Source organism: Bradyrhizobium sp., from assembly GCF_036009065.1.
GTDB lineage: Bacteria > Pseudomonadota > Alphaproteobacteria > Rhizobiales > Xanthobacteraceae > Bradyrhizobium.
The window spans coordinates 1-41,963 of the sequence record NZ_DASYMN010000307.1 but is presented as its reverse complement, the minus strand read 5'-3'; the positions used below and the strand labels follow the sequence as shown (position 1 = coordinate 41,963).

The following is a 41,963-nucleotide window of genomic DNA, read 5'->3' as shown; positions in this document are numbered from 1 at the left end:
GGGGCCGCACTGAAGCGCTCCCGGAATGACGGAGGATGCAATGGATGGCGAACTACGCGACCGCCTTGCGATTCGCGACCTGATCGAGACCTGGGTGGTGTGGCGCGACGCCGGTGACTGGGAGCGGTTTCGCTCGGTGTGGTTCGACGACGGCCGGATGATGGCGACCTGGACCCAGGGCACCGCCGATGAATTCATCGAGATGAGCAAAGCGGGCTGGGCCAAGGGCGTCTCGATCCTGCATTTTCTCGGCGGCCAATCGATCGATCTTGCCGGACACCGCGCGGTCTCGCAGACCAAGATGACCATCTCGCAACGGGCATCGGTGCATGAGGTTGTCGTCGACGTGGTCTGCACCGGCAGGTTCTACGATTTCCTCGAAAAGCGCGGTGGGCGCTGGGGTTTGGTGCTGCGCCAGCCGATCTACGAAAAGGACCGCATGGATCCGGTCGAGCCGGCGGCGTCGCTGACGCTCGACGCAAAACTGCTGGCGAGCTTTCCGGAAGGCTATCGTCATCTCGCCTACCTGCAGAGCCAGATCGGCTACAGGATAAAGCCTGACATGCCCGGCTTGAAAGGCGAGGCGGTAGAGCGGCTTTACGCCAGCGGCGCGAAGTGGCTCAAGGGTGAGAAGCTGGATCGGTAGTGACTTTCTTACCCTCCCCTGGAGGGGGAGGGTCGGCGCGCATGCGCAATGCGCAATGCGCGACCGGGGTGGGGTGAAGCCGCGGATGAACGCTTCACCCCACCCCGATACGCGTTTCACGCGTGTCGACCCTCCCCTTCCAGGGGAGGGTAAGACTAAAACCGGGAGAGAAACCATGCCGGATTTCATCGCGCTCGATGCGCTGGTTGGACAGACCGCGGTCGACGCGCCGGATCGCGTCGCGGTGATCGACGGCGAGCGCCAACTGAGCTATGGGGGCCTGGACGATCTGGTCGACCGCGCCGCGGCGGCAATGCAGGCCGACGGACTGCAGCCGCGCGACGTTATCTCGATCTGCGCGCTGAGCTCGATCGAATATGCCGCGACCTTTCTCGGCGCGCTGCGGGCGGGCGTCGCGGTGGCGCCTTTGGCGCCGTCCTCGACCCCGCGTGATTTCGCGGCGATGGTAAAGGACTCCGGCGCAAAGATCCTATTCATGGACGAAGCCACCGCGGCGGCGATGGGATCGGCCGCGGCCGCGCCGTTGCGGGTCTCGCTCGACGACGGCGGGTGGGGACGGCCGTTCAGCGCGTGGTGCGCGCAGGCAGGGACAAAGCCAAAGCCGGTGACGGTCGATCCCGACTGGACCTTCAACATCATCTATTCCTCCGGCACCACCGGCGCGCCGAAAGGCATCGTGCATTCGCATTATTTGCGCTGGCGCCAATATGGCCAGCTCGATTCGCTCGACCTCGGTCCCGATGCGGTGATGGTGCTCTCGACGCCGCTTTATTCCAACACCACGCTGGTCTGTTTCAATCCCACTTTTGCCGGCGGCGGAACCGTGGTGCTGATGAAGAAATTCGACGCGCGCGGTTTCCTTGAACTGAGCGAAAAGCATCGCGCCACCCACGCCATGCTGGTGCCGGTACAGTATCGCCGCATCATGGCGCTGCCCGACTTCGGGCGTTTCGATCTGTCGTCGTATCGGATGAAATTCTGCACCTCGGCGCCGTTCGCCGCGAATTTGAAGGCCGATATTCTGAAGCGCTGGCCCGGCGGCTTGACGGAATTTTACGGCATGACCGAGGGCGGCGGCTCCTGCGTGCTGCTGGCGCACGAGCATCCAGACAAGCTGCACACCGTGGGCCAGCCAATGCCCGATCACGAAATGCGGCTGATCGACGACGACGGCAGGCCGGTCGCGGTGGGCGAAATCGGTGAAATCGTCGGCCATTCGTCGGCGGTCATGCAGGGCTATCTCAACCAGCCGGGCAAGACCGTCGAAACCTTCTGGCACGATGAAACCGGAAAACGCTTCGTCCGCACCGGCGATATCGGGCGCTTTGACGCCGACGGCTTTCTCACGCTGATGGACCGCAAGAAAGATATGATCATTTCCGGCGGCTTTAACATCTATCCGAGCGACCTCGAGGCGGAATTGACCACACACGGCGATGTCATGGAGGCCGCCGTGGTCGGCATGCCCTCGGAGCAATGGGGCGAGACGCCGGTGGCGTTCGTGGTGCTGAAATCGCAGGCGTCGGTCGACGCGGCTGCACTGAAATCGTGGACCAACGGCCGCGTCGGCAAGACCCAGCGGCTCGCCGATGTCGCGATCGTGGACATCTTGCCGCGCAGCGCCATCGGCAAGGTGCTGAAGCGCGAGCTCAGGGACCGGAGATTGGCGCAGCAAACTTCGCTTGCCACAAACCAGCCGTCATCCTGAGGAGCCGCACGTTCGCGCGGCGTCTCGAAGGACGGCCGCGAGCGCTTGTTGTCCATCCTTCGAGGCTCGCCCAAGAGGGCGAGCACCTCAGGATGACGGCGGTGATTGTGGCGGGCATTTCAGCCCGCTCCGCTCTCAATAATGCGGCGGCAGTTCGTTTGCCGCACCGGGCGCATTCGCTTCAGCCTCGCGAAGCCGTTCGCTCAAGGCCTCGACCTGCCGCGTCAGCGCGTCGATCTGTTGCCATTGCGCGGTGATGGTCTTGTTCAGCGTCTCGATGGTCTCGTCCTGGAACGTCAGCCGGGTCTCCAGCAGGTCGATGCGCTCGCTGAGTGTTTTTGTGTCACTCATCGGATGCAGTTTCCGTTTCCCGCTCGCGCAGGCCATGGCCGAGCGCGATGCGCTCGTCGAATACAAAACATTCGCCGCGCCAACGGCTCTGGCTCTCCGGCACGGCTTCCAGATATTTCAGGATGCCGCCCTTGAGGTGATAGACTTCAGCAAAGCCGCGCGACAACAGGTATGCGCTGGCCTTTTCGCAGCGGATGCCGCCGGTGCAGAACATCGCGATCTTCCGATGTTTTTGCGGATCGAGCGTTCGCGCTACGAACTGCTTGAACTGCCCAAAACTCCTGATGCCGGGATCGACCGCACCGGCAAAACTGCCCATCGCCACTTCGAAGGCGTTGCGGGTGTCGATCACCAGCGTATCGGGCGCCGCAATCAGCTTGTTCCAGTTGGCGGCGTCGACATAGATGCCGGCCGCTCTGGTCGGATCGGTCTCGCTGTCGCCGAGGGTGACGATTTCCTTCTTCAGCCGGATTTTCAGCCGCGCAAACGGCACCGCGGACGCGCGGGAGAATTTCAGCTCGAGATTGTCGAGCCGGCCTCCGAACAGCGCGCCATCGCGCAATTGCGCGAGCATCGCGCCGATCGCATCGTGACTGCCGGCCAGCGTGCCGTTGATGCCCTCATGCGCCAGCAGCACGCTGCCTTTCAACGACAGGTCGGCGCATATCGCGCGCAACGGCTCGCGCAGCTCCCGGAAATCCGGCAGCGCGGCGAACTGGTAGAAGGCGGCGACGGTGATCGGCATGCCGGTGGTTTATCCCAAGGGCACGCGCGGGAAAAGCCTGTAGCCCGGATGGAGCGGAAGCGCAATCCGGGGACCTCGTCGCGGCTACATCCCCGGATTGCGCTTCGCTCATCCGGGCTACGCGACGTCGCATAGGCGCCAGCCATCCCCAAGCATTGCCCTCGCGCGGCTGAAATGTCATGTAGACGCGCGCCGCGCGGCGGCGGCTGACGCCACCAACAACCAATAAAGTGAGCCATCTTACATGAGGAATTTCCATCTCCCCGGCCGGTCCACCGTGCACGCCCAGAACGCGATGGTGGCAACGTCGCATCCGCTGGCGGCGCTCACCGCGATCGAGGTCATGAAATCCGGCGGCACCGCCGCGGACGCCGCGGTGGCGGCCTGCGCGCTGCTCGGGGTGATCGAGCCGCAGTCCACCGGCATCGGCGGTGATTGTTTTGCGCTGATCCAGCCGAGGGGCGAGGGCAAGATCGTCTCCTATAACGGCTCGGGCCGTGCGCCAAAGGCGGCAACGGCAGAGTGGTACATCGAGCACAAGATGCTCGCGATCCCGACCACCGGCGCGCATTCGGTCACCGTGCCCGGCGCGATCGACGCCTGGGAAACCATTTTACGCGATCACGGCAAGCTCGGCCTCGCCATCCTGCTGCAGCCGGCAATCAGGGCCGCCGAGGAAGGCTACATCGTCGCACCCCGCATCGCGTTCGACTGGAACAATGCCCTGGAGAAACTGCGCGGCGGCACCAACACCCCGCGTTATCTGCTGCCGCACGGCAACGCGCCGGTCGCCGGCGACGTGATCAAGCAGCCGGAGCTGGGCCAGACCTTGCGCACGATCGCAAAGCAGGGCCGCGATGGCTTCTACAAGGGCGCGGTCGCCGAAGACATCGTCGAAACGCTGCGCGGCCTCGGCGGCTTGCACACGCTGGAAGACTTTGCCGCGCACACGACCGAGACCACCACGCCGATCGGCACCCTGTACAAAGGCCACGACGTCTGGCAGTGCCCGCCGAACGGCCCAGGCATCACCATGCTGGTGATGCTGAATATCCTGTCGAATTTCGATTTGACGAAATATCCGCCTGTCAGCATCGAGCGGTTTCATCTTGAGGCCGAAGCCGCGCGCATCGCCTACCTGATGCGCGAGCAGGATATCGGCGACCCCGCCTATGTCGATGTCGACGTCAAGCGCATCCTGTCGAAGGAGTTCGCCGAAGGATACGCGAAGAAAATCCGGATGGACCGGCTGCTCGAATTGCCAAAGGTGTCGCCGCCGATCAATCCGTCGACGGTATACATCACGGTGATCGACAGGGACCGCAACGTCTGCTCCTTCATCAACTCGATCGCGCACTCGTTCGGCTCGGCGGTGGTCTCCAACAAGAGCGGCGTGCTGCTGCAGAACCGGGGCGCCGGCTTCCGGGTGCAGCCCGGCCATCCCAACTGCATTCAGCCTGGCAAGCGGCCGCTGCACACGATCATTCCGAGCCTCACCACCATCAATGGCCGCGCGAACATGTCGTTCGGGGTGATGGGCGGACAGTACCAGCCGGTCGGCCAGACCCGGCTGCTCACCAACATGCTCGATTACGGTCTCGACGTGCAGGAAGCGATGGATCAGCCGCGCGGCCTGCATTACGAAGGCGTGTATCAGCTCGAGGACGGCGTGCCGAAAGACATTGTCGAGGGCCTGAAGAAGATCGGCCACCAGACCACCGGCATTGTCGCACCCCTCGGCGGCGCCCAGGCGATCTGGATCGACTGGGACAAGGGCACGCTCACCGGCGGCTCCGAACCGCGCAAGGACGGCTGCGCGCTGGGGTATTGAGGCGAGTTCCGTAACTGGCAATCGAGTTGGTCATGGCCGGGCTTGACCCGGCCATCCACGTCTTGCCAGCGGCGATGTTGTAAAGACGTGGATGCCCGGCACTAGGCCGGGCATGATGTGGAGGGGCCCATGAACATCTCCATCCTCGACGATTATTTCGACACGCTGCGCACGCTCGACTGCTTTGCCAAGCTGAATGGACACGAGGTCACGATCCATAACGATCATGTTCAGGACGTCGACGCGCTGGCGGAGCGATTGCACGACACCGAGGCGCTGGTGCTGATCCGCGAGCGCACCCAGATTCGCGCGCCGCTGCTGGAACGCCTGCCGAACCTGAAACTGATCAGCCAGCGCAGCGTCTATCCGCATATCGACATCGAGGCTTGCACGCGGCTCGGCATCATCGTCTCGTCGAGCCAGCATGCGGGGACGCCGTCCTACGCCGCGGCCGAACTGACCTGGGGACTGGTGCTGGCTGCGATGCGGCAAATTCCGCAGCAGATGGCGGCGCTGAAAGCGGGCCGCTGGCAGCTCGGCGTCGGCCATACCCTGCGCGACAAGACGCTCGGCATCTACGGCTACGGCCGGATCGGCGTCGTCGTCGCCGGATATGGCAAGGCGTTCGGCATGAACGTGCTGGTATGGGCGCGCGAGACGGCATTGGCGCGGGCGCGTGCCGACGGCTACGAGGCCGCCGCCAGCAAGCAGGAATTCTTCGAACGGTGCGACGTGCTGTCGTTGCACATGCGCCTGGTCGAGGCGACACGCGGCATCGTCACGGCGGATGATCTGGCGCGGATGAAGCCGACGGCGCTGCTGGTCAACACCAGCCGCGCGCCGCTGATCGCGGCGGGCGCGCTGGTCGATGCATTGCGCGCGGGACGGCCGGGCATGGCCGCGGTAGACGTCTACGAGAAGGAGCCGCTGCGCGACACCGACGACCCGCTGCTGACCATGGCCAACGTGGTCTGCACCCCGCACATCGGCTACGTAACGCGAGACGAGTACGAAATCCAGTTCACCGATATTTTCGACCAGATCGTTGCATATGCGGCGGGCACGCCGAGCAACGTGGTCAATGCGGATGCGATCGACTCCGCAAGGCAGCGCGAGAAGCGCCAGCCTTGAGCCTGATGAATTTAGGTTGAAGTGGCTCTTCTCACCTCTTCCCGGAGGGGAGAGGTCGAAGCCGGAGCGCAGCGCAGGCTTCGGGTGAGGGGACTCTCCACGCAACTGGGACTCGCGGAAAATCCCCTCACCCGACGCGCATCTGACGATGCGCGTCGACCTCTCCCCTGCGGGGAGAGGTGAGCTGAGCGTCGTGGCGATTTGACTTGGAACCGGTTGCGCCCAGCCTTGAGCCGGCTTGCAGGCGGCCCCTGTCAAGCATTTAGGATGCTTGCGGAAGCTTTCGTCGCCGCCGGGCGCCCCTGCCGGCTGATGGCGGCCGGGTTTTGTCGGACGTTTGCGCAGCGGCGGCGAGACGTTCCAGAACGACCAAGAGAGCCTGTTCGACTTTCGGATCCGCAATCTGGAGAAGAGCCGTCACCATACGAAGGTGACGGCGGATCTTTACAGAGTCGCCGTCCAGGTAGAGAAACGGCAGCTCGGAAGTTTTTTTGGTCATGGGACTGGGCATGGTGACTCCTATTCGTGACAGACAGCACCGTCGTGTAATGACGAAAAATTCAGAATTTGCTTGGCGCATGCGGCGGGCTGCAGCATCCCGAGCATTTGATAGGGCGTGTTCATGTGCGACACATGCACGGACCTGACGTTCTGGCGAAGCGCCGCCTCCTGTTCGGCGGAGGCGATGTTGCCGCCGCTTGGGTACAGCGCGAGCACGGGTGCTGCTATCCGTTCGAGATAGGGCCGCGCGTCGACCGCGGCGGCAAAGTTGACCATTGCCGCGACAACCTCGACATCGGCCTTGCCGACTTCGCTGGCGTACCATTCCATGAAGGCGGGATCGAAATCGGCGGGAAAGCGGGCGAGGCTGTTCGACTTGCGCGCCCAGCCTTCGACGCCCAGCGTTCGGATCGCCGCCTCCCAGCTCGGAAATCCCACCGCATAGGCCTTGCGTATCCATTCGTTGGCCCATACGGCGGGCGCGATGACGGAGAGCGTGCGCACGCGATCCGGCCGCTCCGCCGCGAAGATCAGGGTGATTGCGCCCCCGATCGATTCCCCGACGAGGTGAAACGTCTTCGCGCCGGCATGGTCCGCAACGCTCTCCAGATCGCCGATATACGCAGCCATGGAAATGGACGCGGCCGGATCGGCCAACGGCACCGATCTGCCCAGTCCCCGCAGATCGGGACAGATCACGCGATAAAACCGCGAAAGATACGGAACAATGTTGAACCAAAACTCGCCGGAGCGTGCGAAGCCGTGAACCAGCATGATGATGTCGGCGCTGCGCCAGCGATCGGTGTAGTCGTGCACCGTGTAGTGTAACGTGGCGCCATCAACCGAGCTGACGAACGGCATGCGGGCTCCGGATCAATTTTGCTTCAATTGAAGCTGCTTTGCGAGGCGCTCCATTTGGGCGTATTCGTCTCGCACATATTTGGCCGCCTCATCCGGGCTTATGTTCCATATCTCTTCGCCGCGCCTCTCCGCGATCGTTTTGAATTCCGGATTCATGGCGGCATCGGAGAAGGCGGCGCGCAACTTTTCGAGCCGATCCGCCGGTATGTCACGCGGCGCGATGATGCCGCGCCATAACAGGGTCTGCGCCCGTGACAGATCGATGTCCGCCAGGCTCTGAACGTCGGGCAACGCTGCGTATCTTCGCGCCGAGGTTACCAGCAGGCACTTCGCCTTTCCCTCCACGACGAAGGGCAGGATCGTGGCGATAGCGCCGCCGTAGATGTCGATGGTGCCGGATATGAAGGCGGTTACCGTCTGGTCCGCTCCCGAATAGGGAATGAGGCGCTGACGCACGCCGGCGGCCTCGAAAATCCGTGCGGTTGCGAACTGGACGAAACCGCCCACGCCGTCGGATCCATAGGTGTATTTGTCGGGGTTGTTCCGCAGTTCTGTCAGAAACTCGGCGGCGTTTTTCGCAGGGAAACCGGGTTGGACGCATAACACGCCCGGCGCTTCCGTGGTCATGGTGACGATCTGATAGTCGGCCGGCGTATAGCTCGGCGTGGCCACATGGGGCGCCATGGTGATCGGCCCGCTCCACACCCCGCCGATGGTGTAGCCGTCATTGGAGGCGCGAGCCACGCTGCCGACGCCGATGGTGCCGCTGGCGCCGGGCCTGTTGAGGATAACGATGGGCTGGCCCAGCAGGGGGGCTGCGAACTTGGCCAGCGCGCGCATGATGGTGTCGGTGCTACTGCCTGGCCCGGCGGGAATCACCATTTGAATCGGCCGCTCGGGGTAGGTCTCGGCATGCGCCGATGCCAGGGGCCCCATCATCAGAACAAAAGCTGCAGCCGCTGCGGTCGTAAAAAAGCCATTGAATTTGCTAAAGATTGTTGCCCTGAAGCCCGACGACATCTGGTATCTTCTCCCCCGCGGCATACGAAATGCTGCAAAATCGGCTACCGTTTATTTTGGCCGATAGCAACGCAGGGTTTCGTCGGCGGTAAATAGTGATCTGCAATAGACATTTCTGTCTAATGAGTTATTGGAAATCCAGTATAAGATTTCCAAATGACCGACCTTCCGCAGCCCCAGGCTTTGCGCTGCTTCGTCACGGTGGCCCGTGAGGGCAGCGTTTCGCGCGCGGCAACGTCATTGCATCTCAGCCAGCCGGCGGTCAGCCTGCAACTGAAAGGCCTCGAAGAAAGCGCGGGGCTTTTGCTGTTCAACCGCACGCCCGGCGGTCTCACATTGACCGAAGCCGGCACCGCTCTGCTGCCTCACGCCCAAAATGCGCTTTCGGGTCTGTCGGGTTTTAGGGCCGCCGCGGCGTCCCTCAAGGACGTTTTGCGCGAAACACTTCGCGTCGGCACCGTTGTCGACCCCGAATTCACCCGCCTCGGGATTTTTATCAAGGAACTGACGGCTTCGTCGCCGCGGGTCGAAGTCTTTCTTCGCCACGGCATGACCGACGAAGTGCTGGCGCAGATCGGCAGGGGCGAACTCGATGTCGGATTCTACATCGACGCGGCACCTGAGCGATCTATATCCGCCCAAATCTTGCCTGAGCGCGAAAGCGAGTCCGGCAAATTCACATTCGCGCCGTTGATGTGCTTTACCTATCATGTCATCGCTCCTCTTGCATGGAACGAGAAGGTCATGGGCAAAGGTTGGCGCGACCTCGTCAACCTGCCGTGGCTGGCGACGCCTTCTCCTTCGGCGCATCGGCGTATGCTCGATGATATTTTCCGTCCTTTCGGGATCATGCCGAAACGCGTTGCACAGACCGATCAGGAGGAGACGATGATCGACTTCGTTGAATCCGGCATAGGCTTGAGCCTTGCACGCAAGTCCACTCTGAACCGCAGGGATCGCAAGCGCAATTTCGTTATTGCCGATAGCGTGTCGATTACCTGCGATCTCAGTCTGGCCTGTCTGGCGTCGCGACGCCACGAGCCCATCATCGTCCGTGCTTTTTCTGCCATGAAGCGGGCATGGCATGATCTTGAGCCGCCCCTTCCGTCACGCCCTGCTCAATAATTATCCCCGCTATTCAGCGGTGGAACCCAATCGCATTGCGTCGCAAAAAAGACCGGCCGCGAGGGGCCGGTCTCTCGACGTCGATACGATCGATCTCGATCGATCAAAGCTTCTTGTTGGCCGCGGCGGCAGCCTTGTTGACGGCGTCCTTGGTGGCTTCCTTGGCGTCGCCGAGGACTTGCTGGCCCTTGCCCTTCACTTCCTGGACGGCGCCTTCGCCCTGCAGCCGGTCGGAACCGACGGCTTCGCCGACGCCCTGCTTGGCCTTGCCCATGGCTTCATTGGTGGCGCCTTTAATTTTGTCTGCCGTGCTACCCATGGAACTCTCCTTGTCCGGTGATTAAGCTTCGACGGGACAAGTCCCCGTCGGGTCAAATGTTCCTCGGCTGTCTGGTTTGTGACCCCGGTTTTCTGTACCTTTCGCCGGCAACGATTTCCGAAAAGGCACATCATGACCGGCACGCACGATCACGCACACGACCGCTGGAAGCATGACGGCGTGCGCGTCATTCCCGGCGACCAGCTCGATCCCAACGTGCCCTCGACGCCGGGCATGGACCGCAAGGCCGCGATCAATTTCGCCCGCGCCGGCGCGCAGAAATTGTGGGCCGGCACCGTGACCATCAAGCCCGACGCCAAGACCGGCGCACATCACCACGGCCATCTCGAAAGCATCATCTATGTGGTGAAGGGCAAGGCGCGAATGCGCTGGGGCGAGCATCTGCAATTCACCGCCGAAGCCAACCCCGGCGATTTCATCTTCATTCCGCCTTACGTGCCGCATCAGGAAATCAACGCCAGCCCTGACGAAGTGCTGGAATGCGTGCTGGTGCGCAGCGACGGCCAGGCGGTCGCGATCAATCTCGACATCGAGCCGGTGGAAAAGCCGGAGACCGTGCCGTGGGTCGACCCGGTGCATCCGGCGCCGAAATAGCCCGGACGCAACGCAGCGCGAAGCTCTTCGCGGCGTGGTGCGCAAAGCCGGAGGTCACTTCACGCTCGGACTACCGATAGACCGTAACCCCTCGCCCGACTCGCATCTGACGATGCGAGTCGACCTCTCCCTGCGGGAGAGGTGAAGGTTCACGCAAACATCGAATGATCGACGCTTCCGTTCGGCACCACATAGCCATAACGTGTGTTCGACGGCTCCGGTCCCGCCTTCTCGTACTCCGCCTTCATCAGGGCGAAGCGGTCGCCCTTCAGTTCCAGCATCGCGCGCTTGGGCTGAATGTTGTAGAGCCGCGCATTGTTGTCGCCGAAGATCGCGGTCTTGACCGGCCCGTCGGCGGCGCCCAGTGGGGCATAGCCGTATTTCTTTTGCATCGCTTCCGGGATTTCCAGCCGGCGCAGGCCTTCGATTTGCCATTGCGGCGCGCGCCGGTCCACAGCGCGTCGGTGCCCCAGCAGACGTGATCGGCGCCTAGCCCCTTGATCAGCGTGCCCATCAGGGCCGCGCAGACATTCGGTTCGGCCACCAGCGTGGTCGCGAACAGCTGCCCGACGTCACCATAGACATTGCTGACGCCGTATTGCGCGGGGATGTCGGCGAGATCGCTGACCCAGGAGATGCGCCCGGTGCGTTCGAATTCAGCCAGCGCCTGTTTCGGATCGCCGCCGACATGGCGATAGGCCGAGTGATAGACGACAAAATTGAGCTGCGGCCAGTCCTTGGCCGCCTGCCCCACGTCGGCGACGTCGGCAAAACCGCGGAGGTTGGGATACTGCTTTTCGATTCCCGGCGCGAACAGGCCCTTGTGGACGCAGACATTCTTGATGCCGGCCGCGACCATCTTCTCATAGCCTTTGTAAGCCACCTTCTCGTCATCCATCCGCCAGGGATAGCGGCTGATGTCCTTGTGAGTGTTGTCGCCGACGGTGTAGCCCTTGCAGGATTCAGGTTTGAGCGCGAGCCCGGCGTCGAGTTTCTCCAGCCATCCCGGTTGCCCCGGCGTGAAGATCATGTGCGAAAACACCCGGCGCGAACCTGCTTCGTCGTTAATGCTCTTGCGCGCGGCTGCCATCTGCTCGTTGGTCAGGAACCAGTCCTGCTCGATGTCTGACGGCGCCGACGAGATCAGCGAGATCTTGGTGTCGCTGTCCAGGAACATCTCTTTTTTGTAGTTGTTGAATTTCAGATCCTCGATGGTCTGCTCGCGGCTGCCGAGCTCCTTGTTCCAGCCGGCCTTGCCCACGGCGGTACGCATATTGACGAAAGTCATGATGCGGGTGTCGTCGCGCAGGAAATGCGTATGCATATCCATGATGAACTGGTCTTTCAGCGCGCTGGCGCGCTCCTGCGCCATCGCGGGCGTGGCGGCTTCCGCCTTGCTCACGTCGAACAGCGGCCCATAAACCTCATTCATCGCCACAAAGGATGCGGCCATGCCGGCGGCGGTCTGGAAGAATTTGCGGCGGTCCATGCCCTGCTTAGCCCCGAGATCGTCGGCCATCGCCAGCAGCCGGTTCTCGACTTCTCGTTGTCTTTCGTTCTGCGGATCGGGATAGAATTCGTCCGACGCCACGATCTGGGTCGGGATCGGGGTCTGGTACTGGCAGAGTTCGGACGGCATCAGTGCGGCAAGTTCTTCGTCGGTCAGTTGGCTGCTCATGATGGGTTCCTCCCTGGCGTCGCCGGATTTTTTCCGGTCGGCTGGCTGGTGCCGCCAAGACTAGACCCGCGGTTGTCCGGAGTCAGCGGTCCTTTTTCGAAAAGCGTGCTTCCCCGTCAAGAGAAGCCGGCAATCAGACGACGCGTCCACGCACCCGTCGTGCGACGTTGTTGCAATAGCCGATCGGATTTCCGGCGCGGCTCCGCGAGGTCAGCGGCTGCTCGCTATCCTGGTCATGGGCGCGGACAATGATTTCAACCGGTCCCGGCGCCAGTTCGGCAAATTCGATGTCAAAGCGCCGCCAGGCGAACCGGCCGGCCGGCGCTTCGCCGAGGACAGCCTCACGCCATGAAGCGCCGCCGTCGACCGAAACGCCTACCTTTCCTATTCCCGATCGTCCGCTCCAGGCATAACCGCCGACGCCGAGCGGTTGTCCGGTCCGGGTTGCGAAGCCATTGGCCGGCCGCGTGATCACGCAATTCACCGGCATCTCCTCGATTACCTCGCCGTCGATGCGGTATTCCTCCATCAGCCGGCCGTCGTGCACCCGGTCGCGAATCTCGATGCGGTCGATCCACTTCTGCCAGGCCGAACCCGGATATCCCGGCGCCACCAGCCGCAGCGGGCCGCCATGAATGGCTGGAATGTCCTCGCCGTTCATGGCCCACGCCACCAGCGTGTCGGGATGCAAGGCCTTGGCGATGGGCAGGCCTCGCGACAACGCCGGGCTCGTGCCGCCAAGTGCAAGGTCGGCGCTGTGGTGGCCGGTATAGACAGCGCCGGCCTTGACCCCGCTTCGTTGCAGCAGTGCGGCGAGCGGCACACCGGTCCATTCGATGCAGCCGACCGCGCCGTCCGCCCACATCACCGTGCCGGCAAACCACGGCCACTTCTTCCACCGCGGCCGAAAGCTGCGCGCGAATTGATACGGTTTTGCGAACGGGATGCGCGAGATCATGCCGTCGAGCGCCATCGCCTTTGCGTCGAGAAAATTGATCAACCGGTTGCAGGGGAAATAGGCTCTGCCGTTGCCGGCGCATTCCAGCACCGCAATGACATTGCGCGAACCGACCGCTTTCAATTCATCGATGGTCCAGCGTTGCGGCCGCTCGACCTCGCCGTCGATGGTCAAGGTCCAGTTCTCGATTTCGGCCCTCGAAAACGCCGGCATCCTTCCGGTGTTGCGCACGAACAGCAGATCGATCGGTGTGATGCGTTGGTCGAGCAGTTCTGCGGGAGTTTCGGAATTGAGTTCCCGCGTAGGAAGAACGCGTAAATTCGCCTTGATCTCTCGCGAAAGGGAAAATTGCTCCCGCCATCCCATCTGGTCGTCTGCTGCCATGGCATCCAGTTAATTGCGCAGCGCTGCCGCCGTCAACGCCCGGCCCATCGTCTCGCAATCGGGATGCCGGTCTGCTACGCTTGTCGCGAGCAACAATCTGCAATCGAGGAGAGGAAAATGACCCATCTCGATCACAAACTCGCCCGGCGTACGCTGCTCAAAGGTGCAAGCCTTGGTGTCGGCGCCGGCGTTGTCGCAGCGTTGGGTGCGGGCTCGGGGCAAGCCGCCCCCGCGCAGCCTTCGGAAGGCGGTGAAATCTGGAGCAGCGAATACTGGGCCAAGAAAGGCGACGTGCCGTTGTGGATGTATCGCAAGCGGCTCAGCGCGCCGGTGATGGGCGAGCCGCCGCTGCCGGTGCTGTTCTTCGTGCACGGCTCGTCGGTGACCTCGCGGGTGTTCGATCTCGACGTCCCCGACCATGGCGAATATTCGGTCATGAACGAGTTCGCCCGCCATGGGTTTGATTGCTGGACCATGGACCACGAAAATTACGGCAAGTCGGGACGCACCTCCGGCAATTCCGACATCGCCAGCGGCGTCGAGGACCTGAAAGCCGCCGCCGAGATCGTTACCCGCGAGACCGGCCAGCAGAAATTCCATTTCCTCGGTGAATCCTCCGGCGCGTTGCGTGCCGGCGCCTATGCCATGGTGGCGCCGGAGCGCTGCGACCGGCTGGTATTCGCGGCGTTCACTTACAAGGGCGAGGGCTCGCCGACATTGACAAAACGCGCCGAGCAGCTCGCCTATTTCCGCTCGCACAACATGCGCAAGCGCGACCGCGAGATGATCCGTTCCATCGCGACGCGCGACAAACCGGGCACCAGCAACCCCGCCGCGGTCGAAGCGCTGGCCGATGCCGAGATGCAGTTCGGCGACCAGATTCCGACCGGCACTTATCTCGACATGACCGCCAATTTGCCGGTGGTGCATCCGGAAAAAGTGCTGTCCCCGGTGCTGCTGGTGCGCGGCGAATATGACGGCATCGCCACCGTCGCCGATCTCGAGGAATTTTATAACGCGCTGCCCAACGGCGACCGCCAGTTCGTCATCCTGCCCGGCACCGCGCACTCGCTGGCGCTCGCGACCAACCGGCATCTGTTCTGGCACGTCACCCGCGCCTTCCTCACCATGCCGCCGCCGATCGCGACGTGATGGTCTGAACCAGACTTCGTCATGCCCGGCCTTGTGCCGGGCATCCACGTCTTAGGGCCTCGCAGCATGAAGACGTGGATGGCCGGGACGAGCCCTACTGGATTCACACATCTGCCGCCAAGCAACCCCGCCGTCATCCTGAGGCGCTCGCCGTCTTCGGCGAGCCTCGAAGGATGGCCACAAGTGCCTGCGGCCATCCTTCGAGACGCCGCGCAAGCGCGCGGCTCCTCAGGATGACGGTGAAATGTGTGTGGTTTCGGAAAAAGACTCGTCTTTCTGGCGTGGACCTGCGGGTCAAATCGATCCTTGCAAAGATGTGTGCATACAGTAGGGACGAGCCTGACCATGCGGCGTAAAAAAATCATCAACCGGAATGTCGGAACCGCAACGTGCCGTTCGATGATGCAGATGGTCAAGCTCGATATCGCCACTTTGAAGAAAGCCTATGAAGGCAAATCGGCCGCGTGATGTCGGTTGCCGACTGGCAGGCAAGCGGCGTGAATAATCGAAAAATTCCACTCCTGATTGTGCCACCACCGGTAATTGAAAATACATTCAAAGCAGCTTAGTCTGAATCGCCAGAGAGTTTGCCCGTCGCTGCACCTGCACCGACCGATCGATCAAACGGCGCTCGGCGGAGGAGACTTGATGCAGCGACGTTGGTTGGTCCTCGCAATCCTGTTCCTTGCGCGGATGTGTTTGGCGTACCAGTTTCAGACCATTGCGGCGATCACGCCGGTGCTGCGAACCGAGCTTGGCCTCGACCTAGGCGATGCCGGATTGCTGATCGGCCTCTATGCGCTGCCGGGGGTGATCCTGCCCTTGGCCGGGGGCGCGATCGGTCACGTCGCCGGCGACAGGTTCGCGGTGACGCTCGGTTTCATTCTCGCCATCGTCGGCGGACTGGTCCCGATACTGATTCCCGGCTGGACTGCGCTGATCGCCGGCCGGCTGCTGGCCGGCGCCGGCGGTGTCATCGTCAGCGTCATCATGACCAAGATGGTGGCGGACTGGTTTGCCGATGCCGAGATCGCCGGCGCGATGGCGGTCTTTGTCAATTGCTGGCCGGCGGGCATCATCCTCGCGCTGTTTACGTTGCCGACGGTGGCGGCGACATGGGGCGGCCATGCCGCCCTCATCGTCTCGGCCGCCGTCGTCGCCTGCGGCCTAGCGCTGTTCCTCGGGTTCTACGGCGCGATGCAGACCGATGCCGCTGCCGCGAACGGCGCGGCAAGACCGCGCGTGACCATGCCGCGTAGCGTTATTGTTTCGCTGGTTGCTGCGGGGCTGACCTGGGGGTTCTACAACGTCGCGTCCACCATCACATTTTCGTTTGGCGTCACGCTGCTCACCGAGCGCAGCTATTCGGCAGCGTCCGCCGCTTCGACCGTCACGCTGGTGCTGTTCCTGTCGATGGTGTCGGTGCCCTTGGGCGGATTTCTCGCCGACCGGCTCGGCAGCGCCAATCTCATCCTCACGCTGGGCTCGGCGGTGTTCGCCGCCTTGCTGGTCGCCGCCGGCCATTTTATGGAAAGCGCGCTGATCTTCGCGGCGATCGGCCTGATCGGCGGCATCCCCGCCGGCGTGATCATGAAGCTGCCGGCGCGGGTCTTGCTCCCCGAGCAGCGCGCCATCGGCATGGGAATTTTCTACACCATCCATTATGGCGGGCTGGTGCTGGGAACGGCCGTCGGCGGCGAACTCGCGGACCGCTGGGGCACTTCGAGCGCCGCGTTCTATTTCGCCGCCGTGCTGGTAGCGGCGTGTCCGCTGCTGGTGCTGGCGGTAAGGCAGAGCCCTGTCAGTACGCCGCCGCGTGCATAGGCTCGCCTTGGTGACGGTCCAGTCTAAGCCGGGGCGCGGCCCAGAATCGCGTTGGCGCGGGCGCCGAGGGTGACGGGCTTGCCCTGATCCGCGCCGAGCTGCGTGCGAACGCTTTCTTTCAGATGTTCGAGCTGGTCCGGCGGCATCGTTGCGACGGTTGCCTTGATGCTTGCCCCGAGCAGCGCCGCGCCCCAGAAGTCGTCGAAATCGGCAAACGTCCGTTGCACGGTGATCTCGCGCGTCTCGATGCGCTCGAGGCCCGCGCCGCTCCACAGCGTGCGCAGGTTTTCCATGCGCGAGGCAGCGGCGCTCGGCGGCCGGATCGGCGGAAGTCCCATGGCGCGCATCTCGGCGAGCAGCGGCTCGTTCGGAAATCCGCCGTTCTCGATGTCCCAGGCATAGCTTGCGATCAGTCCGCCAGGGCGAACCACGCGCGCCATCTCGGCGACGCCGGCCGGCGGCTCGGGAACGAAGAAGATCACCAGCGCCATCACGGCCGCATCGAAACTGCGGTCGTCAAACGGAAGCGCCATCGCGTTGCCCTGGCGGAACCGCGCGATATCAGCGCTGTGACGCGAGCGTGCAAAGGCAAGCTGCGCCTCGGATGGATCGACGCCCTGGATTTCCGCCGGCGCGCAGCGCTCGGCCAGCAGTTCGGTGAATGCGCCGTTGCCGCAACCGACGTCGACCCAGCGCAAGCCGGAGGGCGGCTTCAGCCAGTCGAGGAACACCTCGCCCGCGAGCCGGCTCCATTTGCCCATCATCCGCTCGTAGCCGGCGCCATCGTCGAAGCGGATTTGCGGGTCAGCCATGGAGTGTCTTTCGTTTGCGGAATGCGGCTCTGCGCAATCTGTATGACGGTGTCGCGGCGAAAATTGCTAACAGCACATGCCAATAGCAACATCCAGAAGTCAAATCGGGAAGCACACTGATGCCGATCACCGCCGCAACCGCCGCAACGTCAGCGAAATCCGCGCTCGAAACCTCCACCATCCGCGCGATCTCCTGGCGGCTCATTCCGTTTCTGATGCTGGCGTATTTCTTTTCGTACCTCGACCGCGTCAATCTCGGCTTTGCGGCGCTGACCATGAATGCGGAGCTGAAATTTTCGCCGATCGTGTTCGCCTGGGGCGCGGGGATCTTCTTCATCGGCTATTTCATCTTCGAGGTGCCGAGCAACCTGGCGCTGGAGAAATTCGGCGCCAGCCGCTGGATCGCGCGCATCATGGTGACCTGGGGCATTATCTCCGCGCTGATGGCGACGGTGTCGGGCGAATGGAGTTTTTATATCCTGCGCTTCCTGCTCGGCGTCGCGGAGGCCGGATTCTTTCCCGGGATCATCCTGTATCTGACCTACTGGTATCCGGCCGAATATCGCGCGCGCTTTATCGCCGCCTTTGCCATCGCCGTTCCCATCTCCACCGTGATCGGCGCGCCGATCTCGGGGCTGCTGCTCGGGCTCGACGGCATGATGGGCCTGAAAGGCTGGCAGTGGCTGTTCATCATCGAGGGCGTCCCTTCCGTGGCTCTCGGCATCGTCACCTGGTTCTATCTCACCGACCGGCCGGAGAAGGCGGACTGGCTCTCGGCCGGGCAGAAGGCCTGGCTATCGTCGCGTCTTGCCGCTGAGAACGCCGCCAAGCAGAAAGCGGTGCACCTGACGCTGGGGCAGGCGCTAACCTCGCCGAAAGTCATCACGCTGAGCCTGATCTATTTCGGCTTCGTCGGCGCGCTCTACGGCATGCAGTTCTGGCTGCCGCAAATCGTCAAGGCCTTTGGCTTCTCCAACGTGCAGACCGGGTTCGTCACCGCGATCCCGTATCTGTTCGGAACGGTTGCGATGATGCTGTGGGCGCGGCATTCCGATGCCACGCGCGAACGGGTCTGGCATGTCGCGCTCGGGCTGTTCGTCACCGCGATCGGTCTCGGCATCTCCGGCCTCGTGACCGATCCGACCGTGACGATGATCGCGCTCATCGTCGCGGCGATCGGCATCTTCTGCACCTTCGGCACGTTCTGGACGCTGCCGACCGCGTGGCTGTCCGGCACCGCGGCCGCTGGCGCCATCGCGCTGATCAATTCGATCGGCAATCTCGCCGGGTTCGGCGGACCATACCTGATCGGCTGGGTCAAGGAAGCCACGGGAAACACCTCGACGGGGTTGCTGGTGCTGGCGGTGCTGCCGCTGATCGGCGGGCTGCTGGTGTTTTTGGGCGGGCACGCGACCAAGGCTGAATTTGCGGGGCAGGCGACGAAGTAGCCCCGTCATTCCGGGGCGCGCGTTTTCGCGCGAACCCGGAATCCAGAATCAGGCGCTGTGGCTGGTTTCCGGGTTCGCGGCCCACGGCGCACGCCCGAAATTACAAACTGTTCACAAAATCCTGATCACTGACGAATGTTGACAATCGTCAGTAAATAATCCACAGTCTCCCTCAGGTTCATCGAGGGAAGCCCATCATGTTCGCCCATTCGATTTTTTCTAATTATTACAAGCTCCTAACCGGTGCGAGTATCGCGCTGCTGGCGGTTGCGCTGGTTGGCTGCAATGAAAAGGTGGCCGAGAAATCGGCGCCCGGCCGGCCGGTTCTGGTCGCCACCGTCCATTATGAGGCCGAATCTCCCGAGCGCAGTTTCGTCGGCACCATCAGGCCCCGGATCGAAACCGACATGGGCTTTCGGGTGCCCGGCAAGGTTGCAAAGCGCCTGGTCGAGGTCGGCCAGACCGTCGATGTCGGCCAGCCGCTGGCGACCCTGGATGAAGTCGATCTGAAGCTGCAGGCCGAGCAGGCCGACGCCGAATTTTCCGCCGCCACCGGCGTGCTGGCGCAGGCCGCTGCCTCCGAGACGCGCGCCAGGGACTTGCGTGTCAAAGGCTGGACCACCGACGCGCAGATGGACCAGGCGAGGGCCGCCGCCGATGAAGCCCGCGCGCGGCTCAATCGCGCCGAACGCTCGGTTGGCCTGACCAAGAACAGCTTGTCCTACGCCACGCTGGTCGCCGATACCCGCGGCGTCGTCACCTCTACCCTGATCGATGCCGGACAAGTGGTCGCGTCCGGGCAGACCGCCATCCGCGTCGCGCGCTTCGCCGAGAAAGAGGCCGTGGTCGCGATACCCGAAACTCTGGTCGGACGCGCGAAGGACGGTACGGCCTCGGTGACGCTGTGGTCCGAGCCGAACAGGAAATACCCCGCAAAACTGCGCGAGATCGCGCCCACTGCCGACCCCGCGACGCGCACTTATCTCGCAAAATTCTCGCTGCCCGATGCCGGCGACAAGGTGTCGCTCGGCATGACGGCGACCCTGACGCTGGCCGATCCGGCCACCGAGCGCGTCGCGCGGGTACCGCTGTCGGCGCTGTTTTCACAAGGCGGCCATCCCTCGCTCTATATCGTCGATGCATCGGGCGACGTGACGCTAAAGCCGGTCGCCGTGAAATCCTATGAGAGCAACGACGTCGTCATATCCGGCGGCGTTAACGAGGGCGCAAAGGTCGTCGTGCTCGGCGTGCAGAAACTCGATCCGGCCCAGAAGGTGCGGGTCGTGTCGTCGCTTTCATTTTGAAATTACTCCGTCGTTGCGAGCCAGCGGGTCGCGCAAATGCGCGCCCGATGTGTGAAGCAATCCAGAGGCCGGGTACGGACTGGATTGCTTCGTCGCAAGAGCTCCTCGCAATGACGAAAACAAGGGTAGGAGAGTTACGATGAAACGCTTCAATCTTTCCGCCTGGGCGGTCAGCCATCCTGCGTTGATCCTGTTCCTGGTTGTTGCGCTCGGCGCCGCCGGTTTCTTCTCCTACCAGCGGCTCGGCCGCGCCGAGGATCCGTTCTTCACTGTCAAGGTCGTCAACGTCTCGGCGATCTGGCCGGGTGCGACGGCGTCCGAAATGCAGACCCAGGTCGCCGATCCGATTGAGAAGAAACTGCAGGAGCTGCCAGGCTTCGAGAAGGTGCAGACCTATTCGAAACCGGCCTTCACGGCGATGCAGGTCACCTTCAGGGATTCGACCTCGCCGAAAGACGTGCCGTATCTTTTTTATCTGTTGCGTAAAAAGCTCGCCGACGTGCAGGGCCAGTTGCCGGCAGGCCTGCTCGGCCCCGTCGTCAACGATGAATTCTCCGACGTCGATTCGATCCTCTATATGATGACCGGCGACGGCGCCGATTACGCGCAGTTGAAAAAGACCGCCGAAGGCCTGCGCCAAAAACTGCTGAAAGTGCCTGGAGTCACCAAGGTCGACCTCTACGGCGCCCAGGACGAACGCATCTTCGTCGAGTTCTCGCATGCAAAACTGGCGACCTTGGGCATCACGCCGCAGACGCTGTTCGATTCGCTCGCCAAGCAGAACAATGTCGTGCCGGCCGGCACGGTGGAAACCTCGTCGCAACGCGTGCCGCTGCGCGTCACTGGTGCGCTCGACGGCGCCAAGGCGGTCGCCGAAACACCGGTCGAGAGCAATGGCCGGGTGTTTCGTTTGGGCGATATCGCCACCGTCACGCACGGCTATGTCGATCCGCCGACCTTCAAGGTGCGCCAGGAAGGCAAGCCCGCGCTCGGCGTCGGCGTGGTCACCGCCAAGGGCGTCAACATCATCGAACTCGGCCAGGACGTGCAGAAGGCCACCAATGAATTCATGGCCGCGGTGCCGCAGGGCATCAGCGTCGAGCAGATTGCCGACCAGCCAAAAGTGGTCGAGCACGCCGTCGGCGAATTCGTGCATTCCTTCATCGAAGCGCTGGCGATCGTGCTGTTCGTGTCGTTCGTGGCGTTGGGCTGGCGCACCGGAATCGTGGTGGCGCTGTCGGTGCCGCTGGTGCTGGCGATCGTCTTCATCGTGATGAATGCGATGTCGCTGGACCTGCATCGCATCACGCTCGGTGCATTGATCATCGCGCTCGGGCTGCTGGTCGACGACGCCATCATCGCGGTCGAGATGATGGTGGTGAAGATGGAGCAGGGCTGGGACCGCGCCCGCGCGGCGGCTTTCGCCTGGGAATCCACGGCGTTTCCGATGCTGACCGGCACGCTGGTCACCGCGGCGGGATTTTTGCCGATCGGCTTTGCCAACTCGGCGGTCGGCGAATATGCCGGCGGCATTTTCTGGATCGTCGCGATCGCGCTGGTCGCCTCCTGGTTTGTCGCGGTGATCTTCACGCCCTATATCGGCGTCAAGCTGCTGCCGAACATCACCGTTCACCACAACCACGATCCGCACGCGGTCTACGAGACGCGGGTGTATCGAATCCTGCGCAGCATGATCGCGTGGTGCGTCGAGCATCGCATCAAGGTGGTTGCTGCGACGGTCGGTATCTTCGCGCTCTCCATCGTCGGTTTCGGTCATGTGCAGCAGCAGTTCTTCCCGCTCTCCGAGCGCCCCGAGCTGTTCCTGCAGCTGCGTCTGCCCGAAGGCACCGCCTTCAACGTCACCGAAAAGGCCGTGAAGAAGGCGGAAGCCTTGCTCAAGGACGACGGCGACCTTGTGACCTACACCGCCTATGTCGGTCAGGGCTCGCCGCGGTTCTGGCTCGGCCTCAATCCGCAACTGCCGAACGAGGCCTTCGCCGAGATCGTCATCGTTGCGAAGAACGTCGAAGCGCGCGAGCGCATCAAGGCGCGGATCGAAAACGCGGTCGATGACGGAAGCTTAAGCGAAGCGCGCGTCCGCGTCGATCGCTTCAATTTCGGCCCGCCGGTCGGCTTCCCGCTCCAGTTCCGCGTGATCGGCCCGGACCCCAACACCGTGCGCGAGATCGCCTATAAGGTCCGCGACGTGGTTCGGCAAAACCCGAACGTCAAGGATCCGCAGCTCGACTGGAACGAACAGTCGCCGTATCTGAAGCTGGTGGTCGATCAGGACCGCGCCCGCGCGCTCGGCCTCACCCCGCAGGACGTCTCGCAAGCCTTGAGCATGCTGATATCAGGCGCGCCCGTGACGACCGTGCGCGACGGCATCGAGAAGGTCGGCGTGGTCGCCCGCGCGGTGCCTTCCGAGCGGCTTGATCTCGGCCGCGTCGGCGATCTCACCGTCACCTCGCGCAACGGCGTCGCGGTGCCGCTGACCCAGATCGCCAAAATCGAATACGCCCACGAGGAACCGATCCTGTGGCGGCGCAACCGCGACATGGCGATCACCGTCCGCAGCGACGTGGTCGACGGCGTGCAGCCGCCTGATGTCACCAACCAGATCTGGCCGAAACTGCAGGAAATCCGCGCCAGCCTGCAGCCGGCCTATCGCATCGAGGCCGGCGGCGCGTTCGAGGAATCCGCCAAGGGCAACGCCTCGATCTTCGTGCTGTTTCCGTTGATGGTCATCGTCATGCTGACGCTGCTGATGATGCAGCTGCAAAGTTTTTCACGATTGCTGCTGGTGTTCCTGACGGCGCCGCTCGGCATCATCGGCGCGTCGCTGGCCCTGAACGTCGCCAACCAGCCGTTCGGTTTCGTGGCGCTGCTCGGCCTGATCGCGCTGGCCGGCATGATCATGCGCAACGCGGTGATCCTGGTGGACCAGATCGAGACCGACGTGGCCGCCGGCCTGACCCGCAAGGAGGCGATCGTGGAAGCGACCGTCCGCCGCGCCCGCCCGGTAGTGCTCACCGCGCTGGCGGCGATCCTGGCGATGATTCCGCTGTCGCGCTCGGCGTTCTGGGGTCCGATGGCGATCACCATCATGGGCGGGCTGTTCGTCGCGACCTTCCTGACCCTGCTGTATCTGCCGGGCCTCTATGCGCTCTGGTTCCGCAAAAGCCTTGAAGAAACCGGCGGCCGTAAACATGTTGACCTTGCGCCGCAGCATCATGGCGAATCGCAACAGCCTGCATTTCCGCTTGCCGAGGCAGCGGAATAATTGAACAGTAAGTACTGACATGACGATGGTCGCCGACAATAACGAAGCTGGCACGCGAGCGCGGATTCTCGTGGTGGCGGAGCGTTTGTTCCGCGAAATCGGCTACCAGAAGACCACCGTCGCCGACATCGCCAAAGTGCTGCGGATGAGCCCGGCCAACGTCTATCGCTTCTTCGATTCCAAGAAGGCGATCCATGAAGGCGTGGCGCGCGGCCTGATGGGCGAAGTCGAGGACGCGGCGCAGGCGATTGCGTCGGGGCCTGGGCCGGCGGCGGACCGTTTGCGCGAACTCATGACCACGATCCATCGCATGAATTCCGAGCGCTATGTCGGCAATTCCAAGCTGCACGAGATGGTCGAAATCGCGATGCAGGAAAGCTGGCAGGTCTGCGTCGCGCATATGGAGCAGATCACCGGCACCATTGCCGAAGTGATTGCTTCGGGCGCGGCGTCCGGTGAATTCGAAGCGCCCGACGTGCCGCTGGCGGCGATGTGCGCCTGCACCGCGATGATGCGGTTCTTCCATCCGCAGATGATCGCGCAATGCGTCGACAAGCCGGGCCCGTCGATCGACCAGATGATCGATTTTATCCTCGCCGGTCTGGCGCCGAAGAATAAGTAGTTCGTCATTGCGAGCGCAGCGAAGCAATCCAGAGGGCCACAAGCAAGACTGGATTGCTTCGTCGCTTCGCTCCTCGCAATGACGCAAATCAAGAAGGACAAACCGCGTGGACGCCTCAAGCCCGAAGGACCTGCATTTTTACGAGCCGAAAAACGGCCATGGCCTGCGGCACGATCCCTTCAACGCAATCATCGCACCGCGGCCGATAGGCTGGATTTCCTCGCGCGATGCCAAGGGCCATGTCAATCTCGCGCCCTACAGCTTCTTCAACGGTTTCAACTATCATCCGCCGATCATCGGCTTTTCCTCGACCTCCTGGAAGGACAGCGTCGTCAACGTCCAGGAGACCGGCGAGTTCGTCTGGAATCTCGCGACCATGGATCTCGCGCAGCAGATGAACGCCACCGCCGCCCATGTCCCGCACGATGTCAGCGAGTTCACCATCGCCGGCCTCACCGCGGTGCCGGGCAGGCTGGTCAATGTGCCGCGCGTCGCGGAAAGCCCGGTCTCGTTCGAATGCAAGCTGACCCAGATCATCCAGCTGCAAGGCGCCGACGGCAACAAGGCGCAGGCCTGGCTGACGCTGGGCGAGGTGGTCGCCGTCCATATCGACAAGGCTTTTATCAAGGACGGCGTCTACCAGACCGCGCTGGCTCGCCCGATCGTGCGCGGCGGCCGCAAGGGCGATTATTTCGTGATCAATCCGGACGCCATGTTCGAGATGGTGCGGCCGGATTAATTCCCCACTCGTCATTGCCGGGCTTGACCCGGCAATCCATCTTCTTCGAAATGATTGTTACGAAGATTGATGGATGCGCGGGTCAAGCCCGCGCATGAAAGCATAGAACGTATCGCGCGCGGCCGGCGCGCGCAGATGAGGCTTGAGCGCGTCCCGGTCAATCACGTCAACGGGACCGTTGAACAGGCTGGCGATGAATTCTTTCGGCCGCACATATTCGTAGATCGTCCCTTCGGCGCCGGGCTCGAATTCCACCAGAATATCGATGTCGCTGTCGGAGCGATCATCGCCCCGCGCGATCGAACCGAACACCGCCGCGCGGCGGATTCCCCGCCCGCAAGGCGGGCTCGGCTGCCTTCAGTTTGGCTATATCAAAAATCGGCATTGCATTCCAGCATCGGCGTTTTGCCCCCGTCCCGTGGCGAGGTGCGCCGCATTGATACTGCCTGGCGAGTCAACCGGGAGTCTGGTTTCTTCGGCAGGCAAGTCTAACTCGTCGGATCTGATGGTTAACCAGGACCAATCTGCCTCGTTGACCTTCCCGCCGAACCGCAGCACCATATGGCCCGTTTTGCGTGAGGTGCCGCCATGCCGGGCTTGAGCCATCGCCAATCCGAGATTCTCAACCTCGCCCGCGCCTTCGGCCGGGTTATGGTCGAGGATCTTGCAAAGCGGTTCGAGGTGTCGGCGCAGACCATCCGCAAGGACCTCAACGACCTCGTCGACCATCGTTCGCTGACGCGGATTCACGGCGGCGCCATCATCGCGTCCGGGGTGGAAAACCTCGCTTACGAGGCCCGCCGCTTCGTCGCCGCCGACGAGAAGAAGGCGATCGGGGCCGCCGCGGCGGCGCAGATTCCCAATGGCTGCTCGCTGTTCATCAATATCGGCACCACCACCGAAGAGGTCGCCGGCGCGCTGACCTCGCATGAAGACCTGCTGGTCATCACCAACAACCTCAACGTCGCGATGCTGCTGTACCGGCATCCGCGCATCGAGGTGATCGTCGCCGGCGGCACCGTGCGCCGCGCCGATGGCGCCCTGATCGGCTCCACCGCGGTCAGCCTGATCGGCCAGTTCAAGGTCGATTACGCCATCATCGGCGCCTCGGCGATCGACGAGGAAGGCGCGCTCCTGGACTTCGATTACCGCGAAGTGCAGGCGGCGCAGGCCATCATCGCCAATGCCCGCAGCGTCATGCTGGTCGCCGATTCCACCAAGATGCGGCGGACCGCCCCGGTCCGCATCGCCCACATGAGTCAGATCCAGACCTTCGTCACCGACGCGCCCTTGCCGGCGGGGCTGGCGAACATCTGCCACACCCGCGGCATCGCGGTGATCGAAGCCATGCCCAAGGCCGACGAGACCGACGAAGCAGACGCAGAATCGACCGTCACCCCGCTCCGGGCCCGATAGTCTGCCCTCGTGTCCCGGGCGCGATGCAGCGTTCTTCACGCTGCTTCGCAGAACCGGGACCCCACCCACAAATCCCCGCCTTTGGGCCCCGGCTCTGCAGCGCACCGCTTCGCAAGAGCTACTGCGTCCGGGGCACGAAAGCGATCTCCTGCTGTTCCACCCTTTAGATTGCTTTCGCTTTTGGTTGTGCTTTAATCCAAAAACGAAAGCTAGTCGCTGAATCTGAAGATCAGTGAGCAGCCGCGAGCTTCCTGCCGGGATTGTGCGCGACAAAAAGCATGAGGGGGAGCGTCCTTGGGTCAGGTTTTCGACCTCGCGATCATTGGCGGCGGCGTCAATGGCTGCGGCATCGCCCGCGATGCGGCCGGCCGGGGAAGCTCTGTTTTCCTTTGTGAAATGAATGACTTAGCGAGCGGCACCTCGTCGTGGTCGACCAAGCTCGTGCACGGCGGCCTGCGCTATCTCGAATATTACGAGTTCCGGCTGGTCCGCGAGGCGCTGATCGAGCGCGAAATTCTCTGGCAGATCGCACCGCACATCATCCGGCCGCTGCGATTCGTGCTGCCGCACCATGCGGGGTTGCGGCCGGCATGGCTGCTGCGGCTGGGTCTGGCCATGTACGACTATATCGGTGGCCGAAAGCTGCTGCCGCCGACGCGCACGCTCGATCTGGTCCGCGATGAGGTCGGGCAGCCGCTGGTCCCCGGCCGCTACACCAAGGGTTTTGAATATTCCGACTGTTTTGTCGACGATGCCCGGCTTGTTGTGCTGACCGCGCGCGACGCCGCCAATCGCGGCGCCGTCATCCGCACCCGCACCCGCGCGGTTCAGATCCGCCAGGCCGACGGAATTTGGCACGTCACGGTCGAGGACAAATCAAGCGGCGAGCGCTCGACCATCTCGGCCCGCGCCCTGGTCAACGCCGGCGGGCCGTGGGTTGAGCAGGTGCTGTCGTTCGGCGCGGGCGTCAACCCCCGGGCAAAGGTGCGGCTGGTGCAGGGCTCCCACATCGTGGTGCGAAAACTCTACGACCACGACCGCGCCTACATGTTCCAGAACAGCGACGGCCGCATCGTGTTCGTGATTCCGTATCAGGACGATTTTACGCTGATCGGCACCACCGACCGCGACTATGACGGCGATCCTGCGCAAGTGAAGGCAACGCCCGAGGAAATAAAATACTTGTGCGATTCCGTCAGCGAATATCTCGCAAAACCCGTGAAGCCCGCGGACGTGGTGTGGACCTATGCCGGCGTGCGTCCGCTCTATGACGACGGCGCCAGCGAAGCCAAGGCCGCCACGCGCGATTATGTATTCGAGCTCGACACCGCCGGCGGCGCGCCGCTGCTGTCGATCTATGGCGGCAAGATCACCACCTATCGCCGCCTCGCCGAGGAGGCGCTGGAACGGCTGTCGCCGTACTTATGCAGCGCCAGGGAAAACGAAAAGGCCCGCGAAGGCTGGACCGCCAAATCGCCGTTGCCCGGCGGCGATCTCGACGTCTCGGCGATCGCGGCGCTGACCGCTGAACTGCGGCGGCAATATCCATTCCTTGTCCCGGCGCATGCACGCCGTCTCGCGCACGCCTACGGCACCCGAGCCAGCAAGGTTTTGGGCAATGCGAAATCGTTTGCGGATCTCGGCCAATCCTTCGGCGCGACATTGACGGAGAGCGAAGTCAGGTACCTGATGGCCAACGAATGGGCCTGCACGGCCGATGACATCGTGTGGCGGCGGTCCAAACTGGGACTGCGGCTATCGGCCGCCGAAATCGCTGCTATCGACGACTGGATATCGGCGCATCATGACCCCACCGAACGTCCCTTAAGGGAAGCGGGAGGGCGGACATGAGCGTGACGCTCGACCATGTCATCCGCGCGGTCGACGGCATCCCGACCATTCGCGACGTCTCCTTGACGCTCGACCGCGGCACGCTGAGCGTGCTGCTGGGGCCGACGCTGTCCGGCAAGACCTCGATCATGCGGCTGCTCGCCGGCCTCGACAAGCCGACATCAGGCCGCGTTGTCGTCGATGGCAAGGATGTCACCGGCGTCGACGTGCGCAAACGCTCGGTGGCGATGGTGTACCAGCAGTTCATCAATTATCCCTCGCTCAGCGTCTATGAAAACATCGCCTCGCCGCTCCGCGTCCAAGGCAAGCCGCGCGCCGAAATCGAGAACCGGGTGCAGGAGGCCGCAAGACTGCTGAAGCTGGAGCCGTATCTGAACCGTACGCCGCTACAATTGTCGGGCGGACAGCAGCAGCGCACCGCGATCGCGCGCGCGCTGGTGAAGGGCGCCGACCTGGTGCTGCTGGACGAGCCGCTCGCCAACCTCGATTACAAGCTGCGCGAGGAACTGCGCACCGAACTGCCGCGCATCTTCGAGGCGTCAGGGGCGATCTTCGTCTATGCCACGACCGAGCCTTCCGAAGCGCTGCTGCTCGGCGGCCGCACCATCTGCATGTGGCAAGGCGAGATACTGCAGGCCGGCGAGACCTCAAAGGTCTATCGCCATCCCGATACGCTGCGCGTGGCGCAGGTGTTTTCCGATCCGCCGCTCAACATCGTTGGAATCCAAAAGAAGAACGGCTCGGTGCAATACGCCGGCGGCGTGCAGGCGCCCGCCAGCGGGCTCTACTCAAGACTTGGCGACGGCGCCTACCGCGTCGGTTTTCGCGCGCACCAACTGGAAGTCGCCAATGGGATCGCCGACCGTCACGCGTTTTCCGCCACCGTGACGGTGACGGAAATCACCGGCTCGGAAAGTTTCGTGCACCTGAAGCGCGACGACCAGAACTGGGTCGCGGTGCTGCAGGGTGTCCATGAATTCGCGCCGGGCGACACACTGGATGCGGTGCTGAACCCGAACGATCTGTTCGTGTTCGACGCGGCCGGCCGCTTGGTCGCCGCGCCCGGTTCGATGTGAGGGAGATGCCGCATGGCCCGCATTGAACTCGTCGATCTCGCGCACTCCTACGGCGGCAATGCCGCCGATCCGGATTGCTGGGCGCTGAAACCGATCTCGATGACCTGGCGGCAGGGTGGCGCCTATGCGCTGCTCGGGCCAAGCGGCTGCGGCAAGACCACGCTGCTCAACCTGATCTCGGGGATCGTGACGCCGTCGCGCGGCAAAATCCTGTTCGACGGCAAGGACATCACACTGCTGTCAACCCAGAAGCGCAATATCGCGCAGGTGTTCCAGTTTCCGGTGATCTACGACACCATGACGGTCGGACAAAACCTCGCGTTCCCGCTGCAGAACCGCGGCGTGCCGAAAGCTGAGATCGATGCGCGGGTCGCGGAGATCGCCCGGCTGCTCGATCTCACCCCGTATCTTAATCGCAAGGCGACGCGGCTGACGGCGGACGCCAAGCAGAAGATCTCGCTCGGCCGCGGCCTGGTGCGGTCCGACGTCGCCGCGGTGCTGTTCGACGAGCCGCTCACCGTGATCGATCCCGAGTTGAAATGGCAGTTGCGTTCCAAGCTCAAGGCGCTGCATCGCGAACTCGACCTCACCATGATCTACGTCACCCATGACCAGACCGAGGCGCTGACCTTCGCCGACACCGTGGTGGTGATGCATGACGGCCGCGTGGTGCAGAGCGGCACGCCGGCGGAACTGTTCGACAAGCCTGCGCACACCTTCGTCGGCTATTTCATCGGCTCGCCCGGCATGAACATCGTGCCGGCGGAAGTGGCGGGACGACAAGCGCGGATCAGCGGCCATCGGATCGCGCTGAACCGCAGCTACGATCGCTTGCCGCCGGGTGCGAAGGTCGAGATCGGCGTGCGCCCGGAATTCGTAACCGTTGAGCCGCCAACGCCAGAGTTGCTGACCGCCAATATCGAGAGGATTGACGACCTCGGCCGTGTGCAATTTGCGCGGGTGCGGATCGGCGACGTCAAATTCAATGCAAGGGTGCCGCCGGGATTTTCGATTCCAGACCGGCAGGCGGGGCTGAGATTCGATCCGTCGCGCGTGCACGTTTATGCCGACAGCCGTCTGGTCGAGGGGGCCGCCTGATGGACAAGACCATCAACCAAAAGGCCTGGTTCCTGGTGCTGCCGGTGTTCTTGATCGTGGCGTTTTCCGCGATCCTGCCGCTGATGACGGTGGTGAACTATTCGATGCAGGACACGTTCGGCAACAACCAGTTCTTTTGGAATGGCGTCGGCTGGTTCAAGGAACTGCTCGATCCTTCCACCGATCTTGGCGGACGGTTTCTCGCCTCGCTGTTGCGGAACCTCGCTTTCTCCGCGATCATTCTGGCGATCGAGGTGCCGCTCGGCATCGTGGTGGCGCTGTCGATGCCCCGCGAGGGCTGGCGCGTCGCGGCCTGCCTGGTGATCCTGGCGCTGCCGCTGCTCATTCCATGGAACGTGGTCGGCACCATCTGGCAGATCTTTGGGCGACCCGATATCGGGCTGATGGGTTATGTGCTGAACGGTCTCGGCATGAACTACAATTACGTCTCCAACGATTTCGACGCCTGGGCCACCGTGGTCGTGATGGACGTCTGGCACTGGACCAGCCTGGTCGCGCTGCTCTGCTACGCGGGCCTCAAGTCGATTCCCGATGCCTATTATCAGGCAGCGCAAATCGACGGCGCGTCGCGCTGGGCGGTATTCCGCGCCATCCAGCTGCCGAAAATGAACCGCGTGCTGCTGATCGCGGTGCTGCTGCGCTTCATGGACTCATTCATGATCTACACCGAGCCGTTCGTGGTGACCGGCGGCGGCCCCGGCAATTCGACGACGTTCGTTTCCATCGAACTGGTCAAGATCGCGCTCGGGCAGTTCGACCTCGGCAAGGCCGCGGCGCTGTCGATCGTCTACAACCTGATCATCATCATCGTGTGCTGGATATTCTACACCGTCATGACCAATGTCGGCGTCGAACGCCCGGAAAAGGCAGCCGCATGATGCATTCAATCCCGGGCCGCCGCGTGATTCTTTCGTTGTTTTTGATCTTCCTGCTGCTGCCGATCTACTGGCTGGTCAACATGAGCTTCAAGACCAACACCGAAATCGTTACCACCATGACGCTGTGGCCGCATCAGCCGACGCTCGCCAACTACGTGCGCATCTTCACCGACGAGAGCTGGTATTCCGGCTACATCAACTCGCTGAAATACGTGCTGATCAATACGGTGATCTCGATCTCCTTCGCGCTGCCCGCGGCCTACGCATTCTCGCGCTATCGTTTCCTCGGCGACAAGCACCTGTTCTTCTGGCTGCTGTCGAACCGGATGGCGCCGCCGGCGGTGTTTGCGCTGCCGTTCTTCAACCTGTATTCGGCGCTCAATTTGTTCGACACGCCGTGGGCGGTCGCATTGGCGCATTGCCTGTTCAACGTGCCGCTGGCGGTATGGATCCTCGAAGGCTTTGTCTCCAGCGTGCCGCGGGAGATCGACGAGACCGCGTTCCTCGACGGCTACTCGTTCCCGAAATTCTTTGTCAAGATACTGGTGCCGCTGATCGCCAGCGGCATCGGCGTCGCGGCGTTCTTCTGCTTCATGTTCTCCTGGGTCGAATTGCTGCTGGCGCGCACGCTGACATCCGTCAACGCCAAACCGATTTCGGCTGTCATGACCCGCACCGTGTCGGCGGCCGGCGTTGACTGGGGCCTGCTGGCGGCCGCCGGCGTGCTCACCATCATCCCCGGCGCGCTGGTGATCTGGTTCGTCCGCAACTACATCGCGCGCGGTTTTGCGCTGGGCCGGGTGTGAGGGAGGGCTTGATGAAAGCAAATCGCTGCTCCGCACTCTGCCTCACCTCTCCCCGTCGGGGAGAGGTCGGATTTGGCGCGAAGCGGCAAATCCGGGTGAGGGGAGACGCGTCTATCGATAGTCCGTACCCCCTCACCCCAACCCTCTCCCAATCAAAGTCGGATCTATCCGACTTTGATCTTAAAAAAATGCCAACTCGGGTAAACCCGAGTTGGATGGAGAGGGGGCGCGCCTCGCATCGTTGCGGCGTGGAGGAATAGCCATGGAAAACATCGCATGGATGGCCTGGACGCTGCCGACCGCGATCTTCTTCGCGCTGCTCGCGATGACGCTCGGCGTCATGACCTGGCTTGCGGTCGCCTATCCCGAAGCGGAGCGCGTCGGAATTTTGCGCATCCCGACCACGCGCGGCGACCGCCTCTTCATTTCGCTGATCACGACGGCCGTGATCCATCTGCTGTGGATCGCCTTTTTTGGCACCGAACCGATCGCGACGCTGCCGATCGGGGAGGGCGTTGAAATTTCGAGCCTGTGGCTCGCAACCCTGATTTCGCTTGCTTCAGCCGTGGCGATTTTTCGCGCCGTCTGACGAGGCGAAAGAGCAGATCCGGGATCAACCCGGGCCTGAGACTTGATTTTTGTCGCTGTAACCGGAGGAACCAAAAATGCGACGCTTGAGGAGAAGTAAGGATAGTCTTCTGACTATGACCAGCGCTGCGGCGCTGATCGCGGCTTCCGTCACACTCACCGCGCCGGCCCGTGCCGACGATGCAACCTCGCAAAGGTGGATCGACAGCGAATTCCAGCCGTCGACCCTTTCCAAGGCCGACCAGTTGAAGGAACTGCAGTGGTTCGAAAAGGCCGCCGCACCCTTCAAGGGCATGGACATCAACATCGTGTCGGAAACCATCACGACACATGAATACGAGTCCAAGACGCTCGCCAAGGCCTTCACCGAAATCACCGGCATCAAGATCAAGCACGACTTGATCCAGGAAGGTGACGTGGTCGAAAAGCTGCAAACCCAGATGCAGTCCGGCAAGAACGTGTATGACGGCTGGATCAACGATAGCGATCTGATCGGCACGCATTCGCGCTATAACCAGACCGTGATCCTGTCGGACTATATGACAGGCGAGGGCAAGGACGTCACCAACCCCGGCCTCGACGTCAACGACTTCATCGGAAAGTCCTTCACCACGGGCCCGGACGGCAAGCTCTATCAGCTTCCCGACCAGCAGTTCGCCAACCTCTATTGGTTCCGCTACGACTGGTTCTCCAATCCGGAGTACAAGGCCAAGTTCAAGGCCAAGTATGGCTACGATCTCGGCGTTCCCGTGAACTGGTCGGCCTATGAGGACATCGCCGAGTTCTTCACCAACGACATCAAGGAGATTGGCGGCGTCCGCGTCTATGGCCACATGGACTATGGCAAGAAGGACCCCTCGCTGGGCTGGCGGTTCACCGACGCGTGGCTGTCGATGGCGGGCAATGGCGACAAGGGCATCCCGAACGGCAAGCCCGTCGACGAATGGGGCATCCGCATGGAGGGCTGCCGGCCGGTCGGCTCATCGGTCGAGCGCGGCGGCGATACCAACGGTCCCGCGGCGGTCTACTCGATCGCCAAATATCTCGACTGGATGAAGAAGTATGCCCCGCCGCAGTCGCAAGGCATGACCTTCTCCGAAGCAGGTCCGGTGCCGGCGCAAGGCGCGATCGCCCAGCAGATCTTCTGGTACACCGCCTTCACCGCCGACATGGTGAAGCCCGGCATTCCGGTGGTGAACGCGGACGGCACGCCGAAATGGCGCATGGCGCCGTCGCCGCACGGATCGTACTGGAAGGAGGGCATGAAGCTCGGCTACCAGGACGCCGGCTCCGCGACGCTGCTGAAATCGACCCCGGCGGACCGCCGCAAGGCGGCCTGGCTCTATCTGCAGTTCATCGTCTCCAAGACGGTGTCGTTGAAGAAGAGCCATGTCGGTCTCACCTTCGTGCGTGAATCCGACATCTGGGACAAGTCGTTCACCGAGCGCGCGCCGAAACTCGGCGGCCTGATCGAGTTCTACCGCTCGCCGGCGCGCGTGCAGTGGACCCCGACCGGCAACAACGTGCCGGATTATCCGAAACTGGCGCAACTGTGGTGGCAGAACATCGGCGATGCGTCGTCCGGTTCGAAGACGCCCCAGGCCGCGATGGACGCACTCGCGGCCGCGCAGGATTCGGTGCTCGAGCGTCTGGAGAAATCCGGCGTGCAGGGCGCCTGCGGTCCAAAGATGAACAAGAAGGAGAAGCCGGAGTACTGGTTCGCCAAGTCGGAGAAGGACGGCAACATCGCGCCGCAGCGCAAGCTGGCGAACGAGAAGCCGAAGGGCGAAACCGTCGACTACGATGCGCTGATCAAGTCGTGGCCGGCCACCCCGCCGAAGCGGGCGTCGAACTGAGGCAGTAGCGCCAACAATAACAAAGGCCGGGAGCGATCCCGGCTTTTTTTATTTCGCGACATGCGACCCCGTCATCCTGAGGAGCGCGCTCTTGCGCGCGTCTCGAAGGATGGGCCGCATGCACATCGCCTCCATCCTTCGAGACGCCGCGCAAGATGCGCGGCTCCTCAGGATGACGACGTCGCTTGTTACTGCGCCGCCTGGAGAGAATCGCCGAGCGCCGGATAATCGGTATATCCCTTGGCGCCGCCGCCGTAGAACGTCGCCTTGTCGGGCGCGTTGAGCGGGGCGCCGCGCTTCAACCTTTCGACCAGATCGGGATTGGCGAGGAACGGCTTTCCGAATGCGATCAGGTCGGCTTCGTTCGCCGCCAGCACCTTGTTCGCCAGATCGAAATCATAACCGTTGTTGGCGATGTAAGTGCCCTTGAACCGCTTGCGCAAGGAGCCGTAGTCGAATGGCGCGATGTCGCGCGGGCCGCCGGTTGCGCCCTCGACGACATGGATGTAGACAAGCTTCAGCGCGCCCAGCTGATCGACGATATAATCGTACAGCGATTGCGGATTGCTGTCGGAGATATCGTTGGCCGGCGTTACCGGTGAAATACGAATGCCGGTCCGCTCAGGTCCTGCTTCCGCCGCCACCGCTTTTGCCACTTCAAGCATCAGCCTTGCGCGGTTCTCGATCGATCCGCCGTAGGCATCGGTGCGTTTGTTGGTGCCGTCCTTGGCGAACTGTTCCAGCAGATAGCCGTTGGCGCCGTGCACTTCGACGCCGTCGAAACCCGCCGCCAGCGCATTGGCCGCGCCCTTCCTGAAACTCTCGATGATGCCGGGAATCTCCTCAAGCGTCAGCGCGCGTGGCTCGGACACGTCGGCAAAGGTGCCGCCGACGAAGGTCTTGCCCTTGGCGCGGATCGCCGATGGCGCGACCGGCGCCTGATTGTTCTCCTGAAGGCTGACATGCGAAATACGCCCCACATGCCAGAGCTGAAGAAAGATGCGGCCGCCGCGCTCATGGACGCGGTCCGTCACCTTGCGCCAGCCCGCAACCTGCTGCTTCGAATAGATGCCGGGCGTATCCTGATAACCCTGGCCCTGTTGTGAAACCTGGGTTGCCTCGCTCACCAACAGGCCTGCGGAGGCGCGCTGGCCGTAATATTCGACCGCCAATGGATTGGGCACCAGGCCGGCCAGCGCGCGGTTGCGGGTCAGCGGCGCCATCACCAGGCGGTTGGGAAGCGTGAGGGGCCCAAGCTTGGTGGGCTCGAACAGTTTGGTCGCAGTGCTCATGTGTTGGTTTTCCGAAATATGGCGGGTGATTTCGAGGTGGGATGTCTGCTCATGAAAGGCAATGCCTCAAGCCATTCGACTTTTGACGACTTGCTCCCGATCGCCGTCAAGAAATTGTGTATCGCGCGGAGACGGATGCAGCCTCACCTCTCCCCGGAGGGGAGAGGTCGCCTCGCATCGTTAGATGCGGGGCGGGTGAGGGGCCTCTCCGCGAGTCCGAATGCGTGGAGACACCCCTCACCCGAAGCCTTCGCTGCGCTCCGGCTTCGACCTCTCCCCTGCGGGGAGAGGTAAGGGAAGCTCCGCGACCTCAACTCACCCCGAGAAAATCCCGCTTCCCGATCTCGACGCCGTTGTGGCGCAGGATGCCGTGGGCGGTGGCGGCATGGAAGTAGAAATTCGGGAATGCGAAATGGCTGATGAACTGCTGGCCCTTCAGAGTCATGGTCTTGTCCGGGCCTGCAGGAAATTTGACGTCGCGGCCTTCCGCGCCGTCGAACTGCGCGGGCTTGAAACCTTTCACATAATCGATGGTCTTGGCCAGCCGCTGCTGCAACTCGGCAAAGGTCTTTTCGGTGTCGGGCGTCGACGGCACTTCGCTGTGCGTCACTCGCGCGCAGCCCTTCGTTGCAAAGTCTGACGCGAGCTGAATCTGCTTGCTCAGCGGCAGCATGTCCGGAAAAAGCCGCGCCGACAGCAGCACCTCGGGCTGGATATTTTTCGCCGCGCAATGCGCCTCGGCCTTGTTGAGAAGACCTGAGAGGCTATTGAGGATCTGCAGGAAAGCCGGAACGGTCGCGTCATAGAACGACATGTGATGCTCTTTTCATGGATGAGAAGCGAACACCCTATGTGGATTGGCGGGCGCCGGCGCGCAACCGGCCGACGACGCCGGCCGGGAAGAAATACACGCTGAAGATAAACAACAGGCCGAGCCACAACAGCCAGCGGTCCGGATGCAGCAGCCCCGGCAGCAGCGGCACTCCGGCCTGGGCGGCCAGCGTGGACGCGACGCTCATCAGCGCCTGCAGATAATTCTCCGCCAGAATGAAGATGGCCGCGCCGATGATCGCGCCGTACATCGTGCCCATGCCGCCGATCACCACCATCAGCAGGATATCCAGCATGATCTCAAAGCTCAGCGAAGTGCCGGGGCCGGCATAGCGCAGCCACAGCGCGTTCAGCGCGCCGGCGCTGGCGGCAACCAGCGCCGCGATGCAATTGGCGTAGGTCAGATGAAACACCGTGCGGTAGCCGAGCGCTTCGGCGCGAAACCTGTTCTCGCGCAGCGCCTGCAGCACCCGGCCGAACGGCGAGTTCACCACCCGCAGCAGGCCAAGGATCATCGCGGCGCATGCGACGAAGATGATGTAATAGGTCAGGATCCGCCCGTTGACGGCGAAACCGAACCAATCCTTCGGGATCAGGATGGTGCCCGGGCGCAGCAGTTCCGGCAGTTGAAAACTGCGGCCATCCTCGCCGCCGGTCAGCCACGACAATTGCGACGCCAGCACCAGAAACGCCGACGCCACCGCCAGCGTGATCATGGCAAAGAAGATCGCCTCGACCCGCAGCGAGAACAGGCCGATGCAAAGCGCCAGCAGCGCCGCCAGCGGCAAACCGATCGCTAAACCGGTGGCGACCGCGGCCCAGGTCGGTCCCATCGAATACAGCGCGATCGCAACGGCGTAGCTGCCGATGCCATAGAACATGGTGTGGGCGAACGACACCGAGCCGGTATAGCCGAGCAACAGATCGTAGGACGCCACCAGTGCCGCGAAGATGCAGATTTTTGTGGCGACATTCATCGCCTTGGCGCCGGGAAACACAAAGGGCGCCACCGCGAGCGCGGCAATGATGATTATCAACAGGATGCCGAGCGCCCGGCTGCGCGGCGGATCGCCGGAAAGGATCATCATCGGCTCGTCACCGCATAAAGCCCGCGCGGCCGCCACATCAGGACCGCGACCATCAGCAGTATGTTGGAGACCAGCGCCAGTTTCGGCACCAGGAAGCCGCCGTAATTCGCCACCATGGCGACCAGCAGCGCGCCGATGAAGCAGCCGCCGATCGAACCGAGCCCGCCGATGATCACGACGATGAACACCAGCACGGTGAGATCGTTGCCCATCGAGGCGTGCACCTGCTCGCGATACAGCGCCCACATGATGCCGCCGAGACCGGCGAGCGCCGAGCCTGTCATGAATACGCCGAGAAACAGCCGGCGGATGCGATAGCCGAGCGCCTCCACCATCTCGCGGTTCTCGACGCCGGCGCGGATCAAGAGGCCGATCTTGGTCCGGTTCAATACCAGCTGAATGCTCAAGAACACGACGAGGCCGACCAGCATCGCCAGCAGGCGGTATTTCGACATCGCGACGTCGCCGAGGATGAAGGAGCCGCGCAGCGACGTCGGCAGCGGCAGCGGGATGATCTGCGGTCCCCACAGCGCATACAGCGCCTGCTCGGCGACGATCAACCCGCCGGTGGTCATCAGGATTTGCTTGAGATGCTGGCCGTAGACGGGAAGGATCAGCACGCGCTCGAACAGAAGCCCGAGCGCGCCGGATACCGCCATTGCGGCGAGCGCCGCGGGCGCCAGCACCGCCAGATTCGTGAGCAGCGAGTCGGCCTGCACCCATGCCGCCAGCGGCAGCAGCACCAGCGTCGCGATATAGGCGCCGACGGCGATGAAGGCGCCGTGGCCGAAATTCAGCACGTCCATCAGGCCGAACACCAGCGTCAGCCCGGACGCCATGATGAAGATCATCATGCCCATCGCAAAACTTGCCACCGTCAGCGTCACCCATGAACTGCCCGACCCGATCAGCGGCGCCATCGCCAGCGCGAGAATCACGGGCAGCAGCACGGGAAGCAGATCCCGCTTCGGTTTCGGCAGCGCGTCCGATGCGGCAAGCTCCGTCACTGATGCGCCTCCAGGCTCAATCCAAGCAGGCGTTCCTGCAAGGCTGTATTGTTCGCCAGCGCCGTCATGTCGCCGCGGTGAATGATTTTTCCGTTGTCCATCACCAGCACCGTATCGCCGATCTGCTCTGCGACATGGAAATTCTGCTCGACCAGCAGGATGGTGGCGCCGCGGCGTTTTATTTCGGCAAAGCATTCGATCAGTGCCACGATGATTGCCGGCGCGAGGCCCTTGGTCGGCTCGTCGATCAGCAGCAGCTTGCGCGGCTCGACCACGGCGCGCGCGATCGACAGCATCTGTTTCTGCCCGCCGGACAACGAGCCCGCGCGCGACAGCCAGAACCGCTTCAGCGCTGGGAAGAATCCAAAGATCCATTCCAGCCTGTTATCGTCGAGCGGCCCATCGCGCGCGGCGAGGATCAGGTTTTCCTTCACCGTGAGGTCGGAGAACACCGCCATGCTTTCCGGCACGTAGCCGACGCCGAGCCGCGCGATATCCGGCGTCGCCTGTTGCTCGATGCGTTGCCCTGCAAGCGTGATCTGTCCCGACGATGCCGGCCACAGTCCCATGATGGTGCGCAGCGTCGTGGTCTTGCCGGCGCCATTGCGCCCGAGCAGCATCGTGGTCTCGCCTTTGGCGACGGCGAAATCGACGCCGTGCAGGATATGATAGCGCCCGATATGGGTGTGTACGCCGGACAGCGTCAGCAGATCGCTCATGCCGCGCTCTTTCCCGGTGCGATGCCCAGATAAGCTTCCTGCACGATCGGCGAGGCGATCACTTCCGCAGGCTTGCCGTCGGCGACAAGTTGGCCGTTGTGCAGCACGATAATGCGGTCGGCGAGCGAGCGCACCACGTCCATCTTGTGCTCGACCAGCAGGATGATCTTGCCGGTGTCCTGCTTCAATTTCGCGATCAGGTCGAGCACCACGGGCACTTCGTCGACGCTCATGCCCGCGGTCGGCTCGTCGAACATGAAGACTTTTGGCTCCAGCGCCATCATCAAGGCGACCTCGAGTTTGCGCTGGTCGCCGTGCGAGAGAACCGTCGCCGCCACATTGCGCCGGCCGCCGAGTGCGACGCTGTCCAGAATGACGTCGGCGCGCGCGATCAGGTCGCGGCGCGTCATCCATGGCCGCAGCATGTCGTAATGCACGCCGCTGGCCGCCTGCACCGCGAGGCGGACGTTTTCTTCCACGCTCAGATTCGGAAACAGATTGGTGAGCTGGAACGCGCGGCCGAGTCCGGCGCGGGTGCGCAGCGGCGCCGATAATTTTGTGATATCGGCGCCGCCGAACAGGATGCTGCCCGCGCTCGGGCGCAACTGTCCGGAGATCAGGTTGAAATAGGTGGTCTTGCCGGCGCCGTTGGGACCGACGATCGCGGTGAGTTCGCCCGGCCGAAACGCGCAAGAGACGCGGTTGACGGCGACATGGCCGCCGAAGCGGATGGTCAGGTCCCGGGTTTCGAGCGAGAGGGTCATGGGTGGCGACCTCGTGTCCCGGACGCGGTGCGGCATTCTTCATGCCGCTCCGCAGAGCCGGGACCCACACTTACTTTCTTTGCAACCATGGGCCCCGGCTCTGCAGCGCACCGCTCCGCAAGAGCTACGCGCTGCGCTGCGTCCGGGGCACGATTTAGACTCACCGCTTGTTGCGGATCGGGATGTTCATGTCCTCGATCTTGATCTCGCGGACCGGCTCGTTCACCGCCCAGGCGAGGTTCGGATCGACCTTGACCTTGAAGTGATACATGCTCTGCAGCGCCTGATGGTCCTCCTTGCGGAAGATCATCTTGCCCTTCGGCGTGTCGAACTCCATGCCTTCCATCGCGGCGATCAGCTTTTCGGTATCGGTGGATTTCGCTTTCGTCACCGCGGTGACTGCCGCCATCGCTGCAGCAAAACCGCCCGCGGTGAAGAAGTCCGGCGGCGCGTTGAAGCGCTTCTGGTGTTCGCTAACGAGCCAGTCGTTCACTGGATTCTTCGGGATGTCGTAATAGTAATAGGTGGCGCCTTCCATGCCGGGCAGCCGCTTGTAGGCGGCAAGCGCGGGCAGGATGTTGCCGCCGGTCGACAGCTCGATGCCGTAGCGCTTCGGATCCATGTCCTGCAGTTTGGTCAGGGGATCGCCGCCGCCGGCCCAGATCACCCAGATGATCTTGCGGCCCGGCTTGTCCTTGAGCGCATCGAACAGCCGCTGGCCGGCCGCGGTGAAGTCGGTGGTGGTGGTCGGCACGTATTCTTCGGCGGCGAGCGTCGCGCCGGTCTTCGCCAGCGCTTCCTTGAAGGCTGCGACGCCGTCGCGGCCGAAGGCATAGTCCTGGCCCAGCGTGGCGATGGTGACGCCCGGCTTGCCGATCGCCACCGCGTTGGAGATCGCGTCCTGCGACGAGTTGCGCCCGGTGCGGAAGATGTAGCGATTCCACTTCTCGCCGGTAATCTGGTCCGCAACCGCGGGTTCGACGATCAGGATTTTCTTGTTTTCCTCGGCTACCGGAAGGTCGGCCAGCGCGGCAGCTGACGACGTGCTGCCGATCGCGATGTCGACCTTGTCATCCTGATAGGCCTCTGCCAGAGCGGCTTTCGACAGGTCCGGCTTGCTCTGGTCGTCCTTGGTGATGACGACGATCTTGCGGCCATCGAGCATCATGGTGCCCTTGGTGGCGTATTCCAGTCCCATCCGCAGCCCGGTTTCGGTCTGCTTGGCATAGGCCTCGAGCGGACCGGTCTTGCCGTAAATCAAGGCAATCTTCAGATCGTCCGCGTTCGCAGCAGTGGCCGTCAGCGCGATGGCGGCGGCAGCAAGGATCGTAGTGTGACGCACGAAAAGTCCCTCCGGGGTTTTGTTGCAAAACCCTAGAGCACTTTTTCCGCTGGGTGGAAAGAGTATTAGCGAGGCACGCTGCGCATCCGATGGTCCAACTCCGTCATTCCGGGGCACGCGTTCGCGTGAACGCGGAATCCAGCAACGGGCTCGGTCACCTCTCCCCGCAGGGGAGAGGTCGAAGCCGTAGCGCAGCGCAGGCTTCGGGTGAGGGGTGTCTCTACGTGCTCGGATTCGTGGGTAGGCCCCACA

The 41,963-nt window shown here is 62.9% G+C and carries 39 protein-coding genes; 22 read left to right on the top strand and 17 right to left on the bottom strand.

Going from position 1 to position 41,963, the window contains the following annotated elements; genetic code table 11:
* Positions 1 to 40: 40 nt before the first annotated feature.
* Both VGP39_RS18915 and VGP39_RS18910 read left to right on the top strand, forming a co-directional pair.
* Positions 41 to 646: a nuclear transport factor 2 family protein gene (locus VGP39_RS18915; RefSeq protein ID WP_414644727.1), complete on the top strand. Its 606-nt coding sequence runs from the start codon at positions 41 to 43 to the stop codon at positions 644 to 646.
* A gap of 175 nt (positions 647 to 821) precedes the next feature.
* Complete coding sequence (locus tag VGP39_RS18910) at positions 822 to 2,375, top strand: class I adenylate-forming enzyme family protein (RefSeq protein WP_327569627.1); 1,554 nt, start codon at positions 822 to 824, stop codon at positions 2,373 to 2,375.
* Positions 2,376 to 2,510: 135 nt separating this feature from the next.
* On the opposite strand, the gene VGP39_RS18905 is transcribed toward VGP39_RS18910, so the two are convergent.
* Positions 2,511 to 2,726 carry a SlyX family protein gene (locus tag VGP39_RS18905; protein WP_327569626.1) on the bottom strand — a complete coding sequence of 72 codons (216 nt, stop codon included), beginning with the start codon at positions 2,724 to 2,726 and terminating at the stop codon, positions 2,511 to 2,513.
* Positions 2,719 to 3,471, bottom strand: a complete 753-nt coding sequence (locus tag VGP39_RS18900) for a rhodanese-related sulfurtransferase (protein WP_327569625.1) — start codon at positions 3,469 to 3,471, stop codon at positions 2,719 to 2,721. Before VGP39_RS18900 ends, VGP39_RS18905 begins: the two co-directional genes overlap by 8 nt.
* A gap of 244 nt (positions 3,472 to 3,715) precedes the next feature.
* On the opposite strand from VGP39_RS18900, the gene ggt reads away from it, so the two are divergent.
* The gene (gene ggt / locus VGP39_RS18895; RefSeq protein ID WP_327569624.1) at positions 3,716 to 5,302 is read left to right on the top strand and encodes a gamma-glutamyltransferase; all 1,587 of its coding nucleotides are present in this window, start codon (positions 3,716 to 3,718) and stop codon (positions 5,300 to 5,302) included.
* Positions 5,303 to 5,431: 129 nt separating this feature from the next.
* Positions 5,432 to 6,433, top strand: a complete 1,002-nt coding sequence (locus VGP39_RS18890) for a D-2-hydroxyacid dehydrogenase family protein (RefSeq protein ID WP_327569623.1) — start codon at positions 5,432 to 5,434, stop codon at positions 6,431 to 6,433.
* Positions 6,434 to 6,952: 519 nt separating this feature from the next.
* Here VGP39_RS18890 and VGP39_RS18885 read toward each other — a convergent pair.
* Both VGP39_RS18885 and VGP39_RS18880 read right to left on the bottom strand, forming a co-directional pair.
* Positions 6,953 to 7,795, bottom strand: a complete 843-nt coding sequence (locus tag VGP39_RS18885; RefSeq protein WP_327569622.1) for an alpha/beta fold hydrolase — start codon at positions 7,793 to 7,795, stop codon at positions 6,953 to 6,955.
* A 12-nt stretch (positions 7,796 to 7,807) separates the two neighbouring features.
* The gene (locus tag VGP39_RS18880; protein ID WP_327569621.1) at positions 7,808 to 8,734 is read right to left on the bottom strand and encodes a tripartite tricarboxylate transporter substrate binding protein; all 927 of its coding nucleotides are present in this window, start codon (positions 8,732 to 8,734) and stop codon (positions 7,808 to 7,810) included.
* 237 nt (positions 8,735 to 8,971) lie between these two features.
* Between VGP39_RS18880 and VGP39_RS18875 the strand changes: the two genes are divergently transcribed.
* Positions 8,972 to 9,940, top strand: coding sequence for a LysR family transcriptional regulator (locus tag VGP39_RS18875; RefSeq protein ID WP_327569620.1), 969 nt, complete (start codon positions 8,972 to 8,974; stop codon positions 9,938 to 9,940).
* Between the two features lie 103 nt (positions 9,941 to 10,043).
* Here VGP39_RS18875 and VGP39_RS18870 read toward each other — a convergent pair whose 3' ends face one another.
* Complete coding sequence (locus VGP39_RS18870; RefSeq protein ID WP_327569619.1) at positions 10,044 to 10,259, bottom strand: CsbD family protein; 216 nt, start codon at positions 10,257 to 10,259, stop codon at positions 10,044 to 10,046.
* A 132-nt stretch (positions 10,260 to 10,391) separates the two neighbouring features.
* Between VGP39_RS18870 and VGP39_RS18865 the strand changes: the two genes are divergently transcribed.
* Positions 10,392 to 10,874, top strand: coding sequence for a cupin domain-containing protein (locus VGP39_RS18865; protein WP_327569618.1), 483 nt, complete (start codon positions 10,392 to 10,394; stop codon positions 10,872 to 10,874).
* A 149-nt stretch (positions 10,875 to 11,023) separates the two neighbouring features.
* On the opposite strand, the gene VGP39_RS18860 is transcribed toward VGP39_RS18865, so the two are convergent.
* The 3 genes from VGP39_RS18860 to VGP39_RS18850 form a co-directional block, all read right to left on the bottom strand.
* Positions 11,024 to 11,155 carry a hypothetical protein gene (locus VGP39_RS18860; protein WP_327569617.1) on the bottom strand — a complete coding sequence of 44 codons (132 nt, stop codon included), beginning with the start codon at positions 11,153 to 11,155 and terminating at the stop codon, positions 11,024 to 11,026.
* Positions 11,143 to 12,552 (bottom strand): amidohydrolase, encoded by a 1,410-nt coding sequence (locus VGP39_RS18855; RefSeq protein WP_327569616.1) that lies wholly within the window; start codon positions 12,550 to 12,552, stop codon positions 11,143 to 11,145. The genes VGP39_RS18860 and VGP39_RS18855 overlap by 13 nt, the downstream gene beginning before the upstream one ends.
* 133 nt (positions 12,553 to 12,685) lie before the next feature.
* Complete coding sequence (locus VGP39_RS18850) at positions 12,686 to 13,894, bottom strand: sulfite oxidase (protein WP_327569615.1); 1,209 nt, start codon at positions 13,892 to 13,894, stop codon at positions 12,686 to 12,688.
* Positions 13,895 to 14,011: 117 nt separating this feature from the next.
* On the opposite strand from VGP39_RS18850, the gene VGP39_RS18845 reads away from it, so the two are divergent.
* From VGP39_RS18845 to VGP39_RS18835, 3 genes are all read left to right on the top strand, one after another.
* A complete protein-coding gene (locus VGP39_RS18845; RefSeq protein WP_327569614.1) occupies positions 14,012 to 15,046 on the top strand; it encodes an alpha/beta hydrolase in 1,035 nt (344 codons plus the stop codon).
* 345 nt (positions 15,047 to 15,391) lie between these two features.
* Positions 15,392 to 15,514, top strand: coding sequence for a hypothetical protein (locus VGP39_RS18840; protein ID WP_327569613.1), 123 nt, complete (start codon positions 15,392 to 15,394; stop codon positions 15,512 to 15,514).
* 180 nt (positions 15,515 to 15,694) lie between these two features.
* Entirely contained in the window at positions 15,695 to 16,870 is a 1,176-nt protein-coding gene (locus VGP39_RS18835) for a CynX/NimT family MFS transporter (RefSeq protein WP_327569612.1), read from the top strand.
* 23 nt (positions 16,871 to 16,893) lie between these two features.
* Here VGP39_RS18835 and VGP39_RS18830 read toward each other — a convergent pair whose 3' ends face one another.
* Positions 16,894 to 17,682: a class I SAM-dependent methyltransferase gene (locus VGP39_RS18830; protein WP_327569611.1), complete on the bottom strand. Its 789-nt coding sequence runs from the start codon at positions 17,680 to 17,682 to the stop codon at positions 16,894 to 16,896.
* Between the two features lie 119 nt (positions 17,683 to 17,801).
* Between VGP39_RS18830 and VGP39_RS18825 the strand changes: the two genes are divergently transcribed.
* From VGP39_RS18825 to VGP39_RS18805, 5 genes are all read left to right on the top strand, one after another.
* Positions 17,802 to 19,130 carry an MFS transporter gene (locus VGP39_RS18825; protein WP_327569610.1) on the top strand — a complete coding sequence of 443 codons (1,329 nt, stop codon included), beginning with the start codon at positions 17,802 to 17,804 and terminating at the stop codon, positions 19,128 to 19,130.
* Between the two features lie 197 nt (positions 19,131 to 19,327).
* Complete coding sequence (locus tag VGP39_RS18820) at positions 19,328 to 20,434, top strand: efflux RND transporter periplasmic adaptor subunit (RefSeq protein ID WP_327569609.1); 1,107 nt, start codon at positions 19,328 to 19,330, stop codon at positions 20,432 to 20,434.
* A 139-nt stretch (positions 20,435 to 20,573) separates the two neighbouring features.
* On the top strand, positions 20,574 to 23,717 hold the full coding sequence (locus tag VGP39_RS18815) for an efflux RND transporter permease subunit (RefSeq protein ID WP_327569608.1): 3,144 nt from the start codon (positions 20,574 to 20,576) through the stop codon (positions 23,715 to 23,717).
* 19 nt (positions 23,718 to 23,736) lie between these two features.
* The gene (locus tag VGP39_RS18810; RefSeq protein ID WP_327569607.1) at positions 23,737 to 24,339 is read left to right on the top strand and encodes a TetR/AcrR family transcriptional regulator; all 603 of its coding nucleotides are present in this window, start codon (positions 23,737 to 23,739) and stop codon (positions 24,337 to 24,339) included.
* A 106-nt stretch (positions 24,340 to 24,445) separates the two neighbouring features.
* Positions 24,446 to 25,078 (top strand): flavin reductase family protein, encoded by a 633-nt coding sequence (locus VGP39_RS18805; RefSeq protein WP_327569606.1) that lies wholly within the window; start codon positions 24,446 to 24,448, stop codon positions 25,076 to 25,078.
* Positions 25,079 to 25,135: 57 nt separating this feature from the next.
* Here the strand turns inward: VGP39_RS18805 and VGP39_RS18800 are convergent, their stop codons facing one another.
* Positions 25,136 to 25,390 (bottom strand): nucleotidyltransferase domain-containing protein, encoded by a 255-nt coding sequence (locus VGP39_RS18800; RefSeq protein ID WP_327569605.1) that lies wholly within the window; start codon positions 25,388 to 25,390, stop codon positions 25,136 to 25,138.
* 276 nt (positions 25,391 to 25,666) lie between these two features.
* Here VGP39_RS18800 and VGP39_RS18795 point away from each other — a divergent pair, with 276 nt between their 5' ends.
* The 8 genes from VGP39_RS18795 (at position 25,667) to VGP39_RS18760 (ending at position 34,668) form a co-directional block, all read left to right on the top strand.
* A complete protein-coding gene (locus VGP39_RS18795; protein WP_327569604.1) occupies positions 25,667 to 26,494 on the top strand; it encodes a DeoR/GlpR family DNA-binding transcription regulator in 828 nt (275 codons plus the stop codon).
* 294 nt (positions 26,495 to 26,788) lie between these two features.
* A complete protein-coding gene (gene glpD, locus VGP39_RS18790; RefSeq protein WP_327569603.1) occupies positions 26,789 to 28,345 on the top strand; it encodes a glycerol-3-phosphate dehydrogenase in 1,557 nt (518 codons plus the stop codon).
* Positions 28,342 to 29,421, top strand: coding sequence for an ABC transporter ATP-binding protein (locus tag VGP39_RS18785; protein WP_327569602.1), 1,080 nt, complete (start codon positions 28,342 to 28,344; stop codon positions 29,419 to 29,421). Before glpD ends, VGP39_RS18785 begins: the two co-directional genes overlap by 4 nt.
* Before the next feature lie 12 nt (positions 29,422 to 29,433).
* Positions 29,434 to 30,519 (top strand): ABC transporter ATP-binding protein, encoded by a 1,086-nt coding sequence (locus tag VGP39_RS18780; RefSeq protein WP_327569601.1) that lies wholly within the window; start codon positions 29,434 to 29,436, stop codon positions 30,517 to 30,519.
* Entirely contained in the window at positions 30,519 to 31,418 is a 900-nt protein-coding gene (locus VGP39_RS18775; protein ID WP_327569600.1) for a sugar ABC transporter permease, read from the top strand. Before VGP39_RS18780 ends, VGP39_RS18775 begins: the two co-directional genes overlap by 1 nt.
* A complete protein-coding gene (locus VGP39_RS18770) occupies positions 31,418 to 32,224 on the top strand; it encodes a carbohydrate ABC transporter permease (protein WP_327569629.1) in 807 nt (268 codons plus the stop codon). The genes VGP39_RS18775 and VGP39_RS18770 overlap by 1 nt, the downstream gene beginning before the upstream one ends.
* Before the next feature lie 262 nt (positions 32,225 to 32,486).
* Positions 32,487 to 32,813, top strand: coding sequence for a DUF2160 domain-containing protein (locus tag VGP39_RS18765; RefSeq protein ID WP_327569599.1), 327 nt, complete (start codon positions 32,487 to 32,489; stop codon positions 32,811 to 32,813).
* Positions 32,814 to 32,928: 115 nt separating this feature from the next.
* Positions 32,929 to 34,668: an ABC transporter substrate-binding protein gene (locus VGP39_RS18760; protein ID WP_414644726.1), complete on the top strand. Its 1,740-nt coding sequence runs from the start codon at positions 32,929 to 32,931 to the stop codon at positions 34,666 to 34,668.
* Positions 34,669 to 34,856: 188 nt separating this feature from the next.
* Here the strand turns inward: VGP39_RS18760 and VGP39_RS18755 are convergent, their stop codons facing one another.
* From VGP39_RS18755 to VGP39_RS18725, 7 genes are all read right to left on the bottom strand, one after another.
* Positions 34,857 to 35,960 (bottom strand): alkene reductase, encoded by a 1,104-nt coding sequence (locus VGP39_RS18755; RefSeq protein WP_327569597.1) that lies wholly within the window; start codon positions 35,958 to 35,960, stop codon positions 34,857 to 34,859.
* Between the two features lie 310 nt (positions 35,961 to 36,270).
* Positions 36,271 to 36,774, bottom strand: a complete 504-nt coding sequence (locus VGP39_RS18750) for a DUF1993 domain-containing protein (RefSeq protein ID WP_327569596.1) — start codon at positions 36,772 to 36,774, stop codon at positions 36,271 to 36,273.
* 34 nt (positions 36,775 to 36,808) lie between these two features.
* Positions 36,809 to 37,879 (bottom strand): branched-chain amino acid ABC transporter permease, encoded by a 1,071-nt coding sequence (locus VGP39_RS18745; protein ID WP_327569595.1) that lies wholly within the window; start codon positions 37,877 to 37,879, stop codon positions 36,809 to 36,811.
* Positions 37,876 to 38,886, bottom strand: coding sequence for a branched-chain amino acid ABC transporter permease (locus VGP39_RS18740; RefSeq protein ID WP_327569594.1), 1,011 nt, complete (start codon positions 38,884 to 38,886; stop codon positions 37,876 to 37,878). Before VGP39_RS18740 ends, VGP39_RS18745 begins: the two co-directional genes overlap by 4 nt.
* Entirely contained in the window at positions 38,883 to 39,605 is a 723-nt protein-coding gene (locus VGP39_RS18735; RefSeq protein ID WP_327569593.1) for an ABC transporter ATP-binding protein, read from the bottom strand. Before VGP39_RS18735 ends, VGP39_RS18740 begins: the two co-directional genes overlap by 4 nt.
* Positions 39,602 to 40,369, bottom strand: coding sequence for an ABC transporter ATP-binding protein (locus VGP39_RS18730; RefSeq protein WP_327569592.1), 768 nt, complete (start codon positions 40,367 to 40,369; stop codon positions 39,602 to 39,604). The genes VGP39_RS18735 and VGP39_RS18730 overlap by 4 nt, the downstream gene beginning before the upstream one ends.
* Before the next feature lie 160 nt (positions 40,370 to 40,529).
* Entirely contained in the window at positions 40,530 to 41,711 is a 1,182-nt protein-coding gene (locus VGP39_RS18725) for a substrate-binding domain-containing protein (RefSeq protein WP_327569591.1), read from the bottom strand.
* Positions 41,712 to 41,963: the final 252 nt, after the last annotated feature.

Bases quoted from the DNA above. Each gene is read 5' to 3' on its own strand.
- VGP39_RS18785 (WP_327569602.1), top strand. From the start codon at position 28,342: ATGAGCGTGACGCTCGACCATGTCATCCGCGCGGTCGACGGCATCCCG.
- VGP39_RS18815 (WP_327569608.1), top strand. From the start codon at position 20,574: ATGAAACGCTTCAATCTTTCCGCCTGGGCGGTCAGCCATCCTGCGTTG.
- ggt (WP_327569624.1), top strand. From the start codon at position 3,716: ATGAGGAATTTCCATCTCCCCGGCCGGTCCACCGTGCACGCCCAGAAC.
- VGP39_RS18755 (WP_327569597.1), bottom strand. From the start codon at position 35,960: ATGAGCACTGCGACCAAACTGTTCGAGCCCACCAAGCTTGGGCCCCTC.
- VGP39_RS18745 (WP_327569595.1), bottom strand. From the start codon at position 37,879: ATGATGATCCTTTCCGGCGATCCGCCGCGCAGCCGGGCGCTCGGCATC.
- VGP39_RS18875 (WP_327569620.1), top strand. From the start codon at position 8,972: ATGACCGACCTTCCGCAGCCCCAGGCTTTGCGCTGCTTCGTCACGGTG.
- VGP39_RS18910 (WP_327569627.1), top strand. From the start codon at position 822: ATGCCGGATTTCATCGCGCTCGATGCGCTGGTTGGACAGACCGCGGTC.
- VGP39_RS18795 (WP_327569604.1), top strand. From the start codon at position 25,667: ATGCCGGGCTTGAGCCATCGCCAATCCGAGATTCTCAACCTCGCCCGC.
- VGP39_RS18880 (WP_327569621.1), bottom strand. From the start codon at position 8,734: ATGATGGGGCCCCTGGCATCGGCGCATGCCGAGACCTACCCCGAGCGG.
- VGP39_RS18885 (WP_327569622.1), bottom strand. From the start codon at position 7,795: ATGCCGTTCGTCAGCTCGGTTGATGGCGCCACGTTACACTACACGGTG.
- VGP39_RS18770 (WP_327569629.1), top strand. From the start codon at position 31,418: ATGCATTCAATCCCGGGCCGCCGCGTGATTCTTTCGTTGTTTTTGATC.
- VGP39_RS18735 (WP_327569593.1), bottom strand. From the start codon at position 39,605: ATGAGCGATCTGCTGACGCTGTCCGGCGTACACACCCATATCGGGCGC.
- VGP39_RS18760 (WP_414644726.1), top strand. From the start codon at position 32,929: ATGACCAGCGCTGCGGCGCTGATCGCGGCTTCCGTCACACTCACCGCG.
- VGP39_RS18780 (WP_327569601.1), top strand. From the start codon at position 29,434: ATGGCCCGCATTGAACTCGTCGATCTCGCGCACTCCTACGGCGGCAAT.
- VGP39_RS18750 (WP_327569596.1), bottom strand. From the start codon at position 36,774: ATGTCGTTCTATGACGCGACCGTTCCGGCTTTCCTGCAGATCCTCAAT.
- VGP39_RS18845 (WP_327569614.1), top strand. From the start codon at position 14,012: ATGACCCATCTCGATCACAAACTCGCCCGGCGTACGCTGCTCAAAGGT.
- VGP39_RS18860 (WP_327569617.1), bottom strand. From the start codon at position 11,155: ATGCTGGAACTGAAGGGCGACCGCTTCGCCCTGATGAAGGCGGAGTAC.
- VGP39_RS18890 (WP_327569623.1), top strand. From the start codon at position 5,432: ATGAACATCTCCATCCTCGACGATTATTTCGACACGCTGCGCACGCTC.
- VGP39_RS18825 (WP_327569610.1), top strand. From the start codon at position 17,802: ATGCCGATCACCGCCGCAACCGCCGCAACGTCAGCGAAATCCGCGCTC.
- VGP39_RS18915 (WP_414644727.1), top strand. From the start codon at position 41: ATGGATGGCGAACTACGCGACCGCCTTGCGATTCGCGACCTGATCGAG.
- VGP39_RS18765 (WP_327569599.1), top strand. From the start codon at position 32,487: ATGGAAAACATCGCATGGATGGCCTGGACGCTGCCGACCGCGATCTTC.
- VGP39_RS18865 (WP_327569618.1), top strand. From the start codon at position 10,392: ATGACCGGCACGCACGATCACGCACACGACCGCTGGAAGCATGACGGC.
- VGP39_RS18855 (WP_327569616.1), bottom strand. From the start codon at position 12,552: ATGAGCAGCCAACTGACCGACGAAGAACTTGCCGCACTGATGCCGTCC.
- VGP39_RS18850 (WP_327569615.1), bottom strand. From the start codon at position 13,894: ATGGCAGCAGACGACCAGATGGGATGGCGGGAGCAATTTTCCCTTTCG.
- VGP39_RS18905 (WP_327569626.1), bottom strand. From the start codon at position 2,726: ATGAGTGACACAAAAACACTCAGCGAGCGCATCGACCTGCTGGAGACC.
- VGP39_RS18830 (WP_327569611.1), bottom strand. From the start codon at position 17,682: ATGGCTGACCCGCAAATCCGCTTCGACGATGGCGCCGGCTACGAGCGG.
- VGP39_RS18870 (WP_327569619.1), bottom strand. From the start codon at position 10,259: ATGGGTAGCACGGCAGACAAAATTAAAGGCGCCACCAATGAAGCCATG.
- VGP39_RS18835 (WP_327569612.1), top strand. From the start codon at position 15,695: ATGCAGCGACGTTGGTTGGTCCTCGCAATCCTGTTCCTTGCGCGGATG.
- VGP39_RS18730 (WP_327569592.1), bottom strand. From the start codon at position 40,369: ATGACCCTCTCGCTCGAAACCCGGGACCTGACCATCCGCTTCGGCGGC.
- VGP39_RS18840 (WP_327569613.1), top strand. From the start codon at position 15,392: ATGCGGCGTAAAAAAATCATCAACCGGAATGTCGGAACCGCAACGTGC.
- VGP39_RS18810 (WP_327569607.1), top strand. From the start codon at position 23,737: ATGACGATGGTCGCCGACAATAACGAAGCTGGCACGCGAGCGCGGATT.
- VGP39_RS18900 (WP_327569625.1), bottom strand. From the start codon at position 3,471: ATGCCGATCACCGTCGCCGCCTTCTACCAGTTCGCCGCGCTGCCGGAT.
- VGP39_RS18775 (WP_327569600.1), top strand. From the start codon at position 30,519: ATGGACAAGACCATCAACCAAAAGGCCTGGTTCCTGGTGCTGCCGGTG.
- VGP39_RS18820 (WP_327569609.1), top strand. From the start codon at position 19,328: ATGTTCGCCCATTCGATTTTTTCTAATTATTACAAGCTCCTAACCGGT.